We start from the raw sequence: 57,671 nt of genomic DNA, 5'->3' as shown, positions 1-57,671 counted from the left end.
GTGTTGCAGTCGAGGCTGGAAATCCGACGACGTAGTCACGCGGGGCAGCGCCCGCCAGGCGGCGAGACCGCGCGTAATGACACTCTCGTAGCGGCGACACGACTCGCAACTCTCGAGGTGCGCGTCGAAACGACCGCTCTCGCCGGCGGACAGCAGCCCGTCGCGATACTCGGTGTAGCGCTCTAGAAACTCTTTGCAAGCCATCACAGAACCGTCATTCAAACGTCCATCTCCAGGACTATTACTCCGGTTAACATGCCAGGGTTCCCGTCCGCCGGGCGAGCCCGGGACCGGACGAGCCAGGCGCTCCGACCTAGTCGAGCATCGGTGCGATGATCCGGGCGAACCGATTCCGCGCCCGGTTGAGGCGCGACTTTACGGTCCCCAGCGTGACTCCGGTAATCTCTGATATCTCCTCGTAGGTCTTCCCCTCGAGTTCGCGCAGGACGAACACTACCCGGTGATGTTCGGGCAGTTCCGTCACCGCGGCCTCGACCTGCTCGCGCACGCGCCGCTTCCGGAACAGATCGTCGGGCCGGTACGCGTTGTCCTCGAATTCGAGCGGCCGGTGGTCGGCTTCCCAACTCTTCCGGATCGTATGGAAGAGTACCAGCGGGTTCCGTGCCCGGTTCCGCAGTTCGTTCTTCGCCAGGTTGCTGGCGATCGTATAGATCCAGGTCGAGAACTTCCTCGTTGGGTCGAACCTGTGCAGGTGCCGGTAGACTCGCACGAAGGTTTCCTGTACGAGGTCCTCCGCGCGGTCGCGGTCCCCGATCGTCCGGTAGATGAAGTTCAGCAGGCGGTCCTGATAGCGCTCGGCGATCTCGGTGAACGCGAAACGCTGACCATTCAGATAATGCGAGACGAGTTCCGCATCCTCGAGGCCTCCCAGCTCATGGCGTCCGAGGCGGTCCGATTCGGTGATCGTCATGTATTGCCCTGTCGACTCAAGCTTCGGCTTCATGTCCATGCCGGTCCTTGTCAGGCGAGGGTTAAAGGGTCAGACCCCACAGGAGCCGATTCGATCCACCCAGCGTGCGGCCAGGGTGAGCGCGCAGATCGTCTTCGCGTCGCGGATCTCGCCGTCGGCCACCATCGCAATGGTACGGCTCAGTGAAAGCCGATGCACATCCATGAACTCGCTCGCCTCGTGACTCATCCGGCCCGGCTCCAGATCCCAGGCCACGAAGAGGTGGATGACCTCGTCGGTGAAGCCGGGGGTCGTGTACACCGAAGCCAGCCGCTGGAGGCGCCCGGCACGCAGTCCCGCTTCCTCCTCGAGTTCGCGGAGCGCACACGCTTCCGGAGGCTCCCCGGGTTCCAGCTTCCCGGCCGGCACCTCCCAGATGAACCCCTCCGCCGCGTACCGGTATTGACGCACGAGGATGACGAGGGGCTCGGGGCCGTCCCTCACGCCGTCGAGTGCCACGACCGCGGCGGCACCGGGATGCCGGACCATCTCGAGTGCGCCGACGGAGCCATCCGGGAAGCGCACCTGGTCCACGTCGACGTGGATGGTGCGCCCGGTATAGACCCGCTCGCCGGCTACACGGCCTGTGCGAGCCGAGTGACCTGAGTGACCTGCGCGACCTGCGGACATGGCGCCTCCGACGGGGCCGGTATCAGGCGATGGAGCGGACGTCGACGGCGCCCAGGCCGCCGAGAGTGGGGCCGGCCGCGGCCGCGTCGCCGACGGCGAGCAGCGTGAGTCGATCGCGGTCGAGATACTTCCGGCACACCTCCCGCACCTGATCCGGGGTGACGGCGTCGATGCGGCCGCGATAGGTCTCCCAGTAGTCGTCGGGGAGGTCGAAGATGCGCTGTCGGCTGACCTTTCCGCAGATCTGCGCCGCGGTCTCGAACTGCAGCGGAAGCGAAAGCGTGAGTGCGTTGCGGGCCAACTTCATTTCCTCGGGAGTCACCTGCTGTGTGCACATCGCTTCGATCTCCCGCAGGATCTCCTCGAAGGCGGGGCCGGTGCGGGCGGTTTCCACCGCGGTGCGCGCCACGAACGGGCCGGCGCCCCGGCGGAACCGGAATCCGGTCCTGGCCCCGTAGGTCCAGCCCTTGTCCTCGCGAAGATTCAGGTTGATGCGCGAGTTGAACAGGCCGCCCAGGATGGCGTTGGCCACGATGATCGCGTGATGGTCGCCGGTGCCGTAGGGCACGCCGATGGTCGCCACGCGGATCTCGGTCTGCGGGCTTCCGGGGCGATCGATGAGGATGACCTCGCTCTCGGGCGCGGACGGCGGCGGCGGCGGCTCCACGCGGGCGGCGTGTCCGCTCCAGGCGCCGAAGCGCGCCTCGACGGCGGGCCCGAGCCGCTCCGGAGCGACGTCACCGCACACGATGAGCAGGGATTCCGACGGGCGGAACCGGGCCTCGTGGAACTCGCGTACCGCGTCGCGGCTGATCTCGGCCACCGTGTCGGAGGTGCCTGCCATAGACCGGCCGTACAGGCCGTCTCCGTAGAGTTCGGCGATGGTGGCGAGGTTCGCGACGGTTGCCGGATCGTCGCCCTGGCGCTCGATCTCGTCGAGACGCTCGGCCCGGAGGCGGTCGACCTCCCGCTCGGGAAAATCGGAATCGAGTACGGTCGCCGCGAGGAAGTCGAGCGCCTCCTCGAACACTTCGGTGAGGAAGTGCATGGAGACGGTCCCGACGGAATAGCCCGCGGTGGCGTGGTAGCCGGCGCCCAGGCGATCGAGCCAGCGGGCCACATCCATCGCGTCCCGGTTCGGCGTGCCGGCGGTGAGGAGCCGGGCGGTAAGCTCGGCGAGGCCGGCGCGCGAGGGAGGCTCGGCGCCCGCGCCGTTCTCGAGGACGAGGCGCAGCGACACCTCGGGGATGTCGCGCCGCTCGGCGAACTCGAGGCGGAGGCCGTTCGGGAGCCGGTGGCGCTCGAAGCCGGGGAGGGCGAGCGGCCGCGGAGCGGCGGGGGCCGGGCGGGTCGTCCGGTCGGGCGTCACGGTTGGACCGCCTCGGGCACGACATGGACGACCGTGAGGCGGCTCGGGTCGAGCACCGCGCGCGCGACGCGCTCCACGTCCTGGCGGCTGACCGCCCCGTAACGGGTGAACGCATCGTTGACGTAGTGCGGGTCGCCCCGCAGCACGGCGGCGTGGGCGAGCGCGTCGGCCCGGTCGCCGAACCCGGCGAGTCCGCCGACCAGCGCGCGCCGGGCACGGTTCAGCGCCCCTTCCATCTCTCCGGTCCGGATCTCTCCGGTCCTCAGTTCGTCGAGGACATCGCGCACCGCCCTCTCGAGTTCACCGGCCGAGACACCGGGGCGCGCGGTCGCGACGACGAAGCACATCCCGACACTCTCGGTCGGCCAGGTGAAGGCCGACACATCGGCGGCCATCTGCCGCTCGTACACGAGGGCCCGCTGCAGGCGTGAACTGTTCCCGTCGGCCAGCAGATGGGTGAGGGTGTCGACCGACTCGAAATCCGGGTCGGCATACCTCGGCGAATGGAACATGAGATAGACGCGGGGCATCTGAACCCGGTCCCGGATGAACGCGCGGCGTGCTCCTCCGACTCCTCCGGCTCCCCCGGCGCCGGGCAACGGCACGACTGGCGGGTCGGCGGCCGGTCTGGCCGGGATCTCCCCGAACCAGGCCTCCACGCGATCCAGCGCTTCGGCGGGCTCGAAGTCGCCGGCGAGCACGAGTGTGGCGTTGTTCGGCCCGTAGTGGAGGTCGAAGAACTCATGCACGTCCTCCAGCCTCGCGGCGTCGATGTCGGGCATGTAGCCGATGGTCGGGTGCCGGTACGGATGCCCCTCGTCGTAGGCGTGGGCGAGCACCGTCTCCAGGGCGAGGCCGTACGGCCGGTTCTCGTACGACTGTCGCCGTTCGTTCTTCACCACGTCTCGCTGGTTGTCGAGCTTCTCCTGCGTGATCCCGGGCTTGAAGAACCCCATCCGGTCGGATTCCAGCCACAGGCCAAGGTCGAGTTCGTTCGCCGGCAGTGTCTCGAAGTAGTTCGTGCGGTCGAACCACGTCGTCCCGTTGAGGGTGCCGCCGGCATCCTGGACGAGCCTGAAGTGCTCTTCGCGCGGCACATGCTCGGACCCCTGGAACAGGAGATGCTCGAACAGGTGCGCGAAGCCGGTCCGCCCGGCCCGCTCATTCTTCGAACCCACGTGGTACATGACGTGGACTGCGACGAGGGGCGCGGAGGTGTCCGGTTGGAGGACCACCCTGAGCCCGTTGTCGAGCGTGTGTTCGCGGACTTCGAAACTTACCGCGGATGGTGCCACAGGCGGTTGTCTTCCTGTCCCGGGGGTCACTTCGCTCAGAGAAAGGGGCGGAGGGAGATAAGCCGGGTTCTGTCACCGGCGGGCCGTGCCCGCGGCGAGGTCATCTATCTGGGACCTGCGGTTACCCGAGGCCTCGTGCGGCCTACCCGGAACTCGAACGCGACGGGCCGCCGCTCGTTCCTGCTTGGCCTTGCTCCCGGCGGGGTTTGCCGTGCCGTCTCTGTCACCAGAAGACGCGGTGGGCTCTTACCCCACCATTTCACCCTTGCCTGTGCGCCTGGACCCTTGCAGGTCGCAAGCCGCCATCGGCGGTCTGTTCTCTGTGGCACTTTCCATCGCCTCGCGACGCCCGGGCGTTACCCGGCGCCGTGCCCTGTGGAGCCCGGACTTTCCTCGAACGGCGTGACGAGCACCCGTCCGCGACCTCTTCTCCCTCCGCCGAGGGACAATCTAGTGCGTGGGCGGAGCCGCCGCCCGCGCGGGCGCGAGTTGGCCCCGGTCCCGCGAATTGTCTATTCTTACACATTGTATCATTGCGTCGCGGAGCGTCGGTCGGTCCTCGAGGGGTTCGATCGACACCGTGGCGGGCACGGTGATTTCCGGGTGAGGAGTCGCGAACGCGCGTATTTCGTATGCGATCAGAGAAGTTCACAACATCCCGCATGGCGACCGCCGTGTGGGGGCTGCTCGCAGCGGTCTCGCCGGGTTCGGGCGCGGCCGCCCAGGACGGTACCCCCGACGGCCTGTCGTCGTATTACGTCTACGTGGCGGCGGAATCGGAAGATCGGGTCGATCTCATCCGGTTCGATGGTACCGGTGCGTCGGTGCTGGATTCCGTCTTCGTGGGCCGGTTTCCCACCGAGATCGACGGCCCGCACGGCCTCGCCGTCGACCCGAGCGGGGAGCGTTGGTACGTGACGCTCGCGCACGGCAATCCCTTCGGTTCGGTCGTCGCCTATTCCACGGCCACCAACCGCCCCGCGGGAAGCGCCGAACTGGGCCTGTTCCCCGCCACGATGCAGGTGACGCCGGCGGGCCTGCTGTTCGCGGCGAACTTCAACCTGCACGGCGAGCACGAGCCGAGTTCCGTGTCCGTCGTCGACGTGGGCTCGATGATCGAGGTCGCGCAGATCTCGACGTGCACCATGCCGCACGGCTCCCGGCTCACCGCCGACGGCTCGCGGCACTACTCGGTGTGCATGATGGATGAGATGCTGGTCGAGGTGGACGCGCATCGGCTCGAGGTGGCGCGGCGATTGCACCTGTCGCCGGGCGAGGAGCAGGCGTGGCCGCACGACTGGCTGCCGACCCGGCCGGCCGGCGCCCCGATCTGCAGTCCGACCTGGGCGCATCCGAGCGTGGACGGGCGGCGTGTGTACGTCGCGTGCAACCGGAACGCGCAGGTTCTGGAGATCGATGTCGAGTCCTGGCAGGTGTCGCGGCGGTTCGAGACCGGCGAAGGGCCCTACAATCTGGACGTGACGCCGGATGGCACGCGTCTGGTCGTGACCTACAAGAGCGGGCAGGCGACGGGAGTCTGGGACCTGGCCAGCGGAGAGGAGGTGGCCAGGATCGCCAACACACGGACGCTGCCCCACGGGATCGCGATCTCGCCTGATTCCCGATACGCCTTTGTGAGCGTGGAAGGGGTCGGCGGACAGCCGGGGACGGTGGACGTGATCGATCTGCGGAAGGGGGTCCGCGCGGCGAGCGTCGACGTGGGCAAGCAGGCCGGCGGCATCGCCCTCTGGAAGGTCGTGTCGCGGTGAGACGCGCACGGTGGGCGGTGCTGGCCGGGGCCGTCGCGCTGATCGCAGCCGCGTGCGGCGACGGCGGCAGCACCGAGGTCGGGTCTCCCCCGACGGCGCTGGTGCCGATCTCGACACCGGTGGACACCGTCGTGACGGGCGAGATCACCGATCCCCCGATCGCGGTCCGGGTCGAGGACGCGCTGGGCAATCCGGTCGAGGGCACGCCGGTCCGCTTCATCATCGTTCGGGGCGAGGGTGAGTTGTCGCCGGGGGTCGCCGTCGCGGGACAGGATGGCATCGCGGAATCGGTCTACCGGGCCGGGCCGACGCCCGGAGAAGCGGAGATCCAGGCCGACATCCCCAGCGCGTCGAGCGTCCTGCCCCTGCGTTTTCTCGTGCTCGCGGCGACGGCCGATACCGTTACGCTCAGCGTCGTGGAGGGCGACGTGCAGCGGGCGGAGGCCAGCAGCCAGCTGCCGCTTCCGTTTACGATCCGCGCCGAGACGGCGAGCGGCGCGCCCGCCGGTGGCGTTCGGATCGCGTTCAGGTCGTCGGCGCCCGCCGACGACGCGGAGGTGCCCACGGCAGTTGGGGATACTGCGGCAGACGTCGAGGGCGTGCCCGCGGGCGCGCCGGACGCGCCGGCCGACGACCCGGGCCTGCCGGTGGACGATCCTGGCGTGCTGACGCATGAGGTGGTGGTCACCGACGCGGACGGTCTGGGGCATGCGGTGTTCACGCTGGGACGAAGGCCGGGGGACTACCGCGTCGACGTGTTCGCCACGGGCGGCGTGTACTCGGACACCCTCTCGCTCACCGCCACAGCGCTCACGGCGCCGGACGGACTCGTGCAACTCGACTCGGTCGGGAGCGGGCGTCTGGCCGCGGGCACGCGGGCCATGCTCTTCGGACGCGGATTCAGCACGGTGCCGGCCGACAACGAAGTCCGCATCGAGGGCGTGCGGGCGGCCGTCGTGAGCTCGACCGGAACGGAGCTTATGATCGAAGTGCCGATGTTCGGGGGCAGCTGCCTGCCGCAGCGCGAGGTGGGTGTGCGCGTGCTCGTGGGTGGGGACGCCAGCAACGGCCCCCTGCTCCCGCTGGATCCGGCCGAACGCCTCGTGGATCTGGAGGTTGGGCAGGCGTTGACCCTGCGCGGGCCCGTGGAGGTCGAATGCGTCCACTTCGCCCCGGGGGAGACGGAACGGGCCTTCAATCTCATCGTCGCCAATACGGGCCGGGTCGCTTCGCGGCCGCTCCCGATACGGATGACGACGCGCACCTCCGCCGACATGTCCGGGGACAGCCCCGACGCCGCCGTCACGCCCGCCGAGATCGATCCCGGCCTCGAGGAGGTCGCACTCGCGGATTGGCGAGCCGACATCGGGATTCGCTCGCGCACGCTGGACGGGCTGGTGGAATCGGGGATCGCGCCCTTCCGGCCGGCGGAGCCGGCGGCGGCGATGGAGGTGCCGGCCGTCGGCGACACTCTCGACTATTTCTTCCCGGTCCGCTCGAATCTGGTCGCCACCTGCGCGGATCTCACCCGCCCGATCCGCGGGGAGGTGCGGGCGCTCGGCGAGCGGGTGCTGCTGCTGGAAGATGTGTCCGCCCCGCCGGGCGGCCCGACCGGGGACGAGTGGGTCGCGCTCGCGGACCGGCTCGACCAGACCGTGCTGCCGGTGGCGACGTCCTATTTCGGACCCTACGAGGACATCGACCGCAACGGGCGAGTCATTGTCTTCTTCACGCCGGAGGTCAACAAGCTCGGGGACGGAGAGGCGGGAGTCGCCGGATTCTTCCTCCCCCTGGACCTGGCGGCCTCCGGACGAGGGGGCGAGGGGGTGCCCGACCCGAACGGCGAACCCTGCCCGGCCAGTAACGAGGCCGAGATCATCTACAGCGTGAGCGCCGACCCGGAGGGGGGCCTCGGGCGGACGATCGCAGCGGATCGCCTCCTTCGGGACACGCCCGCGCTCGTGGCGCACGAAGTGCAGCATCTGATCAGCGCCGCGCGCCGCGCGCTGCATTCGCCGACAGGGTTCGCGGCGACCGAGGAAGTGTGGCTGGACGAGGCCCTCTCCGGTCTGGCCGAAGAGGTCACGGGGCTCGCCGCTCTCGGGCTGACGGTGGGCGACAACCTCACGTTCGACCAGGTGTCGGAGACACCGGACGCGCTCGAAGTCTTCGACACGTATCTCCGCGGCAACTTCCTCAATCTCGGCCTCTACATGCTCGGGACGATGAGGGCTCCCACAATCTCGACGGACGATCCTGACGGCGTGGGCGGAATGCAGATGAGGGGCTTCGGCTGGTTCCTTCTGCGCTGGCTCGCCGACCAGGAGGGGGGTGATGAACGGGCCTTCTTCCGTTCGGTCGTGGGCGGGGGCCAGAGCTTCGCGCGGGGGATCGCGAACCTCGAACGGGTGACGGGGATCGAGTGGGCCGACATCCTGGCGGATGCCTCGGTCGCGCTGGCGATGGACGACGCCGCGGCGACGGATGACGCGGGTGCGGCGGGTGCCGCAGACGATGTGGGGGCGGTGGACGACGCCGGGCAAACGGGGAGTGCGAGACGGTTCGCGGTGGCAACGTGGAACGTCCGTGACGTGTTCGCGTCCATGAACCGGGATGCAGAGGCGCGGTTGAACTTCCCGACCGCGTTTCCGCTCCGGGCCGAGCCGCTCGGATTTGAAACCCGGGTGAGGGCCATCGACGTAGGACCGTCGAACGTACAGTACTTCTCGCTCGCGTCGGACGTCGGCGCGCCGGCCCTGTCGCTTTCGATCCGGACGGCGGCGGGAACCTCGCCCGACGAGACGGCGGAACCCCAGATCACGATCGTGAGGACGAAATGAAGCGCCTCTTCGGCGTTCTTCTTTTGCTGGTTTTGCTAGGCCGGTTCGGGACTCCGGACCTGATGGCCCAGATGACCCCCGTGGCCCCCCCCGGCGAAGACACCGGCCCCGAATTCGTCGGCTTCGTCGGCGCCGTTCAGCCGCTCAACAACCTGACCGATAATCCGTCAGTGTACGGTTTGTCGATCCCTCCGGATGTCCTGATCGGCGGCGAGTTCACGTACTGGGCCTCGCGCGTGGTGGGGATCGGCGTGATGGGGCTGTATTCGCCCGCGACGCTCAACGCCGTGGGCGGCCCGGGCCGGGGTATCGGGCGCCTCGGCGAGATGGAGTACATGGCGGGGACCTTGAACCTGACATTCCGCATACGGTCGTCAGGGTCGGCGGGGGCGCTCGAGCCCTATTTTTCGATGGGCGCGGGGCTCCGGAGGCTGCAGTTCTACGGCGATGAGGTGCCGGAGATCAGCGCGACGGACCCGGCGGCCACGGCCGCCATCGGCATGCGGGTGGCCCTGACCTCCTCGCTCTGGTTCCGGGGCGAGCTGCGGGACGTGGCCTCGTATTACATCTCCTCGGCCACGGACGAGTCGATGCTCCAGAACGACATCGGTATCACGGTGGGGTTCGGGATCCGCTAGCTGCCGGGGGCCGGGACCCGGATCTCGCGGGTCCCCGAAGCGATGGAGACGGACATCTGTTCCCCGCCCGGCCACCGGATGTGCAGGGTACGCGGGTCTCCGGCCAGGCCCAGCGTCTGCGCCGACTCGTGGCGGGACAGATAGCCCTCGCCCGATCGAATCTCGCGCATCGGGCCGAACGTCCCGTCTCCGTATTCAAGGCGTAGCCGGGCGCCGATCGCCCACGGGTTCGACGGAGTCCCCTCGAGCGTCACGCGCAGGCCGGGGGCCGCGCCGACGTTCCGATAGAGCCGGGTCGCCCCGCCGTTCACGCCGAACGCGATGTCTACCCGACCGTCGCGGTCGTAGTCGGCCAGCGCGGCCGCCCGGCCGTCCCCGTAGACCGAGATCCCGGACAGCCGGCCCGGAACCGGGTCGAAGCCCCCTTCCCCGTTTCCTCTGAGCCAGAGGCCCCGCCCGGCGTCGTAGCGCGGCACCCCCGGGCGTCCGGCGTAGAAGTTCTGCGCCAGGACGAGGTCTTCGTGGCCATCGCCGTCCAGATCTCCCGCCGCGACGCCGAAGGCGGGCGCGCGCTGGGCCGCCGCGGGGAGAGGGGCGCTCTCGAAGCCGGAGTCGCGATTGAGCCACACCGTGTGACGCAGTTCGTTCGCGTCCAGCCTCCGAGCGGGATCGAGTCCTGCGATCACATCGGTGAGCGGTGCGGTTGCGAAGCGCTCGTATGTCTCCCGAACCAGCGAGGAGATGCCGCCGGGGACGGCGAGCGCGTCGCGGCCCCGGATCGGGCGCCAGACGCCGGATTCCGAGCGCGCTTCGACGATGTCGATGACGCCGTCGCGGTTCATGTCTCCGTAGAAGAGCGAGTAGGCGGCGGGCACTTCGAGGTTCGCACCCCAGCCCGTCGCCACGAGGTCCGGACGGCCGTCTTCGTTCAGGTCCGCGGCGGCGATCCCGTTCCAGCGCCCCGTGAGCCGCGTGAGCCCCAGCGCTTCGCTCGCATCGGTGAAGCGGCCTCCCTCGTTCCGGAAGAGGCGGATGCTCCCCCACTCCAGGGCGAGGGCGAGGTCGGGATCGCCGTCGAGATCGACGTCGGTGAAGACCGCCCCGGTGACGAGGCCGAGGCGCGCGAAGGGGGCGGAGTGCTCCGGATCTGCCCTCAGCAGGCCGCCGTCGTTGATCAGCAGCCTGGAGTCGACGGGGAGCGGCCAGGCGCCGGGGGCGACCCGCCCACCCATGAAGATGTCGAGGTCGCCGTCGCCGTCGATATCGGCCTGGGCGAGGGGGCCGGTCGCTGCGGGGGGCTGCCCGGCCGCGGCGCCGTCGTCGTCGATGAGCGGGCGGGCCGGCGCGGCCGCGCCGAGCCGCGCCGCGAGGATCGCCGGAGCGGCCGCGGCTTCCGCGGGCGTCCCGGCTTCGTAGGCGCTCAGGCCGATGAGCAGTGCGGGGCCGCCGGCTGCGTGGTGCGGCAGCACGGATGTCGCGTCGTAGGCCAGCCCCGAGGTGATGGCCCGCGGGGCGGCGAAGTCGCCCCCGTCGTTGCGCAGCACCACCGGGCTGCCGCCCCGGCCGCTGCCCACCACCAGGTCGGCATCCCCGTCGGGCTCCACGTCGATCCACGACACGCCCGGGCCGGGCCGGTCGAGCGAATAGGGGAGGAGCGGCTGGCGGCCGCGATCGTCGAAGGTCGACTCCACGTGCCGATGTCCGAGCCGCGCCGTCACGTCCTCGAAGTGGGGCGTGGGAGTCGCACGGCCGGCGGCCGGCTCGCCCGCGGCGGTGGCCGCGTCGATCACGTACTCTCGGTTCGCGATGATCCCGTCGAGGCGAGTGCGGCGGCCGTCCGGCCAGTCGACGGTGAGCGTCATTTCCGCGTCGGGCACGGCCGCGAAGCTCGCGGCCGGTGCGGACGACGACAGATAGGCTCCGCCGGCGGTGATCTCCCGCACCTGCACGCCCGCGTCGTGTCCCGCGAGACCGATGCGGGCGCCGATTCCGCGGGTGTTTCCGCCCGCGCCGCGCAACCGCACCAGGACGCGCGGCGCCCCGGCTTCGTTCCGGTACACGAGCGGTGGGGCGCCGAGACGGGTCACGACGATGTCGAGGTCGCCGTCCCCGTCGAGATCGCCCGCTGCGAGCCCGTGCGAGATGTCGGGCTGCTCCCCCCAGCGCCAGAGTTCGCTCGCGTCGCTGAAGCCGTCCACCCCCCCGCGGAAGGCGACGTTCGGCTGCGGCAGCGGCGGGAACATGCGCAGCGCGTGCTCGGCCGGCAGGCCCGGGATGGCGGCCACCCGCGCGTTGGCATCGCCGTCCAGCTGATCCCACGCGTGACCCGTCGTGACGAGGACATCCTCCCATCCGTCCAGATCCGCGTCGACGATGAGGGCGCCCCACGTCCAGTCGGAAGCGGCGAGCCCAAGCTCCCACGCGGCCTCGGCAAAGGTCCCGTCGCCGCGGTTCAGCTGCACCGTGTTGCGGTTGACCTGAACTCTCGTGCCGGTGGCGCCCGGCGGCTCGGGGGCGGCCTCGAAGCTCGGGGTCTGGACCAGTCGGGCCGCCGGGACCCGGGCCAGCATGTCGGTGGTCAGGAGATCGAGGTCCCCGTCTCGGTCCAGGTCCCCCACGTCCACCGCCATGGAGGAGAGGCTCGTCGTGCGCACCGACTCGCTGGAGGCCTCCGCGAACGAGCCATCGCCGCGGTTGATCCAGATGCCGTCGGGGCTGTTGAAGTCGTTGGCGACGTAGAGGTCCGGATCGCCGTCCTCATCCCAGTCGCTGAACCGGGCCGCGAGGCCCCAATCCCGCGTCGGCGGCCCGTCACCGAGCGGGGCCGGTTCGAAGCGGCCGTCACCGAATCCGGTGTAGAACTCGTCCGGCTCTCCCAGCTCGAAACGCCGCACGAAGCGTCCGTCGAACTCGACGCGGTAGTGCTCGTCGTGGAGTTCCCTCAGCTCGGGCGGGATGACGAGCCGGCCATCGTCACCGCGCTGCAGGTGGTTGATGTCGAGGATCTCCGGCGGGTAGAGGTCGTCCACCTGCCGCGTCTTGTAGTTCGCGATGTAGAGGTCCAGAGCGCCATCGCCGTTGACATCCGCCAGCGTGGGGGTCGTACTGGCCCGGCTCCCGCTGAGGCCCGCGTCGTCGAGTCCGGTGAAACGCCCCGTCCCGTCGCCGAGGAAGATCCGATTCGGGCCCCCATGGACGGTGACGACGAGGTCGAGATCATCATCTCCGTCGAGATCGGCGAAGGCGGCCCCTCGCGCCATCACATCCTCGAGCGAGAGGCCCGCCTCGGAGGTGATGTCCTCGAAACTCCACCCGCCCTGGTTGCGGAAGAGGGCGCTCGGACCGCCGAAGCCCGCGAAGAAGAGGTCGGGGCGACCGTCTCCATCGACGTCACCGATCGCCACCCCCTGCCCTTCCGCGAGCACACGGTTCCGCACCCGCACCGCCTCCTCGACGTCGTACCGGAACGTCACGCCCAGCGACGGGGCGTCGAGCGGCCGGAAGCCCACGGACCCGGTGGAGCCCCGGGGCCTCAACTCCCGCCACCGGTAGCCGTCGGCCTCGACCCAGGGCCCGGGGCCGGGGGCGCCGCACCCCGCGAGCCCGGACCCGACGAGCGCGAGCCCCCCCAGCGCGCGCCCGAGATGCGCGGTGCGCCGGATCAACCGTCGTCTCAGGGTCGTCTCAGGGTCGTCTCAGCCACCCTCCCCGCTCGCCGACGCACCGCTGCCGTCGCCGATCACCCGTTCGAACAGCTCGTAGATGCGGCGGTATTCGTCCGCCCACGAAGACGGCTCCGCGAAGCCGTGATTCTCGACCGGGTACACCGCCATCTCCCAGTTCTCCTTCCCGAGTTCGATGAGGCGCTGCGCGAGCCGTACGACATCGGAGAAGTGCACGTTGGTGTCGTACATCCCGTGCGCCATCAGGAGGTGTCCCTCGAGGCCCTCGGCGAAGTAGATGGGCGAGGACTGACGGTACGATTCCTCGTCCTCGTGGGGGAGGTTGAGGATCCGGCTCGTGTACCAGTGGTTGTAGTGCGCCCAGTCGGTCACCGCGCGCAGGGCGCCGCCGGCCTCGAACACGCCCGGCTCGGTGAAGAGGGCCATGAGCGTGATGAACCCGCCGTAGGATCCGCCGTAGATCCCCAGACGGCCGGCCTCGACGCCTTCCTCGCGGATGAGGTACTCGGCGCCGTCCACCTGGTCGGAGAGGTCCCAGCCCCCCATGTGCCGGTAGATCGCGGTGCGCCAGTCCCGCCCGTAGCCCGCGGAGCCGCGGTAATCGATGTCGAGAACCGTGTAGCCCTGCGCCGCGAGGAAGTGGTGGAACATGTATTCGCGGTAGTAGTTGGACCACCAGTTGTGGACGTTGTGCAGGTATCCCGCCCCGTGCACGAAGACGACGCCGGCCCCGTTCGCTTCGACCCCGAAGTCGGAAGGCCTGTAGATGCGGGCGGGCACGTCGACGCCGTCCCGGGCCTCGAAATGCACGATCTCGGGCTGGAGCCAGGGGAAGCCGAGCCACTCGGCCGTGGGGGAGGTCGTGACCTGCGTCATGTCGGCGCCGGGGCCGACTTCGGCCAGGTATAGTTCGGGCGGCCGGTTCGAGCGCGAGTGAAGGACGGCGAAACGCCGGCCATCGGGCGAGAGCGTGACGGCGAACGAGCCCTCTCCCTCGAGAAGCTGGACGCGGTTCGAACCGTCGAAATCCATCCGCCACGGATGCTGGTCGAAGGGGGAGAGTTCGCTCGTCTGGAGAAGGAACGCATCCCAGCCGTCGGGGATCGTCGCGCCGAGCACCTCCCAGTCGCCGGCCGTGAGCGCTTCCTTGTCGCCGCCGTCGGCGTCGATCGCGTACAGGTGCGCGTAGCCGGTCTCCTCGCTCACATACCAGGCGCGGGGCATCGAGCCCGAGGCTTCCGAGGGCAGCCAGCCCATGCAGCCCGCGCCGCCGAAGCCGAAGCAGGGGCCGCCCACCCACGCCTCGTCGTGATGCGTGTCGAGCAGGGTCAGTTCGCCGGAGGCCGACGCGTAGGCGTACAGACGCCACGTCTTGTAGTCGTAGTCGACCGCGAACACGAGCCCGTAGGATCCCGTCTCGTCCCAGCCGACGAAGCTCGCGACGGCGAGACGGTCGTCGCTCTCCTCCGATTCCGACTCTGACTCCGACTCTGACTCCGACTCCGGCTCCGACTCCGGAGCCGGGTCCGAGCCGTCGCCCGTGAGGTCGAGCCAGGTGGTCTCGCCCGTCCCCGTGTGGACGACGGCGAGCCGGGAGACGCCCTGTTCGTCACCGACCTTGGCCCGCATCTCGGTGTTCTCGGTGTAGCCCGACTGCGTGACCCAGAGCGGGATGTCGGTCTGCCGGCCGGCACCGAAGCCGCCCCGAGTCGCCGTGACCGCGACGTAGGTTCCGGAAGGATCGGCGACAAAATCCTGCGCGTTCTCGCCCTGCGCGAGGTGCAGCGTCTCGCGCCGCCCGGCCTCGCGGAGTTCGCGCTGTTCCTCCCCCCGCTCCTCGCGGAGTTCCCGGACACGGATGTGTTCGAACAGCTCGCGTTGCTGTTCTTCGAGGAAGGCCTTGTGACCCTCGGCCTCGGGCTCCTCGGGACCCTCCGGGCCGCCCACGGAGGTGAGCTGCCGGATCTCGCCATCGTCGATGTCGAACGCGAACAGGTCGCCGCCGCGGCCGAAGAAGATGGAGGCGCCGTCGCCGGAGAAGACGGGATTCGCCTCGCGCGACTCGGTGTGGGTGAGCCGGCGGGCGGCGGCGGTCGCTCGCTCCACGAGGTAGAGATCACCGTCGAAGGACGCCGTGCGCCAGCGACCGTCGGGAGACACATCGCCCGGTGCGAGGATCGGCCCCAGTGCGATCGCCTCCTCGTCATCGACCCGCTCGGGGGTGCCGCCGGTCGACGGGACGCGGTACAGGACGCGGGATTCGTGCCACGCGGCCCCGCCGGGAAGCCATCGGAAGTAGACCCATGCCCCGTCGTCGGACCAGCTGACGCCAACAGGCGCCTGCCCGACGTGTTCGGAGCCCCTCATGATCGACTCGAGGGTGAGCGCGAAATCGTTCTGTCGCGCGGGGACCGGCTCGAAACGGGCGAGATCCTGCGCCCGCAGCGGGGGTGCGGCCGCGCAGAAGAGCGAGGCGGCGGCGATCCATGCGGCCGTGGCGACGGCTCGCGGCGAGGGCAATGCGGAGCTCATGGAGCACCTCCTTCGTCCGGCGAGGGCAGATAGTGTCCGGGAATCGGCAGGTCGGGGCGTTCCCCGGCCCAGTAGATCGTGACGACGTACCAGCGGCGGCCGTCGTGCATGAGCTGGATGGAGTTGATGCCGCGCGCGAAGGGCTCGGGGTCGTCCGCGTTGCGCCGCGACTCGTAGGTCGAGAACGCCTGGACCACGGGGCCGAAGCGGGCGATCGAGCGGGCGATCTCGACCTCGAAGAAACCGGTCCGCTCGAGCGAGGCGCCTGCGCGGTCCGCGTAGTCGCCGGGGCTCCAGACGTTGTACCCGTGCTCGCCGGTCTCCGATCGGCCGGTCGGGATGAGGCGGGCCTCCGGGATGAACAGGGACCGGAACCGATCCCAGTCGCGCGCCTGGCCGGCGGGGCCCGAGATCACGTCGTACAACGCCTCGAGAATCGCGTCGATCGACGCCACGTCGGCGGGATCGGCCCCGGGCCAGGTTGCCGCGGCGGGGGCGTTCGCGCCGCTCTGGGCACGGAGGACGGCCGGCGTCGCGAGGGCCAGGGGACCGGCGGCCAGCGCGCCGAGTAGAAACAGGTTGCGCAGTCGTTTCATCGTCCTGCTCCGCAAGTCGGGGATCGGGTCGCAGAATCTAGCTCCGAGCGCACATTGGGTGACACCCTGAGCGCCTCAATCAGTTGCGTCCGGCCCGGACGGCTTCTACCGTCTTGGGCTCGCGTCGCCCGCGCCCGTAGCTCAATTGGATAGAGCGTCTGACTTCGGATCAGAAGGCTGGGGGTTCGAGTCCTCCCGGGCGCATGATCCCCTGTCGGACCGCCTGTCAGACCACATGGAGCCCGAGTAGAAGCATGCCGCACAGCCAGTACACAACCCGGTCGCAGCCCGCCCGCTGTCCCGTCGATCACAAGGCGGTCGAGCGCGCCGCGCGCGCACTGCCCGGCCCGCTGCGGCGCGGTCTCTACCTGGGGATCGGATCGCTCAGCGTGGGTGCGGGCATCGTCGGCATCGTGGTGCCGCTCTGGCCCACGACGTGCTTCCTGCTGCTGGCCGCGTGGTGCTTCGCTCGCAGCTCCCCGCGCGCCGAGCGTTGGCTGCACGAGAACCGCCTGTTCGGACGTTACCTCGCCGCCTACCGGGAGCGGGGCGTGATCTCCACCCGTGTGAGGCGAGGGGCCACGATCTTCCTGTGGAGCGCCATCATCGTCTCGGCGGTATTCGCCGCCGGACACCTCTGGCTGGTCGCCCTCCTGCTGCTGGTCGCCGCCGCGGTGACCGCCCACCTCTACTCCCTCCCGGGAGAAGGGTGAGGTCCGGGGCAGGCTCTATCGCAAGGCCCAGAGCCTTGTGCCTGCGTCGTACGAGTTCTTCGGAATCGTCGCAGAGATCCGGTAACAGCCGACTCACCTTCTGAGCGATCGCAGTTGTAGGTTGCGGTCCCTGCGTCAGCACGAAGCTCGTCCCTCCCTGTCCCTCAGACTCCGTATCGACCTCGGCCTTTTCCCTGGCTTGGCGGAGATCGGCCTCAAGCGACACGAGTTCGGCAAGCTCACTCCGGCTGACCTGGTTCCCTAGGCGGGCGAAAGAGTTGATGTCGGCGAGGATGCGGCGAGCTTTCATGTATTCGTGTCTAGTCGTCGGCTCCATGGGGACCTTCGTGATAGCGTGACCAGTCGTCCTGATAAGGAATACTGCGGTGATCGGCTCGGGGCAGCGCGCTCGCGCATGGCCGCAGGGGTGGCGGGGTGATGATCCGGCAGGTGGGGCCCGCGGCCCGCGCGAGCCGCTGGTCGAGCGTCAGCAGGGGGCAGGAGAGGGTCTCCGCGAGCGCCACGTACCATCCGTCGTAGATGCTGAGGTTATGGCGCAGTTCCCAGGTGCGATCGGCGAGAGGTTCGAAAGGAAACAGCTCGATCTCGAGCGCGAGCAGGTCGTAGCCGGCGAGACTGGCCTCCGAACTCTCGAGCCGTTCGGCAAGCGCCAACCGGTGAAGGACGTTGCTGGCCTCCGCGAGGACCAACTGTGGACCGGCCAGTGAACGGCCTTCGCGAGCCGATTCCGCCAAGGCGGCTTCGCACCAAGCCCCATTCGGTCCCAGGTGGGCTACCGCCGCCGCCAGGACCGAGGCATCAACGACGACCGTCACCTACGGTCGGCGTCTCGCGCCTGCAGGATGCTCTCGGTGGTCACGCGATTTCCTGACACCCGCTTGCGGGTGCGAACGTTCTCCAGCCACTCATCGCGGGTGGGCTTCGCCACCAACCGCTCGAGTTCGCCGCGCAGATATTTCTGCATGGATTGGCCGCGGGAAGCCGCACGCACCCTCAGCCGGTCTCGCACTTTATCGGGGACGCCTCGGATGGTGATTTGGACAGACATGGCATCATTTTGACATCAATAACATCATTTTGCAAGCAAAGACGTTCCCGCGGGAACGTCTCCGGGCTCACCCGACGCTCTACGCGCCGAGCCCGGCGATCAGATCGGAGCGGGTGAGGATGCCGAGCGTGCCGTCTTCTTCCCGCACCAGCACGGCGGGCTGCTCTCCACGAAGCTCCCGCGCGAAACCGTGGACGGGGCTGGAGGCCGCGACCACCGGGAAGGGCGGGCCCATGAGATCGCGCACGAGGCGGGCGCGCGCGTCCGGATCTCCCATGAGGGAGCGAAGGATGTCACGCTCGGTGAGGCTGCCGACGACCTCATCCCCCTCCATCACCGGCACCTGCGAGATCGCGTGTTTTCTCATCACGCCGATCGCATCGTCCAGCGTCATGTCGGCGGGCGCCGACACAAGCGGCCTCTCCGTCGAACGGCGCGCGGCCAGCGCGCCCGCCGTCAGCACCTCGTCCGCTTCGAGGAAACCGTGCTCCTGCATCCAGACGTCGTTGTACACCTTTCCGAGTGAACGGTAGCCGCCGTCCGGCATGAGCACGACGAGCACATCGTCAGCGCCGATCCCGTCCCGGTTCGCTTCCATCCACTGGAGGGTGCCCGCCATCGCCATCCCGCACGAGCCGCCGAGGAACATCCCCTCCTCGTGCGCGAGCCGGCGCGTCATGAGCATCGACTCCTTGTCCGTGACGCGCACGTAATCGTCCACGATGTCGAAGTTCATGTTGCCCGCGAGGATGTCCTCCCCCACCCCCTCGGTGACGTAGGGATAGATCTCGTCCTCGTCGAACTCCCGCGTGTGGAAGTACTTCCAGTAGACGGAGCCGTAGGGATCGACGCCGATGACCCTGACGTCGGGATTCCGTTCCTTGAGGTAGGCCGCAGAGCCCGAGATCGTACCGCCGGTGCCGGAGCCGACGAAGAGATGGGTGATCCTCTCCTCCGTCCCCTCCCACAGTTCGGGTCCCGTCGTTCGTACGTGGGCGACCGTGTTGGCGGGGTTGTCGTACTGGTTCAGGTAGACGGAGTTGGGGGTCTCCTCCGCGAGCCGGCGCGCGACCTGGTAGTAGGAACGGGGGTCCTCGGCGGCCACGGCGGTCGGACACACGATGACCTCGGCCCCGAGCGCCCTCAGGATGGCGATCTTCTCGGGACTCTGCTTGTCCGTGGTCGTGAAGATGCACCGGTAGCCGCGCGCGATCGCCACCAGCGCGAGTCCCACCCCCGTGTTGCCGCTTGTGCCCTCGATGATCGTACCGCCCGGGGCGAGGGCGCCGCGTTCGACCGCGTCCTCGAGCATCGAGACGCCGATCCGGTCCTTGACCGAGCCGCCGGGGTTGAAGAATTCGAGCTTCGCGAGGACGGTGCCGGGCAGGTGCGCCGCGAGTCGGTTCACCCGCACCAGGGGCGTGCCGCCGATCGTGCCGAGGATGTCCTCGTGCCACATGGGGATTCTCTCTCTCCGTCGCGTTCGGGTAGCACCCGGGGCCCGCCTGCCGGGCTACCCCGTCAGGTTGAACAGCCTGCTGTACTTGACCACGAGTTGGCGCTGCTTCGGCCCCGCCATGATGCCCGTGCGTTCGAGCGAGCCGGTGTGACTCGTGTCGTTCCACACGATATACAACCCGGTGCCGGCCGTATCGAGCCACGCAAGCCGAACGTTGGTCCCGATGTCCTTCGTATCGCCGTTGTACTGGACGTTGGTCTGCAGGTACAGGCGGGGCGTGAAGGAGTACGAGGCGTTGAACTGCACGACGGCGGTCTCGAAGCTGCCCTGGTCGAGGTCTACGTCGAAGTAGTTCGCGCGGACGTTCGCGGTGAGCTTGTCGCGATAGCGGTACGTGAGTGTCGCGTTCGGGCCGAAGCGCGTCCCGCTGTAGAACCCGCCGAGCGCCCATCCGACCGACATCGAGAGGGGGGCGCCTCGATTCGTGTTCGCCCTGAATTCCCAGTCGAGGTTGTTGTACGTGCCGGCCGGGATGATGATGCCCTCCCGGATCTCGAACGGTTCCTCGAGACCCTCGCCTGTGAGGTTGAAGCCGGGAAGCTGGAAGAACGCTCCGTTCTCGAAGGCGAAGTGGTTGTCGAAGTGAACGAGATACGACTCGTTGAAGCCGCCCAGCGTCCAGAACGCGTTGCCGGAGATGTGAGGTCGGAATTCGCGGAACCAGGGCACGCTCTCCGTGCGGAGATGGCGCAGAAAGCGGAAGTTCAGGTGGCGGTATCCGCGCCGGTTGACGAAGCCGACCTCCGGGTTGAAGGCGTCGCCGACCTGCCGGTACCCGGTCGTGACCTGCCAATCGCGTGTGACGTACCGCATGCCACCGGCGAAGCCGTACTCGCCGTCGTTGAACCCCGACCCTGGTGCTTCCTCCCCGGTGGGGGCCGGCGTGGTGGTGAGGCTCGCCCAGCCGTCGAACGTCAGCGCGTCCCCGATGCCGAGCCGGCCGTCGATGCCCCAGGTGAGATTGTGGTCATCCGCATCGGTGGTGTTGAGGCGCGACACGAAGATGGCGCCGAGCTGTGACCTGTTACCGAACTCCCGGTACGCCCGCAGCACGCCGAAGTTGTTGGCCGGTGCGATCTGCTCGCGGACGCCGGTCTCGTCGTCGATGTCGTAGGCCTCGTCGGTCTGGATGTTGAGCACACCGACCTGGAAATCACCGACCTTGCCCGTCATCCGGGCGCCTGCCTGAATCGGCACCTCCCGTCCACCCTGGAGGCCGATGCGGCGGCTGAAGAAGAGCTCGGCCGAACGGCCCGCGCCGACGGAGAAGGTGCCCGAATTCTCCAGGAAGAAGGCGCGCTTCTCGGGGAAAAAGAGGCTGAACCGCGTGAGGTTCACCTGCTGGTCGTCCACCTCCGCCTGCGCGAAGTCGGTGTTCACGGTGAGATCGAGCGTCAGGCTCTGATTGATGCCGATCTTGGCGTCACCCCCGATCTGCCGGCCGAAGTCCACCTCCGGCGACACGGCTCGGTAGTCCTTGAAGCCGTCCACACGCGCGTACGGGCTGACCGTAACCGTGCGCCTGGAGGGGGCCTCCAGCGTGAGGGTTCCGGCGAGAGAGATCCGGTACACGCCGAACTGCCTCGGCAGGCGCGCCCACGTCGACTGCTCGCTGTTGCGCCGGATCTTCCGCTCGAAATTCAGGCCCCAGTCCTGCGCTCCCCCGGCGCCATAGCGGAGCGTCGAGAAGGGGATCCGCATCTCGGCGTACCAGCCGCGATCGTCCCTGGTCGTGGCTACGTCCCACGAGCCGTCCCAGTTGAGGTTGAAGCCGCCTGCCGAACCGCGCTGCTGGCGGCCACCGCCCGCACCGCCGCCCGCACCCTCGCCGGTGACCTGGCCGTCGTACTCGATGCCCGCCGGCGTGGTGCCGAAGACGAAGCCGTTTTGCCGGTCCAGATAGGTGTCGAGCACGACGACGAAGGCGTCCGAGTCGTTGAGCGAGGCATCGCGCAACGTCTGGCCTGTGACGATGCCCGACGGGTCTTCATCGAAGAGCCATGCGCCGATGTACAGAGCTGTGTCGTCATAGCCGACTCGGACCTCCGTCAGCTGCGACACCGGCTGGCCCTCCGAGGGCTCGCGCTGGGTGAAGCCCGCGAGGGGCTCGAGACCCGACCAGACGTCGTCCTGGAGCCGACCGTCGATGACGGGAGGCGCCGTGATCTCCGACGCCTGCGCCGTGGGTGCCTGCTGGGCGTGGAGCAGGGCAGGCACAGCCAGCATGGTACTGACGGCGATGCAACGAATCGTGCGCATGCAGCCCCTCATATCGATAAAGCCCCGTGGCGGATGGCGGCGATCTCCGCCGGTCCGACGCGGCAGCAGCCGCCGACGCCATCGGCTCCCTCGCTGCGCCACTCCATGGCGCTCCGGGCCCAGTCCCGGGGGCTCGCCGGGCCGGTCCAGCGCTTCGCCGCTGCGTCCCACGCTTCCCCGGAGTTGGGGTAGACGAGGATCGGCTTCGGGGTCGACCCGCGCGCCGCCGTTATGAGGGAGGAGACGAATCCCGGAGCGATGCAGTTGACGCCCACGGCGACGACGTGGGGTTCCTCGTCGCACAGGGAGACGGCGGTTTCGAGCGGGGTCCCGTCCGCAAGGTGCGCGCCATCGCGACACTGGAAGCTGATCCAGCTCGGCCGGTGAGAAACGGCCGCCAGCCGGCAGTAGGCCTGCGTTTCCTCCAGCGAGGGTGTGGTCTCGCACGCCAGGAGGTCGGCCTCCGTCTCGGCGAGAACCTCCCAGCGCGGCGAGTGGAAGTCGTAGAGTTCGGCCGCGGAGAGGCCGTAGTCGCCGCGGTACTCGGACCCGTCGGCGAGGAAGGCCCCGTACGGACCTACGCTCGCGGCGACGACGGGCCGGAGTCGACCGGCCGGCATCGACAGATCGGCCCAGAAGTCGTCGCGGGCCGAGACGGCCACCTCGACCGCATCACGCAGCAGCCGGGCCGTCTCCCGCGCGTCGAGGCCGCGGGCGCCGAAGCCCTCGAAGGTCGCCTGGTAGGTGGCGGTGGCGATGCAGTCGGCCCCGGCCTCCAGGAAGCGGCGGTGGACGGTACGGACCGCCTCGCGATCGCCGAGGAGCGCCCGCGCGGACCACAGGGGGTCGTTCAGGTCGCAGCCCAGCGCCTCGAGTTCCGTCGCGAGGCCCCCATCGAGGACGAGGAATCCCTGGCGCTCGAGGGAGGCTCGGATGGGGTCGGTCAAGGGCTCTCCGCGCGGAGCAGGAGCGAGAAGCCCTCGAATACGTACTCGATCTCTCCGTCGCCGAGGTCGTCCCCCCGGGCCGTGCCGTCCAGCACGGCATCGATGGCCTCGCGCGACTCCGGCGGGGGCTCGTCGCCCGCGGCACAGGCGAGGGCACCGCCCGCCAGCGCCCCCGCCGCCGCCAGCCGGAGGATCATGTGGTGATGACGCGCCCCACCTTCTGCTGGAGCATCTGGTTGAACTCGGCCAACTCGTCCGTGAGCACCTCCTGCAGCCGGAGTTCCACCTCGTCGACCTGATCGCTCAGGATCTCCGCCACCTCGGCGTGCTGGTCGGTGGGCCGGAAGTCGGCCGTTCCCACTGCGCCCTGCAGGTAGGACAGGCGGCCTCTGACCATCGCCGGCCAGCGCACTCCGTCGGACCCCGTGTCCTTCAATTGCACGAGTTCGCCCTCCACCTCCATGAGCAGCGCGTCGAGCGCCTCGCCGGCCTCGAGTACGTCCTCGGCGTCTCCCGCCTCCTCGAGCACCGGGCGCAGGTCGTAAATCTGGCGCCGCAGCAGTTCGATCTGGTTTACGACATCGGCGAGCCGGTTCCGGTCCGCAACGATCTCGTCGAGCAGCGCCTTCTGGGCCAGGATGTCTGCCATGGACCCCTCGGAGTTGGGATCCCTGAGCACGTTGAGTTCCCGTGCTCCCACATCCTCTCCGTCCACCACGAGGGTGACGGTGTACGTGCCCGGGGGCTGCCTGGGGCCGCCGCCGCCGCCGAAGAAGCCGCCCCCGCTCTGTCTCGACACCTCGGGCATCGGGAACCACTCCGCGAACTGCGGCTTCGTCCGGTACTGGATGGGCTTCGCGTCCGGCCCCCGGAAGTTCCACCACACGCGGTTGAAGCCGTCGTGATTCGTGCCGTCGAGGGTGGCGAGCGTCTCGCCATCGGCGTTCTCGACCCGGATCTGCACTTCACGGCCGTCCCCGTCGCCGAGCCAGTAGTTTGTCGACGCCCCGTTGGGCGGGTTCTCGCCCACGGACCAGTCCTCGAACATCACCATGGGCTCGACGGTGTCGTTGAAGCGGTAGGCGTCGCGGGGCTCGAACAGGTGGGCGTCAGAGGCCGCGATCTCCGGCGTGAGCTGCTGGACGGGGCTCAGGTCGTCGAGGATCCAGTAGCCGCGGCCGTAGGTCCCGGCCACGAAGTCGTTGAAGTGCTCCTGGATGATGAGCCCGTAATACGGCGTCGGCGGGAGGTTCGGCATGAACAGCTGCCAGCTCCCCCCATCGTCGTAGCTGATGTAGACGTTGGTCTCCGTGCCGAGGTACAGGAGTCCCGGCCGCACCGGGTCCTCGAGCAGGTAGCGCGTGTAGTCGACCGGATAGTTGTCGACCCCGTTCGTGATCCGGGTCCACGTCTCCCCGAAGTCGTCCGTCCTGTAGGCGCGCGCCTCGAAGTCGCCGACCTGGTGGTGCTCGATCGTGATGTAGGCCTTCGCCACGTCGTAGCGGGAGGCGTCGATGCTCCGCACTACGCCGTCGGGCGGGAGGTCGGGGATGTTGGCGGTGACGTTGGTCCACGTCGCGCCGTCGTCGCGGGTCACCTGGACGAGGCCGTCGTTGGTGCCGGCCCACAACACGCCCTGCTGCAGCGGCGACTCGTCGAAGGCGTAGATGACGCAGCAGAACTCGACGCCGATGTTGTCGGGGGTGAGCCCGCCGGAGATCCCCATCCGCGCACGGTTGTTCGTGGAGAGGTCGGGGCTGACCACTTCCCAGCTCTGGCCCCGGTTGCGTGTGCGGTGCACGTGCTGGCTCGTGACGTAGATCGTCTCGTTGTCGTGCGGGGAGATGAGGAGCGGGAAGGTCCACTGGAAGCGGTAGCGCACGTCGCCCGCAGGATAGCCTCCTGTGGATTCCGGCCACACCTCCACGTCGCGGAACTGGCCCCGCGCCATGTCGTGGCGCACGACGATGCCGCCGCGCGCGCCCGCCCCGGAGGCGCTGGACCAGACGATGTTCGGATCGGTGGGGTCGGGGGTGGCGAACCCGCTCTCGCCCCCGCCCACGCTCGTCCAGTCGCCACGCGGGATGAGCCCGCGCGCCCAGAACCCGGTGTAACGCGTGTTCGACGGCCCGTGGTAGGACGGGCCGTCCTGCCGGTTCCCCATCACGTTATAGGGGACGGCGTTGTCCACGGTGACGTGGTACATCTGCGCGATCGGCAGCTGCATGCGGGACCACGACTTCATCCGGTTCTCGGTGATGCCTACGCCGCTGTCGCCGCCGATCAAGACGCGGTCCGCGTTGGTGGGGTCGACCCAGATGTCGTGCAGGTCCCACCCCGGGGCGGCCGGGTCACCGCCCGGAGGACCGCCGCCCAGGAAGTTGTAGCTGGTGTACGTCTCGCCGCCGTTGCGGCTCACGCTGAAGCTCGAGGAGAGGAAGTAGATCTCGTCCCTGTCGTCCGAGGACACGCCGCAGCGGGTGTAGTAGGCCTGCCGGCTCCCGAGATTGTGACTGTAGTTCACGAGACGCCACGTGCGGCCGCCGTCGTCGCTGCTCCACAGCTCTCCGGTGTCGGCCTCGTAGCCTTCCATCGGTACGCCGTCGCTCGTCTCGATGAGGGCGTAGACGCGGTCGGAGTCCGAGGCCGACATGCACACGGCGATCTTCCCGAGGGTGCCGGTGGGCAGCCCGTTCCCCTCGAGTTCCGTCCACGTGTCGCCGCCGTCCATCGTCAGATGGAGCCCGCTGCCCGGCCCTCCGCTGTCGCGCTTCCACGTCTTGAGATCGATGTCCCACATGGTCGCGAAGATCTTCCGGGGGTTCGCCGGATCCATGACCATCTCGTAGGCGCCCGTCCCGCGGTCCACGAACAGGACTTTCTCCCACGACCCACCGCCGTCCATCGTCCGGTACACGCCGCGTTCGTCGGACTCCGCGTAGGCGTGGCCCAGCGCCGCCACGTAGACGACGTCCGGATCCCGGGGATGGATGAGGATCCGCCCCACCCGGCCGGTGCCCTCGAGCCCCATGTGGCTCCAGCTCTCGCCGCCGTCGGTCGATTTCCACACCCCGTTCCCGATCGAGACGTTCGAGCGGATCGAGGTCTCGCCGGTCCCGGCCCAGACGATCGCCGCGTCGCTCGGGGCTACGGCGAGGGCGCCGATCGAGTGCACCGGGTGGTCGTCGAACACGGGCCGCCAGTGCAGGCCGGCGTCGTCGGTTTTCCAGATCCCGCCGGTTGCGGCGCCGGCGAAGTACGTGTTGCGGTCGCCGGGGACGCCGGCCACCGAGGAGACGCGGTTGCCGACGGGACCGATGTGGCGGGCCCGGAGCCCCTCGTACTGTTCGGGCGTGAGTTGCTGGGCCGCCAGCGGCGCGGCTACCGCCGCGGCCAGAGCGAGACAAGCGGAGAAACGACGAACATTGGACATGATCTTTGCCTCGTGAAGCGGATCGTTGCCTGCCGGGCATCCCGGAGCGGAAACGTGCGGCGAAAAAGGGAGACGGGCCAGAGCGGGGAGCTTGGATGCTAGCCCGGCGCGGGCCCTTCCGCGACGGGCAACTCGACGCTCGAGGGATGTGCGGCGGAGCGATAGACCCGCACGGTGGGCGGGTCGTCCGAGACCTCCTCGGCGTTGTCTCGGTCCGCCCCCATCACCGTCAGCCGGAGGCGGTGTCCGGCGTTGAAGACGGTCGAGGTGGGGTGCAGATCGAGCCTGAGTTCGGCCGGCGCGTCCGGGAGCGGCTGGACATCGCTCGCATAGCTGCGCTGGAAAGGGAGTCCGAGATTGTCCCACGGCGCCTCCGCCAGCGCGCGGTGCGAGGCACGCAGCACACCCTCGGTCACGTAGCGGGAGGCCCCGTCCGCGTCCACCTCCTCGAGCAGCACGAAGAAGTCGGCGTCCGGCTGCGATGAGGTCACCCACAGCGTCACCACGGGGTGACCCGTAACGGTCAGATCCGACTCCAGCGGCGGGGTCGTGTACGTCAGCGACTTCGCATCGGTCTCCCGCAGGTCCGGATACCGCATCTCCGGCGCCGCCCCGACGGCGTTGTCCCAGCGGGAAGACGTCCCGGTCGTCGTCGTGAAGTCGACCCTGTATTCGTCGAACGCTTCTTCGAGCGACGGGGCGTCGGGCGAGAGCCCGCCATCGTTGACCGAGGCGACGCTCCCGCTCGTCCCCGGCGCGAGGAAGAGGCGCCGGCTGGTCGTCTCCGGTGGCCACGCGTCCGTCGACGTCCAACGCCAGTCGCCGGGATCGTTCATGACCGCGTAGTGGATCGGGGCTTCATCGAGGACGCCGTTGTCGATGCCCTTGAGCCAGTAGTCGAACCACCTGTGCTGCTCGATGGCGTACAGGTGTATGCGCTCCGCCATCAGATCGGGATCGGGCATGCCGGCGTGGGGCCAGGCTCCGATGCCGAGTTTCTGGGGTCCCCGATAGTTCTCGAACCAGAGGACGGCGTCGGTGACGAAGATGTCGTACCACCCGTTCCAGTGGTACGCGGGGACGCGGGCTTCCAGCACGTCCTCGAGCACGCCGCTAGGTCCGTGGCGCTCCCACACGAGGTCGGGCGTCGCGTGATCACGGTAGCGCCCGGCGCCATACTGCTCGAGCACGTCCCAGTTGTCCCGGTGCTCCTCCATCGCCTGCCGCAGGAGTACGCCCTCCACGTCTTCGTCCACGGCCGGAGCCGGGATGGCGACATCGAACTCTCGCGTGAGACCGCCCCACTGCTGGATGAGGTCGTCCCGGTACACGCCTCCGGGGTAGATCACGTCGTACATGTCGAGGGCCGCGACGTCGGGGAAGATCGCCTTGAGCGCGGCGGGCTTGCCGGAGGCGGCCATGTACTGCGTGATCCCGAGGTAGGAGCCGCCGTACATCCCGACGCTGCCGTCCGACCAGGGCTGGGAGGCCAGCCACTCGATGATCTCGACGGCGTCGGCCGTCTCCGCCTCCGAGAACAACCCCTCGTAGCGACCGAAGGAGGCGCCGCTGCCCCGCACACCGGCGGCGGCCACGACGTAGCCGTGGAGGACGAGCCGCTGCAGATCCTCGTTGGCGTCGACCATGGAGCGGATGTCGGGAACCGGGTCCAGATCCGGCGCGATCACGCTCAGGATCCGGCTGGGATTTCGGTGGTAGCGCGAATGCGTCCACACGACCGGGAGCGGCTCTTCCGCCGCCACGGATCCGATCGCGGGCCGGGTGACCTCGACCGCCAGGCGTACCCCGTCGCGCATCTCGACGTAGCGGGAGGTCGTGACCCAACTCTCGTACCGGGGTTCACTGTAGCCTTCGTAGCGGCCGAACTCCGACACGAGGGCCGGAGACTCGCCCCGGGCTGCGTCGGTCTCGGGCTCGGGGGCGCACGCCGCCAGCAGCGCGGGGACGAGGATCGTGGCGATTCTTCTCATCAGTTGTAGGCGGCGAGTCCCGTCGCGTCGTGGCCGAGGATGAGCGCGTGGATGTCGTGCGTGCCCTCGTAGGTGTAGACGGACTCGAGATTCGCCATGTGCCGCATCGAAGCGTATTCGACGAGGATTCCATTGGCGCCCAGCAGGCGCCTCGCCTCGCGCGCGCACTCACACGCCATGTTGACGTTGTTGCGCTTCGCCAGAGAGACGTGCTGGGGGCGCATCGTCCCCTCGTCCTTCATTCGGCCCAATCGCAGCGCCAGAAGCTGGGCCTTGGTGATTTCGGTGAGCATCTCCGCAATCCGCACCTGCTGGATCTGGGTCTGCGCGATCGGCTTGCCCTCGAACTGGATGCGGTTCTTCGCATAATCGACGGCCTCGCGGTAGCAGGCCATGGCCGCGCCCACGGCGCCCCACGAGATGCCGTACCGCGCCTGGGTGAGACACTTGAGAGGACTCCCGAGCCCGCCGCTCCCCGGGAGAACGTTCCCGCGCGGGATCCGGACGTCCTGCAGCGCGAGTTCGGAAGTGTCGGAAGCGAGGAGGGAGAGCTTCCCCTTCTGGTCCCGGGCGGAGAACCCGTCCCGATCGGTCTCAACGAGGAACCCCCGGATCGAACGCGCGTCGTCCAGATCTCCGGTCTTGGCCCAGATCACCGCCAGGTCGGCCATCGACCCGTTCGTGATCCACATCTTGGCGCCGTTGAGGATCCACTCGTCTCCGTCCGCTACGGCCCGTGTGATCATGCCGGCGGGGTTCGAGCCGAAGTCCGGTTCCGTGAGGCCGAAGCAGCCGATGGCTTCGCCGCTGGCCAGCCGCGGGAGCCACTCGCGCTTCTGATCTTCCGACCCGAAGGCGAAGATGGGGTACATCACGAGCGCGCCCTGTACGGAGCAGAATGAGCGGATGCCCGAGTCCGCCCTCTCGAGCTCCTGCATGATGAGGCCGTAGGCCACGTTGTTGAGGCCGGCGCACCCGTACTCCTCGGGCAGGTTCGCCCCGAAGAAGCCGAGTTCACCCATCTGGGGGATGAGTTCGCGCGGGAAGGTTCGCTCGATGTAGTGGTGGGCGATCGTCGGCAGGACCTCCCGGTCCACCCACTCGCGGACCAGGTCCCGGATGGCGATCTCCTCCTCGTCGAGGAGCGCATCAAGACCGAAGTAGTCGACACCCTCGAAGCTCATTCGCGATTATCTCCCGAGTCTGGGCAGGCCCCGGCTGCCGCGGGGTTGGCGGCGGACGGTGCGCCACGGAAGCAGCGGAGGCCGAGCGCGATGCCGGCAGCGGCGAGGACGACGCCTCCCACCGCCCCCGGCCAGCCGTACAGATGTGCGTTGGCGAGGAGGACGAGGCCGATCATCGTCCCCAGCGCGGCGGCCGGGAGTCCGACCACAGTCCGGATGCCCATCGGGGTCGCCGGGCGGGCTACCTGCCGCGACGCCAACGTCCGTACCCCTTCACGACCTCGCGGCCGATTCGGAAGCCTAGATAATACGCGGCGGTCAGGGGCAGAGCCCAGGCGAAGGCGGGCAGATAGTCGACTTCGGGGAACCGCCTCAACCAGATCACGACCCACACGGCGAACGGGAGAGTGATGCACGCGGCGATGACGTGGCGCCAGCGGCGCATCCGCCGCTGCATGCGTGGCCGGCAGTTGCCGCACCAGCGGTCCTCGTCGAGCTGACTCTTCGGGAATACCTGGGCGCAGGCGTCGCAGAGCGCCCCCTGGAAATGCAGTTCCTCTACCCGTGCGCCCGGTGCGTCGGTCATGAGGTCGGCCGTTCCATCCGCTCGATCACTGCGTCACCGAACTCGACCGTGCCGGCGGATCCGCCGAGATCCCGCGTGCGTGCGGCGCCCTCGTCGAGCGTCCGTTGCAGGGCGGCGCGGACGCGCGCGGCGACCGGCGCCTCGCCGAGGTGGTCGAGCATGAGACAGCTCGCGAGCAGGAGCGAGGTCGGGTTCGCGATCCCCTGGCCCGCGATGTCCGGCGCCGACCCGTGCACCGCCTCGAAGATCGCCGCCCGCTCTCCGAGGTTGGCGCCGGGGGCGAAGCCCAGCCCGCCGATGAGCCCCGCGACCTGATCCGACAGGATGTCCCCGAACATGTTCTCGGTCACGATCACGTCGAACCGGTAGGGATCGAGCGCGAGTTGCATCGCGGTCGCATCCACGATCTTGTCATCGAACTCCACCCTCCCCTCGTACTCCGCCGCCACTTCGCGGCCCACCTCGAGAAAGAGACCCTGCGTGTACTTGAGGATATTCGCCTTGTGAACCAGCGTCACGAGACGGCGCCCGTGCGCAAGGGCGTACTCGAAGGCAAAGCGCACAATCCGTTGCGAACCGTAGCGTGTGATCAGCATGACCGATTCGGCGATGGCCCGGGGGTCGTTCTCCATCCCGATGAAGTGCTCGATCCCCGCGTAGAGGCCTTCGGTGTTCTCGCGCACGATGACGAGATCCACATCCGGGTAGCGGGCCGCTGGCAGGATGGTGACGGCGGGGCGCACGTTCGCGAACAGGTCGAAGTGTTTGCGGAGCGCCACGTTCACGGAACGGAATCCCGAGCCGATCGGGGTCGTGAGCGGCCCCTTGAGGGCCACACCGGTCGCTTCGATCGATTCGAGGGTGGCCTGCGGAAGGGGCTCGCCGACGGTCTCCATTGCGGTGACGCCGCCGATGCACTCTCGCCAGATGATGGGCGCACCCGCCGCTTCGAGGATGTCGAGGGTCGTCCGGGTGATTTCCGGACCAATGCCGTCGCCGGGGATCAGCGTGACGTCGTGCAGCGTCGTCATCGTCAGGAAGGCGCGAGTTGATCGGCTACGCGCAGCGCGAGCGTCGTCAAGGCGGTCGGCGAGGCGGCGTCCGCGGCGCTTCCCTCGATCGTGCCGTGCCACAGCACCGCGCTGCGCCGGACGTCGATGACGGCGACGAGCAGGACCGCCCGGCCGGTGGCCACGGAAACGCCGGCCGCCCGGGCCGCGGACGACTCGCCCTGCTCCGGCTCCCGGTACGACACCGAGAGCGGCAGCACGGCGACGCGGGCCCCGAACAGCGCGGCCACCTGCCGGAGCTGCGTATGGAGCGGCTCGTACAACTGCCGGTTCGGCGCCGGCGCTTCCAGCAGTCCGTGGTAGGCGAGCCGCCGCGGATCGACGCCGATCGCCGGATTGCGCGCGAGCCGCGTCTCGATGGCCGGCCCCAGCGCCCAGTCTCCGGCCCCCTTCTCCTCGCCGAAGGCGAACGCGAGTTCGGCGTCCAGAAGCTCGATCGTCCCGCGCCCGCTCCCGGTACCCCCGACCCATGCCCCTCCCGGCGCGGGAATGGCGGACTGCACGGGGAGTACGACCACGGGCACGCCGCCGGGCACCGTCGGCAGGCGTTCGGACGGCGCCTCCTGCCCGGCCAGCGCGGCCCCGCCAAAGACCGCCACGACGGTCGCCGCCGCGAGCGGGCGTCTCATGCCCGCGCCGCCTGCAGGCGCGCGATCTCACGCTCGATCTCCATGCGCGACAGCGTGTGATCGCACCGCTTGGCGAGCGCGAACACGGCCTCGCAGAGGGCCTCATCGTCCGGGTCGTATCCGTGCTGACTGAGCCAGAAGCGGACGTTGCTCAGACCCGAGACGGGTGAGATTTCGATGACCTGGCTCCGCCCCACGATCGAGGCGGGGACGCCACTGTAGACGCAGTCCTCCAGCCACCCGTCCCCCTTCTGCATGGCCTTGATGATGGCCGCCGCGTGGACGCCGGTACCGGTGCGGAAGGCGTCATCCCCGATGACGGGATAGTTGTACGGCACCTCGATCCCGCACATCTCCGCCGTAACGCGGCAGTACTCCGGCAGCCGGTCGATCGGGTGGTTGTGTGCCCCGAGCAGATGGAGGTTCACCAGCAGTAGATCCATCTCGACGTTGCCGATCCGCTCGCCGATCCCGAGCGCGGTGCCGTGAACGCGGTCCACACCCTCCTCGATCGCCGCCAGCGCGTTCGCCAGACCGAAACCGCGGTCGCGGTGCCCGTGCCAATCGATCTTCACGGGCTCTTCCGTGCCGGCCACGAAGTCCTTCGCGAAACGGACGAGCCGACGAACTCCGTGCGGCGTCGCGTGGCCCACGGTGTCCGCGAGGCAGATCCGCTTGGCGCCCGCCTCGACCGCGGCCGAGAAGAGCCGGACCAGCGTCTTCGGCCGCGACCTCGTCGTGTCTTCCGTCACATACATCACATCGAGGCCCTCGCCGACGGCGAACCCGATCGCGTCGCGGGTGGCGGCGAGGATGCGGTCGACATCCCAATCCTCGGCGTACTGGCGAATGGGCGAACTGCCGATGAACGCGCCGACTTCGAGGGGGAGGCCGGTCGCCTGCTGGATCCGCGCGATGGGTTCGATGTCGGCCCGGACGGTACGTGCCGCCGCGTTTGCCGCGATCGGCAGGTCGTGGTCGATGATCTCCCGCGCCAGCGCGAGCACGGCATCGTACGCCCTCGGTCCGGCGCCCGGGAGCCCGATGTCGGCCGAGTGGATGCCGAGGTCCACCATGATGTGGAGGAGTTCGATCTTCTTATCGATGGGAGGGTCAGTGACGGACGGGTTCTGGAGCCCGTCACGCAGCGTCTCGTCGTCGAGTTCGACTTTCACAGCTGCGTAGTCATGGCTCCCCGGCAGCTGGTTCCAGTCGTAGATGAGCTCTTCCGGCTTCACTCTGAACATCTCCCTGCCCGCCCGCACGCTTCGACGGTGCCGTCGTCTCCGACGCTCACACGTCCGCGCACGCCCCGCAGGACCACGCGATCGCCCACAAGGGAGTCTACGAGGTCGCAGTCCTCGATGACGCTCCCGCGGCCGATGATCGTGTCGCGGATCCGGGAGCCGTGGATGCGACTTCCGGAGGCAATGCTCACGTTGGGTCCGAGAGCCGACTCCTCGATCACGGCGTCGGAGGCTACCGCCACCGCGCCGTCGACCGAGACCGATACCGGGAGATCGGGACGGTCCCCGTGTCCCCGCTCGAGCATGATGCGGTTGGTCTCGAGCAGCGTCTCCGGCTTCCCGCAGTCGAACCATCCGTCGACTTCCGCCGTATAGAGACGGGCACCGTTGTCGATCATGTATTGGAACGCATCCGTCAGAAAGTATTCACCCATGTTCGGGTCGCGGCTCAGCACATGCCGAACCCCTTCGAACATCAGGTCATGATCCTTCACATAGTAGAGACCGATGTTGGCGAGCTTCGAGACCGGCTCACTGGGCTTCTCGATGATCTGCTTCATATACCCGGCCTCATCTGTGAGGATGACGCCGTACCGCTGGTAGTCCTCCACCTCCCGGGCCCAGATGATCCCGGAGGCATCGGCTTGGCGCTGCATCACGCTGAAATCCGCGTCGAAGAGCGTGTCGACGAACACGATGAGAATCGGGCCGGTCACGTAGGGTTCGGCCAGTGCGATGGCATCGGCCGTGCCTCGCTGCCGGAGCTGCTCGACGTAGGTGACCGCGAGCCCCGGCAACTCCTCCGCCATGTAGGCCTGGATCCGGGGCGCCAGGTGTCCCGTGATGAAGATGAAGTCGTCGACGCCCTCGGCCCGAAGCTGTTCGATAACGTAGGAGAGGACGGGCCGGTTGGCCACGCGCAGCAAGGGTTTCGGACGGGAGTGGGTGTGGGGACGGACCCTTGTACCCTTTCCCGCCAACGGTATTATGGCCTGCATGTTCAACCGTCGATTGCTCGGGGGAGTCGCTCCGCGGACGGGGGTCGGGGGGCCGTGCCTTCCGGGCTCCGCCGGGCGGCAAGCTATCCGGCCGCAGCGGGCGCTGGCAACCGCGGAAACGCGGACGGGACCGTGACCGAGGGGCCCCCCGAAGCGGCGCCGGCCGGCGGCCTTGCCCGCTGGTTTCGCGAGAACTCGGCGGATACGCGCCACCCCGGCGGACCCGAGCCCCGGCTGTACGAAACGCCGTTCTCGGATGTCTGGGATGAACTCCTCAGGTACGTGGATCGGCGCAGGTGGTGGAGGCTCGCTCACCGCGACGAGAGCCTCGGCCTGATGAGCGTCCGATGCGTGTTCCCCATCCTGCGGTTCGTCGACGACCTGACGATCTGGGTCGCACTCGACGCGAACGGTCTGACGCGCGTCGAGGCGTTCTCGCGTGCGCGGCGCAGGGACTTCGATCTGGGCGCGAACCGGCGGCGGATCCGGCGCATGCTGCGGTCGGTCGACCGGGCCCTCGGCCCGGCGGCCAGGCTGCCTACGGGGGCGGAGTGACTCCCCGCGCGCTGTCCCTGGCGGCGTGCGCGGCTGTGATCCTCGGCGCGTGCGCGACACCCTTCCCCGATGGAGACGCCGAATCCAGCGGCGAAACCGATGGTGGGCTGCTTCCCGCGCCGGTCGACGCACGATATCTGACGCACCTGCTCTTCGTGGCCGCCGATGGGAATGCGTTCGTCGGGTCGTTCGACCAGACGGCGCGGGGAGAGCGGTTGCTGCGTCACTACGACGTGCGGGTGGCCGGCGGTGGTCCCTGGGAGTCGCTCATTCAGGCGAGCGACACGTTGCCGGTGCCGCGGGCGGCCTGGCGTCTGTTGCCCGCTCCGGGAATGACCGTGCGGGTCGGCGACGCCGGTCAGGTGGTGAGCCTCGGCTTCCCGGGCGCGGGGGCCGGAGAGCAGGGTACGGTTCGGCTCGTCGCGGGCGAAGAGGTCTCGGTGTGGACGGGCCCGACGGGCCAGAGAGAGTCGCTCGGCATCGCGGTCCTCCAGACCGGAGAGCGGTCGGAGCCCGGCATCCTCTTCTTCCGGCGGGCCGCCCGGGCGCTCAGCATCCCTGGTACCGCGGCCGGTGGCGAGACGTTTCTGTTCGCCGACTCCCTCGGGAACGGACTCCTCATCCACTCCGGCACCGCCCGTCAACCGGCTGTGGCGCACACCTGGCTGCACGGAATCGAAACGGCCTGGGGTGACGTGACGCTCGAACCGCTGGATCCTGTCTCCGGCTCGTCCTGGCGCTTCGATGTCTCCGGCACGGAGCTGCGGGGGACGCTTCGGCCGGTCGACGAGGACGGTTCGGTCGCCTCCGACGCGGTTCTCATGGAGGCCATTCTCTACATCGGGGATGAGGAACTTCATCTCACTGGACTCTCCGCCACGCTGCCGTCTCCCTGATGGAAATCGACTGGCTGCGCGCCGCCGTCACAGTGGCTTTCGGCGCGCTCGCGGGCGGCATCACGAACCGGGTCGCGGTCTGGATGCTGTTCCATCCGTACCGACCACCGAGTCTCTTCGGCCGACCCGTGAGCTGGCTGCAGGGGGCCGTGCCGAAGAACCAGCAGCGACTGGCCGATTCCGTCGGGAGTGTGGTCGGCGGCGCCCTGCTCACCCCTGAGGACATCGCGACCGAGCTGGGGCAGCTCGAGACCGCGTTCCAGGAGCGACTGCGAGAACTGGCGATCGAGTTGACGGCAGGCGAACAGCCATCGTTGGCGGACCTCCTGCCGGAACCGGCCCTGCTCGAGATCCGGCGTCTTCTCGTGCGACTGCTCTCGGAGGGGCGAGAGTTCCTGGCCGGCGCCCTCGATTCACCCGAATTCCGGGAGGAGGCGTCGAGGCTGCTCGATTCGGTGCGCGAGTCCCTGAGCGAGGAACCCCTTTCACGGACGATAGAGCCGGAGCGGGTCGCTGCCGTCCGCAGGGCCGTCGAGGGCTGGCTGGCGGGGCTGCTCGATTCGGCCGCCTTCGAGGCCACGGTGCGGCGCCATCTGGACGAGGCCGCGGGGCACATGCTCAGCTCCCACCGGACGTTCGAGCAGCTCATTCCGCCCGGCCTGCTCGCCGCTCTGGAGCACGCGGTCAAGGACTACCTCCCGGTCGCAATGGGTCGCCTGAGCCGGCTGCTCGACGACCCCGGGGCCCGCGAGCGGATCGAGCGCCTGATCGGGGAGCTGCTCGACCGCTTCATGCAGGACCTCCGGTTCCACCAGCGGGTCGTGGCGCGCTTCATCGTCACCGAGGAAACGGTGGCGCGGGCGCTGAACACGCTGCAGGAGGAAGGGGCCGATCGCGTCGGGACGGTGCTGCGGGAGACGGAGGTGCAGGCGGCCATCGCACGGAACGTCAACGAGGGTGTAGTCGAATTCCTCCGGCATCCCCCCTCGGACGTGCTCGGGGCGGCTGGCGATCCGCAGGTCGAGAGCGCCCTCGATTCGATCTCGGAGTGGCTCGTGGCCGCGGCCCGCGACCCCGCTTCGCGGGCGTTCCTGCTCGATCGCATCGAGGACATCTTCGAGCGCTTCGGCGAACGTACCTGGGCCGATGTGCTGCGGGCCGTGCCGGCCGACCGGGTGGCGAGCTCGCTGGCGCACGGGTTCCGCTCCGACGCCGGACGCGCGATGTTCGACTCGATCGCCGAGCCGTTGGCCGACCGTATGCTTCACACGCCGATCGGCCGACTCGACCGCTTCCTGCACGAGGACGCCGCCGCCCGGCTCGCGGACACGCTGGCCGCGCCCGCCTGGGACTGGATCGCCAGACGGGTGCCGGAAGTGGCGGGGCGGATCAGGATCGCCGACCGGATCTCCTCGAAGATCGAGGGCTTCTCGATCCGGCGAATCGAGGGGCTCGTTCGCGACATCAGCCAGCGTGAGTTCGACCTCATCGTGCGGCTGGGATACGTCCTCGGTGCCGTGATCGGAACCGGACTCGTCATCCTGGACACTCTGCCGGTCCTCGAGTTCATCCGGGGCCTGCTGGGCTAATGATCCGAACATGATCCGAACATGATCCGAACAGGTTTCGTCACGGCGTTCGTCGTCGTGGCGCTCGGCTGCGAGACGCCCGACTCGGCCTTCGATCGCACCGAGGGCGCGGAAGGTCTGCGCGGCCTCGCGCTCGAGCGCCCGCTCGAGGCACCCGGGTTCGCACTCGCGGATACCGAGGGGCGCCTCTACGACTTCCGGACCGAGACCGAGGCGTCGCTCACCCTGCTCTTCTTCGGCTATACACACTGCCCGGACATCTGCCCGGTCCAGATGGCGGTGCTCGACGCGGCGCTCGACGATCTCGCGTACGCGGACCGGAGGGCGGTCGAGGTCGTGTTCGTGACCACCGACCCGGCACGCGACACGCCCGAAAGGTTGCGGGCATGGCTCAACCGCTTCGATGCGTCGTTCGTCGGACTGCGTGGAGACATGGAGACTGTGAACGAAATCCAGGCCGGCTTCCACCTTCCCCCGGCCGTGATCGAGGAGACCGCCCCGTCGCGGCCGCGCGACGAGCCGTACTTTGTCGGACACGCAACCCCGATACTGGCGATCACCGGTGACGGCATCGTGCGGGCGCTCTATCCCAGCGGCGTCCGACAGACCGACTGGCGACACGACCTGCCCCTGCTCCTGCGTCTCAACCGGACCCTGGCGGGGCCGGGGGACCCGGCAGGCGGCGGCTGACGGCACCCCATGCAATGGTGGTGCGCGGCACAGGGCATCCCCTGGAGCTGGTCGTGGCGTCCCTACCCGGGCGTGTGGCTCTTCATCGGCCTCCTATGTCTCGCCTACCGGCGCTTCACGCGCGGCTCGCGGCCCACGAGGCAGGAGTTCGCGCGGTTCGCGGCCGGCACGCTCGTCCTGTGGGTCGCCCTCGACTGGCCGGTGGGTGCGCTGGGGTCAGGGTATCTGGCTTCGGTGCACATGGTGCAGTTCCTCCTCATCGCGCTGCTCGCGCCGCCGCTCCTCATCGCGGGTCTCCCGCGGGCAGCCCTGGAACGGGCCGGCGCCGGCGCTGTGGCGCCCTTCCTGGCCTTTCTCACGCGGCCGCTGGTCGCGCTGCTGCTCTTCCAGACGATCGTCGTCGCGACCCACTGGCCGGGCGTCGTCGACGGGCTCATGAGTTCACAGGCCGGCTCGCTCGGACTCGACATGGCCTGGCTGGGCGGCGGGCTGACGTTTTGGTGGCCGGTCGTGAGCCCGGTCCCGCACCGGCCGCGTTTCCCGTTCGGGGTCCGGATCTGCTATCTGATCGCGAGTACGGTGCTGATGACGCTCCCGTACATCTTCCTCACCTTCGCGGAACTGCCGTTCTACGCGACGTACGAACTCGCGCCTCCGGTCGGTGCGCTGTCCGCGGGCGAAGACCAGCGGCTGGCAGGGCTGATCATGAGAATCGGCGGCGGTGCCATCCTGTGGACGGCCTCCGGCGTTCTGTTCTGGCTGTGGTACCGCTCCGACCGCGAGGCGACCTGATTGGCTGCTAGTGCGCCACTTCCTTCGATACCCAATCCAGGTACGGCGGAGAGCCGGCGGAGACGGCGAGAAAGAGGATTTCGGGCACATCGTAGGGGTGGAGTTCGCGGATCCGCCGTTCGACGGCGCCCACGCGCGCGGACGTCGTCTTGAGGATGCCGAGGGCTTCCGAATCCTCGTTTAGAGCGGAATCCCAGCGGTAGACCGAGGTCACACCCTCGACCACGTTCAGACAGGCGATGAGGCGTTCGTCGACCAGCGTCCGCCCCAGCCGCACCAGTTGCTCGCGATCGGGCCCCGTCACGAGCCCGACCACGACCTCGCTCACGGGCGGTCCCTCTCCTTCTCACGCTCGCTCATGGCGTCTTCGGCCCGTTCGTACAGGGCGTCGATCGCGTCGGCGAAACGGGTCTGGATGACGCGGCGCTTCACCTTGAGCGTCGGAGTCAGCTCCCCACCCTCGATCGTGAACGGACCGGGTACCACGAGCAGCTCGCGAGGACGCTCATAGTGCGCAAGCTCGGCGCAGCGCTCGCGCACGGCCCCTTCCAGCAGACTCCGGGTCTGGGGGTCAGAAGCCAGATCGGCGTCTGCCGCCTCCTCGACCCCGTGCAGCTGCGGGCGGAGGACCGTGTACTCCGGCACGATGACCACGATCGGGAACTTGCGCTGGTCGCCCAGCATCACGGCTTCGGCGACCAGCGGATGGCGCTTGATCTCGGCCTCGATCGGTTGCGGCGCGATGTTCTTGCCGTAGGCCGTGATCAGGAGGTCCTTCTTGCGGTCAGTGATTCGCAGGTATCCGTTTTCGTCGATCTCGCCCACGTCGCCGGTATGGAACCAGCCGTCATCGTCGATGGCCTCGGCCGTCGCCTCGGGCTTGTTGAAGTAACCCGCCATGATCTGCGGCCCGCGGGCGAGGATCTCTCCGTCTTCGGCGATACGGACCTCGGTGCCGGGAATCGGCTTTCCGACAGTGCCGAGCCGGATGGCATCGACCGGATTGAACGAGAGGGCCGGCGACGTCTCTGTGAGCCCGTAGCCCTCGACGACCGGGAGGCGGGCGGCGAAGAAGAACCGCCCGACGGGGAGCGGCAGCGGGGCGCCCCCGCTGATGAAGTACCGAATCCTCCCACCTGTCCGCGCCCGCAGCTTGCTGAATACCAGACGGTCCGCGAGGGCCGCCTGCACGGCGAGGATGGGGCCGATCCCGCGTCCCTCGAGCTCCGCCATCGCGCGGCGCTCTCCGACCCGCCGCGCCCAGCCGAAGATCTTCTCCTTCGCGCCGCCCGCTTCCCTCGCGGCCCCTTCGGCGCTCTCGAGGACCTTCTCGAACACGCGCGGCACCGCCGCCATGAACGTGGGCGAGACTTCCCCGAGGTCACGGGCCACGGTAGTGGGGGATTCGGCGTACGCGACCGTGACGCCGGCGCACCACATGATGTAGTGGCCGACGGTCCGCTCGAACACGTGCGCGAGGGGGAGGAGCGCCAGGGCCACGTCGGTGGAACTGATCGGAAACACCCGCAGGGCCATGTCGGCGTTCGAATGGAAGTTGCCGTGGGTGAGCATCACCCCCTTCGGGTCCCCGGTGGTGCCCGAGGTATAGATGAGCGTCGCCAGATCTTCCGGCCTCGTCTTTCGCGCGTGAGGCTCGTAGGTCGACGCCAGTGCATCGGGCGCGGATTCGCCGAGGCGGGAGAGTCCGTCCAGTTGCATCGTCTCGGGGGCGGACCCCGCGGGCGACGTCACCGGCTCGAACGCGATGGCCAGCTCCAGGTCGGGGAGGTCGCGTTCGATCTCCGCGAGCTTATTGCGCTGCTCCTGATCTTCGACGAACACCGCCCGGGCGCCGGAGTCGGCGAGGATGTACTGGATCTGCTCGGACGGGAGTACCGGATAGACGGGCACGGACGTCAGCCCCGCCATGATGAGGCCCCAATCCGCCACAGCCCACTCCAGGCGGGTTTGCGAGAGGATCGCGACCCGGTCTCCCGGTACGAAGCCCTTCGTCCGCAGCCCCAGCGCGATCGCCCGCGCGCGGTGTCCGATCTCGTCGGTGGAGGTCGAGATCCAGACACCATCAGGTCCTCGCGTACGCGCCGCGTCGTCGCGTGGGCGGGAGAGGCCGTCGAGAAAGAGTTCGGGGAGGGTGCCGGGCCGGTAGTCTTCCGGCAGTGGACTGGAGACGTGCACGCGACCGCGACGCCGCCTAGTGGGCGACCGGCTCGGCCACCGCCGCGCCAAGCCGCCGCAGCGTGCGCCGGGCGTGCTCCACATGCTTCGGTGCCTCGCGGTCCGAGCGCGCGTGAGCCAGGAACTCCTGAAGGTGCCGGGTAGCCTCTCCCCGAGCGCCCTTCCTCAGGAGAAGAAAGGCCAGGCCGTAGTGGGCGGCCGGACTGCGGGGACGCTCTTCGAGCGCGGCCTCGTAGGCCCGGACTGCGTCGTTGGTCAATCCGATATGCGTGTAGACCACGGCCATCTGTTCCAGAGTGGCGGCGTGCTGCGGTTGGTACTTCAAGAAGAGGCGAAACGAGGTCAGCGCCTCGTGATAGAGCTCCTGTCGAACCAGCTGGACGCCTTCCTCGTAGTAGTCCGGCTGGTCCAGGACGTGATTGCCGTTCCTGCTCCAGATCTTCCACCGCGCCATACCCCCACCCTCCCCGGAGCGCCTCGGGACACCCGCCCCCGATCCTGACTGGCCCGTACCTCGGATACTCAACGGAGAGTATAGCGTATTATCGCGGCGGAGCAACGTTTCGCGGTTCGTCACCGGATCCGGAGCGTGATCAGCGGCGCTCGCCGACCCACGCCGTCGGATCGGCGGCCAACTCGTGGAACCCGGAGTCGGCGAGGGAGTCGAGGTCCGCGGGGGTCGGCGAGGTCACGACGAGCCGCGCCCCGGGGCGTGCACAGCGCTCGGCCTCGGACAGGCTCAGCGCCACTGGACCCGCCATCGCGACCCCGTGCAGGGCGCCCGACCGGACCGGCCAGCCGTCCGGCGCAGCGCCCCGAAGCGGATCTACGCCGGCGGCGAGATCTTCGATCTTCGTGGCGCTGGACTCACCCGCATCATCCAGCCAGGCAAGGGCTTCGAGGCGGTCGCCCATGTGGGCGACCCGGGCGGCGTGCGCGGCCGGACCGGGCCCCAGCAGGACGACCATGCCGGCCCGGTCGGTCACGGCCAGCAGCGCGCCGATGAGTAGTGCGGTCTCCGCAGCCGGGCTCGGCGGAGGCGGAGCGGGGACGGACCCGGCAGCCGACACGGCCTCGGAAGCCCGCCGCGCGGCCCCCGAGAGATCGAACCGCATCGTGCCCCCGCGGATGGGTACCTCGATCTCGCACAGGGGACAGCCGAGCCGCCCTTCGATGACGCGGCGCGCCTCGGCCCGGTCGACGAACGCCACCAGTCCTGCCGAACTCCGGCAGTCGGGGCAGTCGAGTACCTCGGCGAGTTCGATGAACACCGGCGTGGCCCGTCCCGGCAGGCGGGCAGCAGCCCGCCCCGCCCGCTAGGCGTCGGGCGAGTGCGCCAGACGCAGGAATTCCTCGCGCGTCCGGTGATCTCGGCGGAACAAGCCCCGCACGGCGCTGGTGATCGTCTTCGAGTTCTGCTTCTCAACCCCTCGCATCATCATGCAGAGGTGCATGGCTTCCACCACGACCCCGACACCTTGCGGCTTCAGAACGTCCTCGATCGCCCGGGCGATCTGTTCGGTCAGGCGTTCCTGCAGCTGAAGCCGGCGGGCGAACACATCCACGATACGGGGGAACTTGGATATGCCGACGATGCGTCCATCGGGGACGTAGGCGATGTGCGCCTTGCCGAAGAAGGGCAGCATGTGATGCTCGCAGAGCGAGTACACCTCGATGTCCTTGACCATGACCATCGAGTCGTGGGGTTCTTCGAAGATCGCGGTCCCGATCACTTCCTCGACCGTCTGCGCGTACCCGCGCGTGAGGAACTGCAGCGCTTCGGCCACCCGCTCCGGCGTCCGCCTCAGACCTTCGCGCCCGGGATCGAGACCGAGCAGTTCAAGCTGTTCGCGGACGAGACGCGCCAGAGGTTCGTCGACGGTGAGCCGACTCCTCGGGTCCACTCGACGACGCGCCAGGCCTTCTTCACTCAAGACGCCCTCCAATCGTGGTGCGTGCTCCCCGCGACCTCACCCCGGATGCAAAAGGGGCGACCCGTAGGCCACCCCCTCTGTAGAAGCAGATGCAAGGTGATTTCTTGAAGCCCTCCGCGAAACGGTTCGGCCCCTGCCTTCAGTCTTCGCCGTCCCCCGCGGGGCATGACGTCCGCCTCCGGATCGGAGCCTTTATGGGCAATTGTTGGCTCAAGAAATACGGCCTCGCATCCCTTGTCCTGAACGTTAGCGCCGCCGCCGCCGCCCTGCAAACGCTAGAAACTCAACTGGTACGTAAGGCGCACCTCCCGGCCGGGAAGGGGCGCCAACTCCTTCAGAAACGACGTGTGACTGCGCGCCTCCCGGTCCGTCAGGTTCGTGCCCGAGAGCACGATGTCGTGCGCGATCCGACCCTGGAAGATCCGGTATCCGAGACTGGAGCGGACCAGCGTGTAGCCGTCCGTGGGCTCCTCGAACGCGGCCACCCGATCCTGGCCGCTCACACGCCTGACCTGCACGTGACCATGCCACGTCGGCGACTCGTATCCGAGACCGGCGCCGAAACGAAGCGGAGGGATTCGTGGAAGCGGCCGATCGGTCTCGGTCAGTTCGGCACGCACGTAGTCGCCCGAAGCGTCGAGCACGAAGTGTCCGTCACCGTAGTGAAACAGCTCCACTTCGGTATGCACCTCGAATCCCGTGAAGACCGCATCCGCCTGAGACCAGCGCGCCACCGGCAAGCCGTCCTGCTCCGCGCCCGTGAACGCCTGGTAGGTAAACCCGGCGAAGGAGTTCGAGAATACGCTGAGTTCGGCGCGAACCGAGCCGCCATCGATCCGAATCCCGGCGTCGAAGCTGTATCCGGTCTCCGTCGCCAGGTTGGGATCGCCCAGTTCGAACACCTGCGTCGCCAAGTGCGGACCGTTGGAGAACAGCTCTTCGGCGGACGGCAGTTTCGCCGAACGGGCCGCGCTGAGGACGAACGAAACGACGTCTGACGTACGGAACGCGCCCCCGAGCGACGCGGAGAGTCCCTGGTCGGTCCTCCGAGTGCCGACGCCTTCGGCCTCCGTCCTGCGCGTCTCGATCCTCGTACCGGCCTGCAGTCCGACGCGCCCGAGGTCGAACTCCTCGAACAGGAACGCCGCGAACTGGAAGGTCGAGGTGGGAGGGACGAAGGCCTCCTCGCCAATGGCCTCGAAATCCCGGTTCTGCGCGTGGATCCCGAACGCGCCCCGGCTGCCCTCCGCGAGTACGTGTTCGGCGTGAAGCCGTCCTTCCCATTCATTGTTGAAGAACCGGGTCTCGATGTCGCGGTCGCCCGATGCCTCGTCGACGAGGACTTCGAAGTGCTGATAGTCGGCGACCCCGAACCTGGCCTCGATTCCCTTCAGGAAGTCTCCGCCGAGACGCCACCCTGCCATGAAGTCGGCACGCCGTTGGCGGAGATCCACGCGCACGTCGCCTTCGCCCTCGTCCTCCTCCCCGTGTCCGTGACCGCCGGGAACGCCGTAGTCGCTGTCATACCCGAGGAAGGACACGCCGATGAAGCCGTTGTCGCCGACATAGGACAGGCCGCCCGCGACTCTCGACGTCTCGACGGAACTGTTGTCCAGGATCCCCGGGATCGCCTCTTCCTCCTCTTCCTCCTCGGCTCCGGGCCCGTGATCCTCATCGATGGCGGCAAAGCCGGGGATGGCGTAGTCCTGCGTGTTCCTGTACAGCCCGCTGAGATGCACCGCGACCCTGCCTGCCGCGCCGTCGATCCGGCCGGCGAGATTCCGCTCATCGGCCACGGTGCCGCCGCGCAGTGTCATCGAAGCGGTCAGCGGGTGGGCGGGCAGCTCGTTCGGCACACGCCCGTCCACGATGTTGACGACGCCACCGATCGCGGAACTGCCGTAGATCAGCGTGGCGGGCCCGCGGATGACCTCGATTCGGTCTGCAGCCATCGCCTCCACTCCCGGGGCGTGGTCGGGGCTCGTCGTCGACGCGTCACCCGACCCGAGCCCCGATTCCAGCACGCGAACTCGCGCACCGCCGAGTCCGCGAATGAGCGGTCTCGAGCTGCCCGGCCCGTGGTACGACGAGTTCACACCGGGCTGGTCGGACAACGTTTCGCCGAGGCTTGTGCGGGCCGACGCCTTGAGATCGATCCCGCGCACCACGTGGCTGGGCGTGTACAGATCCGACTGCGTGCCTCCCGCACCCACCGAGACGATGAGTTCCTGCCCGTGGAAGAAGAACGAGACGACGACGACGACCTCGGTGATCTCTCCGGCGACGACAAGGGCTCTGGCCAGGCCGCGGCCGGCGCGGGCACTTTCGACCTCGATCAGGTAGTCCCCGGCGGGAACGTTGGAGAAGCGGGCTTCTTCCGCGCCCTCGATGTGCATGGCCCGTCCCAGCCCGACGATTCGCACGTCGGCTTCCCCCACGGGGTTCTCGAATGCGGACACGACGCGGACACGAATCTCGCCCGACTGCTGGGCTTCGATCGCCGTGGACGCGGCGAGGCTGGCTGACACGGCGAGACACACGGTCCACAGGCCGCCTGCAATTGATTTCTTCATTGCCCTCTCCTGATCCGTTCGTCCGCGGTCTGTGCCCCGGACGGCCGGATCACCTCCTGGCTGATGAACGCGCGACACGACGAGCCGACCGCGACATGGTCGGCGACGGACTCTGGCGTGTCAGGCTACGGAGTTCGGTCGGTTAGAGAGCGAGAGAAGCGGGAGGAGCGCGGGCTCGATCCGTTGTGGCAATCGAGGGCTGGAAGGCGAGCCGGGAGTCGAACTCCGGCGGCGTCCGCCGGTCTTCGAGCTTCAGATCGGGGATCTGCGCGGGGGCAGTAACGACAGGAGCCTGCTGCGTTGACACACAGACGGCACACGCGGCCGGTGATTCGGCCGTATCGGTGTGGCTGTGTTGGCCCGCCATCGCGCCGACGACGATGAACGACAAGGCGAAGGCGATACCGGCCAACGCGAGCGGGCGTCGCATCTGCCCCGTTGCGTGGTGTCGGTAAGCCATGGGTCACTCCTTTCGCCCCGCGCGCCGCGGTCCCGCAGGGGCCGCGGTCCGCTCTCAAACTAGGTGGTCGGGCTTCCGCCGGTAAGCGGGGCCGCCTGCCCCCGGTGGCGCAGGTCCGTCGCCGGAGTCATGATCCTGTCGAACCCGTTTCCCAACGGAGGCCACATGGCCCGCCGACAGCCCCCCCCGCAGCCCGAAGCGCTCGTTCAGGAGCTGACGGACGAACAACTGGACGCCTACATCCGCACGCGCCTGACGCTGCTCGGCGTGGATCTGTCGGTGCTCCCCGACGACGACGAAGATGCGCCGGCGGATCAACGCCGTATCATGGCTTCCGCCCGCCGCTTTCTGCGGTCGACTCCGGGCGCCATCGCCGACGTCGAGTTCGACCCGCTGGGGCCGGCTCCCGCCATCTATCCCGCCGAACTGAGCGCGTGGAACCGTGGGTGAACTGAACCGGCGACGCTTTGTTGAGCGCATGACGGCGCTGACCGCAACGGCGCTCGCAGCGCCGCAGGCGCTGGGGGGCAACGACGCCCCCGCCCGCGCCCGTCGAGCCGCGCGGAACATCGAGGTCGATCTGCCGGCCCCGGACCGCCCTCAACCGACCGATCTCACCGAACTCACGCTCGCCGAGGCGGCGCGCCTCATGCGTGATGGCGACGCGAGCGCAGTCGAACTCGTGGAGGCCTATCTCGGGCGGATCGGACGCTGGGATCCCCGCTACCAGGCGTTCAACACGGTCATCTCCGAGGCCGCCCTCGAAGCGGCGCGGGCCGCCGACCGGACGCGCGGGCGGGCTCCCCTGGCGGGGGTGCCGCTGGCGATCAAGGACAACTATTTCACTGCCGGGGTCCGGACGACCGCGAACTCGTTCATCTTCGAGGACTTCGTGCCGGATTTCGATGCGACGTCCTGGGCGCGGCTTCGCGATGCCGGTGCGATCCTCCTCGGCAAGACGCAGATGGGACCGCTCGCGACCACGGCCGCTTCGACGCCCACGGGGGATCGTACGACGGTCAACGCCTGGGCCCCTCACCACGAGAACGTGAGTCCGGGAGGTTCGTCGAGCGGGTCGGCGACGGCGGTCGCGGCCCGCATGGCCGCGTCCAGCACCGGTACCCAGACGGGCGGATCGATCACCAACCCGTCGAACGCCCAGGGCCTGACGGGCATCAAGCCGACCATGGGCCGGGTCTCACTGTACGGGATCCTCCCCCTCACCTACACGCGCGACCACCCCGGCCCTCTGGCGCGTGACGCCGTCGACGCCGCGGTGATGCTGCAGGTCATGGCAGGCCCCGATCCGGCGGACCCGCGGTCGCTGGGCCTGCCGCCGGTCCCGGACTATGTCTCGGCCGTTCGCGTCTACGGTCGGGAGGGCGGCCGGCGGCTCGTCCATCCTGAGCGCGGCGGGCCGGTCCGGATCGGCGTGCTGCCGGGCTTCCTGGATGAGCCCGAGCCCCCATCCGCGCCCGAGCCCGATCCGGACCCAGATGTCGATCGCATCGGGAGTTCCTTCCCCCGGCGGGAGCGGACGCAGGACGCGTACCGCCGGGAGGTCGCCACGGTGGAAGCGAGGCGGCAGATGCTCGCGACGCTCGAGGCGCTGGGGTGCGAGGTCGTCGAACTCGACTTCCCTACGCACTGGGAGACGCTGACCAGCTCCAGCTTCAACAACGTGCGCCTCCCGGAGCGCTCCGAGATCTTCCTCGAACACCTCCGCGATGACGTACGGAAGTTCGGGGTATCGCTCTCTCCCTGGATCAACGGACTGCTCCTCCCCGCCGCGGAGTACGTGCGTGGATCGCGATCCCGGCTGGTCCTCCTGAAGGAGATCCTCGACGAGGTGTTCAGCCGGTGCGATCTGGTGACCCAGACGGCGCCCTTCCCGTTCGACATGGTGGGGCTGCCGCTGATCGGTTTCCCGATCGGCTTCGAGACCGAGTCAACGGGCCATCCAAGGCCGGTCGGCGGGATGTTCGGGGCGGAGCCCTACGCGGAGCACCACCTGCTGTCGGTCATCGCGGCCTACCAGCGCGCGACGGACTGGCACCTGCGGCGTCCCGCCAACCCCGACGCGCTGCGGCCCGACGAGGGAGGTCGTGGCGGCCCGGGTCCGGGCCCGCCAGCGCGATACGACCTGTTCGATGTGATGGAAAGGGGCGAATAGCGGCCACCCGGCCCGGCGCGGCGACATCTCGCGGCCGGAGCGGGGGTTGGCGGCTGACAGGCAGGCTCGCGAGGCGCGCTCACCACGCGATGCCGTAGTCGTCGCCGTGATGGCTCGATCCACCCCAGAAGGCGCCGTTGCCCCAGTCGAAGTAGATCGCGTTGATCGGCCCCGACGTGCGATCGGAGAACGTCAGATCGTATCCCATCGACTCCAGGGCGGACCGGATCCACGGCGGCGTGGCCTCCTGCAGGAGCATCCGCCCCGGCCGCGTCTCGTGTTCTCCGAACGAGCCACGCATCTGGTAGCTGTTCATGTTCGGAGCCTCGACCGCCTGCTGCACGTTCATCTCCCACTCGACCACGTTGAGGAAGAACTGGAGCAGGTTCTGGTCCTGTCCGTCGCCCCCCTGGACTGCGAAGGAGAGGAAGGGGCGGCCGTCCTTGAGCGCCATCCCGGGGGTGAGCGTGGCGCGAGGCCGCTTGCCCGGCTCGATCACGTTGTACGGGTTGTCCGCTTCGTCCAGCACGAAGCTCTGGGCCCGCTGCGAGAGTCCGATGCCGGTCTCGCCGGCGATCACGGCGGGGATCCAGCCGCCCGAAGGCGTGATGGACACGACCCAGCCCTCGGCGTCGGCCGCCTGGACCGAGGTGGTGCCGAGATAGAAGTCCTCGTCCAAGGCGGCGTGGGCCGCCGCCTCGTAGCCCTGTTCGCCCTGTTCCGTCGTCACCTCGCGACGCTGGCCCCACCGTTCCAGCAGATGCAGGAAGGGGTTCTCGCCGCCCTGGAACGGATAGGGGTCACCGGGGCCGGCGGTCGGATCGTTTCGGTCCCAGTCGATGCTCCCCAGGCGAGCCTTCGCATAGTCCTTCGAGAGGAGGCCCTCGATCGGTTCCTCGGGCGGGAAGTACGGGTCGCCGTAGTAGAAGTCGCGGTCGGCGAACGAGAGGTTCATCACCTGATAGAGGGCGTGGAGGTAGTTCGCGCTGTTGTAGCCCATGGCTCTGACGTCGAGCTGCTCCACCATGTTGAGCGCCTGCAGCATGACGGGACCCTGCACCCAGGTCGTGAGCTTGTAGACGTCGATGCCCTTGTAGTTCGTGGTGACGGGCTCCTCGATGTAGACCTGCCAGTTCGCCATGTCCTCCATCGTGATAAGCGATCCGGCCGCCTGGGCGCCCGCGACGAAATCGGCCGCGATGTCGCCGCGGTAGAAGGCGTCGTAGGCCGCGTAGATCGCCTCCTTGCGGTCGGCGCCGCGAGCGAGGGCCTCGGCTTCGGCGGCCACGAGACGCTCGAGCGTCCGCTTGAGACCGGGCTGCCGGAAGATCTCCCCCTCGCGCGGGCCCGGGTCGTCCGCGTCCTCGGGGTGCGTGAAGTATACCTCCATCGAGGACGGCCACTGCCGGATCTCATCCATTGAACTCCGGATGCGGTTCACCGGATCCGCTTCGATCGGGTATCCGTCCGCCATTTCGATCGAGGGCTGGAGGACATCGGCGAGACTCAGCCGGCCCCACTCGGCAAGCATCGTCATGAGCCCGCCCGGCGTACCCGGCGTCACGGCCGCGAGCGGCCCGAATTCGGGCGGATAATTCCCGTGTCCCTCTGACCGGTAGTGTTCGGGCGTGGCGCCGGCCGGGGCCACGCCGAGTGCGTTGATTCCGATGACGCGCTCTTCGCCCGGATGGTAGATGAGGGCCTGCGTTTCCCCTCCCCACGACAACACATCCCACATGGTCGACGTCGCGGCGAGCATGGCGGCCGCGGCGTCGACGGCGTTCCCGCCCTGATGGAACATGCGCGCCCCGGCGGTCGCGCCGAGCGGCTTGCCGGTAATCGCCATCCAGTGGCGTCCGTGCAGGACCGGCTTTGCGGTCCGCTGCGCTTCCGCGACGGGCGGGAGCGCCACCAGCACCACGGCAGCGAGTGACACCCGGACGCCGCGGACGTGGCGGAGGGGACGGCGGCAGACGCTGGGATCGAGAGACATCGTGACACCTCCGGAAGAGAACCGCGCGGACGAATCCCGAATATGGGCCCCGGCCAGCGGACGGCGAAAGCCGCGGTCCGCGGTCCGCCGGTTATTTTCGGCGCCGGATTCCGCGCCGGAGAGCCGTGGGTTCCGGCCGCTGGACAGGCTCTTCCTCGGGGGGCGGCGGCGGCACGTCGGGCTCGAACCCCTGCACGGCACGGCGCTCGATAGTCTCGCCCAGGAGCCGCTCGATGGCGCGGATTTCGACCCAGTCGCTCGAAGCCATCAGCGTAACCGCGTTGCCGGTGTCGTCGCCGCGCGCGGTGCGACCGACGCGGTGGACGTAGTCCCTCGGATCTTCGGGCACGTCGAAGTTGACCACATGCCGGATGCCCAGGATGTCGAGACCCCTCGCGGCCACGTTGGTGGCGACCAGCACGCGGGTCGTGCCCTCGCGGAACCTGTGCAGCGCCTTGTCGCGCTGGTCCTGGTGCTTGCCGCCGTGCAGGCTGGCCACCGACACGTCGCGGGCCCGCAGATAGTCCGCCAGATAGGTCGCGGCCACCCGAGTGCGGGTGAATACGAGAACCTGCCCTTCCGGCCACTCCTGGAGCAGGTGATGGAGGAGGGCGTGCTTCTGCGACCACTCGACGGGGTGAAGCACCTGGAGGATTCCCTCGGCGGCGGTCTCGCGGCCCACCTGGACCTCCTCGGGGTCCGTCATCAACTCGTGCGCGAGCCAGCGCACTCCACCCGGCATTGTGGCCGAGAAGAGCAGCGTCTGCCGGCTGGCCGGAGTGCGCCGCACGATCTCCTTCACGTCGTCGATGAATCCCATGTCGAGCATCCGGTCCGCTTCGTCGATCACGAGCACCTCGACGCACGACAGGTCGGCGTTGCCACGTTTCACGTGATCGAGGAGGCGGCCCGGCGTGGCGACCAGCACGTCGCACCCGAACGCCAGTTCGTCCTTCTCGGGCCCCAGCGGCGTACCCCCGTGCACGATCACCGGCTCGATCGAGGACGCGGCGCCATACGTCGTGACGGCCGCCCCGACCTGCTGCGCGAGTTCGCGTGTCGGCGTGATGACGAGCCCTCGCGGCGCGGCGGAATGCTCCGTCTCCGAGAGGCGCTGGACGGCGGGAAGCGTGAACGCGGCCGTTTTTCCGGTCCCGGTGTGGGCCGTGCCAAGGACGTCGTGCCCGGCGAGGATGGCGGGGATCGCCTGGCGCTGGATCTCGGTGGGCTCGACGTAGCCGGCCCGAGCGACCGCTTCGACGAGTGCGGGGGCGAGCCCGAGTTGGGCGAAGGGGTGCCGTTCGTCACTCACAGGCGTAGAGTCTCAAGCGTGGTGAACCGCGTTGTTGCGGGGCCCGCGCGGGTGTGCGTGTTACAGGAGCAGGTGCGATGACCGGACTTCGTTTCGCCAGTGATTTCGACGGCCGCCGGGCCTACACCCGACGAAGCATTCGCCGCCACGGTGGCGAGCGGCGGGTCCGGCCGCAAGCCGGAGCCCGGCCTCTACCGCGGGTCCAGCCGCTCCGCGTGCTCATCCCGTGCCTGATTCTCGGCCTGTCGTCCGGCTGCCGTCCGGCCCCCGATGGGCCTCGTCCGACACCCATTCAGGCCGGCCAGGAGACGCTCGACGCCGCCTCCGCGACTCCCGAACCCGGGATGGAACTCAGACGAGCCTCGGATCGCGGTGTCTACGACATCGCCCACTACGATCTCGAGCTCGATTTTGGCCGTCCCGCGTCGGGGCGCTTCGGCGCCGTCGCGACATTGCGCGGGGACCTTGCCGCCGGGGCCGACCGCGTGGATCTCGACTTCATCGGCCTGGAGGTCGCATCGGTTCTGGTCGACGGCGCCCCGGCAGAGTTCGGACGGGGCGGCTCGATCCTCACCATCGGACCGTTCGCACCCTCCGCTGCCGTTTCACAGCGTGAGATCCGCATCGAGTACGGGGGCGTCCCGGAGAACGGCCTCTTCTTCGGGGAGGACCGCGACGGCGAACCCGCGGTGTTTGCGGACAACTGGCCCAACCGGGGCCGCTGGTGGTTCCCGTCCAACGACCACCCGCTGGACAAGGCCACGGTCCGGTTCGAGGTACTGGCGCCCGAGGGCTACGCAGTCATCGGCAACGGCCAGCTGGTGGAGACGCGGCCGGAACCGGGGGGAGGCACCACATGGATCTGGGAGACGGATCCCGCCGTGCCCATCCCGTCCTATACGATGGTCGTGGGCATGGCGCGTTTCGAGCGGCGCGCTCTCGGCCAGGCGGGCTGCGGGCTGTCGCCGGCCGCGCCTCGCGAACCGGGTGCCGGCGAAGCCTGCGCCGACGTGTCGGTATGGGCGCTGGCGGGAGACGGCGACTACGGAGCCGAACGCTTCGCCCGCGCGCCGGATATGCTCGACTACTACAGCGAGCTGATCGGACCCTACCCCTACGAGAAACTCGCGCACGTGGAGTCGTCGACCCGCTTCGGCGGCATGGAGAATTCGAGCGCGATCTTCTACGGACGGGGCGCATGGGAGGAGCGCCGCATGGGCGAAGGGGTCATCGCCCACGAGACCGCGCACCAGTGGTTCGGCGACGCGGTGAGCCCGGCCTCCTGGAGCCACCTGTGGGTCAGCGAAGGATTCGCAAGCTACTTCAGCCCACTCTACTTCGAAGCCCGGGACGGGCTCGAGGCGTTTCGGTCGCTCATGCGCGCCAGCCGGGAGGTCGCCGTCGGTTCGGACGTTGTGGGGCAGGCCATCGTCGACTCCAGCTCCAATCAGTTGTTCGACCTCCTGAACCGGAACAACTACCAGAAGGGTGCCTGGGTGCTCCACATGCTGCGGCGGCATCTGGGGGACGAGGCGTTCTTCCGCGGCATACGCGACTACTACGGCCGCCATCTCCACGGCGTGGCACTGACCGGAGACGTGAGAGCGGCGTTCGAACGGGCGTCGGGGCAGGAACTCGGGTGGTTCTTCGACCAGTGGGTCCACGCGCCGGGGCACCCTCAGCTCGCGATCGACTGGGGGGCCGAGGCCTCGGATCTCCTGGTCTCGATCCGGCAGGTGCAGCCTGCGGACTGGCCCGCCTTCACTCTCGACCTGGACTTCGTGGTCGAAGGCGGGGGGGCCCACGGTCGGCGCGCGAACGTGCGCATGGAGACGCGGGAGGCCACGCTGCGAATCCCGAACGCGGCGGATGCCGAGGGTCTGCGGTTCGACCCCGACGTCAGCGTATTGGCGACGGCCGAGGTCCGTCGGCGGTGAGTCGGCGGACGAGCACCGCCGTCCACGAGACGGGAAGAACCTGTCTCACATCATCGCGCCGACCACGGCGAAGCCCAGGGCCGCGATCCCCCCGGCTATGAGGGCGTAGGGGATCTGCGTGCGGACGTGCTCAATGTGATCGGTGGCCGAGGCGAGCGACGCGATGATGGTCGTATCGCTGATCGGGCTGCAGTGGTCGCCGAAGATGCCGCCAGAGAGGACCGCCGCCACAAATGGAGCGGGGGGCAGGCCCAGCGCATTCGCAAGCGGGATCGCCACCGCGAGCATGATCGCGAAGGTACCCCAGCTGCTCCCGGTGGCGAACGCGATGGCGCCCGTCACGACAAACACCATGGGGATCAGCGCCATGAGAGGGATCGCGTCTCCCACCACGCCCGCAGCGTAGAGCCCGGTCCCCAGCGACCTCGTCACTTCACCCAGCGACAGTGCGAGCCAGAGTACGACCGCCATTCCGGTGAGGGCGCCCGCGCCCTTGAGACCGACGCGACTCAATCCATCCAGATCGAGAGACCGCTGCGCCAGCGCGAACAGCCAGGCCAGCCCCAACCCCACGAGCACCGCCCACAGCACACTCGTCGAGCCGGAGCCCTCGGCAATGGTGCCTCCACCCGTGATCCACATGAACACGGGCATCGAGACCACCATGGCCGCGATCGGGATCAGCATATTTCGCGGCTTGAGCACCACATCCTCGGCGGGCGGCGGTGCGATCTCCTCGGGATCGGCGAGCGCGACGGCGTGATCCCAATGCAAACGGCCCTCGCGCGTCCGCGCCTCCGCCTTCTTCATGGGACCCAGATCCAGCCCCCGTATGGCCGTCAGACCTGCCAGGGCGAGGGCGGCGACCGCATAGAGATTGAGGGGGATCGCGACGAGGAAGACGCCCAGGGGGTTGGCTACCTGCTGTTCGGCCAGGATCCCCAGGACGAGCGCGCCCCAGGCGTTGAAGGGGATCAGAATACAGACCGGCGCCGACGTCGAGTCGATGATGTAGGCCAGCTTCTCCCGGGAAACGCGGAAGCGGTCGAACAGGGGTCGGGACACGGAGCCCGCGACCAGAATCGTGAGATTCGATTCGATGAAGACGACGATCCCGATGAGCCAGGCCATGATCTGCGCGCGACGCCCGTTGGTCACCCAGCGGGCCTCTTCGACCCAGCGCACGAAGCCGCGCATCCCTCCGTTGGCCTCCACCGTGGCGATCAGGGCCCCGATGAGGAAGGTGAAGACGATGACCCGCGCGTTGCCCGCATCTCCGAGCACGCCGATGGCCCCTTCGATCCCGCTCGCAGCGCCCGCGGCGGGATTCCACCCGGCAAGGATCGTGTGCCCCAGCCAGATGCCGGCCGCAAGCGAGAGGAACACCTGGCGGGTGTAGATGGCGAGCCCGATCGCGATCAGCGGCGGCAGAAGCGACGCGAAGCCGTACGATGCGACTTCCTGCAGGGCGAGTTCGGCCATTCACGTCCTCCGGGGGTTCAGCGCCTCGAGATCCAGCGGCTCCTTCGATCGTAGAACCTGAGGGGTCGATCCGCCGCGCGCGAGATCCCGATCCTTGTGGTCACCTCCGTCTCCTCGTCCGGGACCGGGTCGCCCCGGTGGAGGGAAAGGGGGGGCCGACCGAGCCGGTGCGCCTGCAGGTCGGGGCCGACGCCGAGCGCCTGCGCCAGGCGGGCCGGTCCATTGGTCAGCTCATCGCGCCCCCGGCGACGCCGCATGACTTCGATGCCTTCGATCGGCTCGGCGGCTCGGAGCAGAACGCCGGCCGGGAACCCCTTCGGACCCGTCACGACGTTCAGAAGCCAGTGTATGCCGTAGTTGCGGTGGATGTACGCAGTACCCGGGGGGCCGAACAGCGGCGCGTTCCGTTTCGTCCGTCCGATCCGTTCCGCCGCGTGGCAGGCCTCGTCTTCAGGCCCGGTATACGCCTCTGTCTCCACGATCCGGCCGGCCGTTCGCTCCCCGGAGCAATCCGACCGAACCACGCAACCGAGCAGGGCCCGGGCTACCTCGGCGGCTGGACGGTCGAAGAAGTCCGGGGCCAGCCGCTCGGCGCCCCTCGGCCGCAGCGAGTCTGCCCTCCGGGTCAGCTCTCTCGCTCGGCGCGGCGGGCTTCCCGAACGATCTTCGCGCGGCCCTCCGAGAGCACTTCGGTCAGACGCTCCGGGCTGGAGTCGATGACGTCGAACACCTGTTCGCCGAAATGCTCGAACAGAATCTCCGCGGTGCGCTTTCCGACACCCGCGTAGGTCCGCACCATGTGGCCGACGGGTCCGCCGGCCGGCTTCCCGGATCCGCCGCCGGTCCGGCCGGTGCGTCTCCCGGTACCTGCGGCCTTGCGTCCCTCTTCGGCAGCCGGCTCGACATTCCCGGTTCCCCGCCGCGCCTTCTTCGGTGCCGGTTCGGCAGGCACGTCGTCCTTGGCGATCGGCCCGATGCGGTGGCCGCCCTTCGCTCCGGCGGCCCGAGGCGCGGGTGTGCGACCGCGCGACCCCGACCGATAGCGCCCCAGCGTCCGGCGGGGAGCCGCGCTCTGCGAGTCCGTGGACTCACTCGGGCGTTCCGCAGCCTCGGCCTGGCGTTCCACCGGCGGGCGCTTCGGCTCCACCGGTGGGCGCTGACGCTCCGCCGGCTTTCGCTGATGCTTCGGAGGCTCGCTCTTACGCCCCGCGGCTTCACGCTTCGGCTCGGCGGGCCGGCTCCCGGGGGAGGGGGCTTGCCTGGCGGACCCATCCCTCACCCGCGCCTCCTTCGCGCGGGGCGACTGTCCACGCGACCGGTCGCGACGAACGGGTCCAGCCTCGCGCTTCGGCGCAGGCTGCCGCGGAGAGCGCGACGCGGGCTTCGATTCGGTCGTCTTCTCCCGTGCCTTCGGAGTCTCGGGTCGCGAACGTGACGGATCCTCGGCCTGCATCGGACGATCGTCGCGTGGGGGCGGCCCGCGCCTCAGACGACCCAGGGTCTTCCGGGCAGCCGCGGCGGCCGCGGAGAGCGCTGACCGCCCTCCGGCTGCGTCCGACTTCGCCGCCGTCCCGCTATCCCGGTCCTGCGGCGAGTCCGCGCGGTCGGCTTTCGGCCCGGGCGCGGCCGCGCCCTTCGCGCCGGCACCGCCGGCGCCCGGCGTCAGGTAGTGGTTGCCGTCCTCGTGCCGTGCCAGCCGGACGACTCCGGCCTCGTGTGCGGCGCGCAGGAAGAGGCTGAACTTGCTGAAGCCGAAAGTCCCTTCGTCAAAGGCGGCGTCGTACTCGAGAAGCTTGCGCTTGGCCATGGAGTCGCGGACCGGCGCACCCTCCGGCGACAGGTCGCGGATCGCCCGGGCCAGCGCCCGGTAGGCGCCGCGAAGGGCGTCGTCCGATGAAGCCGTCGCTTTCTCGGGCGCCGGTTCCACCGCGGTCTTCCCGGCGGACGGCCGTCCACGGCCGCGTCCGGAGCCTCCGCGGCGCCCCCGCCGACCCCGGCTTCGCGACGCCGCGCCTCCACCCCCCGTCGACGGCGTTTCCTTGCGGCTCACGCTGTCGGTCGGGGCCCGGGACGGTGTGCCACCTGGCGGCGCCACGTCGTACTGCCCGTTCTCGCGCTTGCTGAGTACGATCCGTTCGCGTCGCGCGGCTTCTCCCAGAAAGCGGTTGAACCGGGAGAAACCGACGGTCTTCTCGTCGAAGCCCGGATCCATCTCCAGCATCACCTGCTTCAGCCGATCGGACCGCATCACGTCGCCACGCTCGGCCATCCGTGCAACCGCCTTGCCGGCCAGCTCCCACGGATCATGCTTCTCGGTCTGGATCTCGTCGGCCGACGTGAGCCCCGACAGCCGATTGTAGCTGTAATACTCGTCACAGTTCTGAACGAGGATGTCCGACGTGGACTCCTGCAGTCCGACGCCGATCACGTACTTGCCGTACTCCTTCAGCTTCAGCACGAGGCTCGAGAAATCGGAGTCTCCGGAGAGCAGGATGAAGGTCTCGATCTCGGGACGGATGAACACGAGTTCCAGCGCGTCGATGGCGAGCCGGATGTCCGTCGCGTTCTTCTTCGACGATCCGTAGGCGGGCGCGAAGATGAGATCGACCGAGGATTCCGAGAGCGGTACGATGTACTGGGGATATCTCCGCCAGTCCGCGTACGCACGCTGCACGGCGACCTTGCCGCGTATGATGTCCGAGTCGAGGAAGTTGCGGAGTTCCTGGCCCAGGTTGGACCGGATCCCCATGGTGACGTTGTCGAAGTCGATGAGCAGCGCCGCGGTGTGTCGTACCGTATCGGCGGAGGAACGCCTGTGCGGCGCCCGCGTGTAGGGTTCGTTCATACCTCTTTTTCCGTTCTTTGCTGCGAACGGTTCTTCGAGGCCCCTCCGCCTCGCCCCCGGGTCGACGGGGGGGATGGTGAGAGGGGTCTGCGAACGCCGTTCGCGTTTTTCTGTGCCGCCGTCCCAGGCCATCCTCATTGACGACCGCGCGGCGGCCCTTGCTACGTTGTGCCCCGGCTCGTCCTCGTGTCGGCCTCCGCGCGTATGGCGCGGGCCAGGCTCACGCGGCGCGCCGCAGCACTGGAGGCCTCCGGAAGCTCATCCAGGAAATGGATGA

General features: G+C 68.8%; 48 protein-coding genes, 1 tRNA gene and 1 other RNA gene (2 of these 50 cut by a window edge). 13 read left to right on the top strand and 37 right to left on the bottom strand.

Features of this window, described 5'->3' with window-relative positions:
- The 6 genes from ACN9M6_RS12860 to rnpB form a co-directional block, all read right to left on the bottom strand.
- On the bottom strand, positions 1–204 hold the start of the coding sequence (locus ACN9M6_RS12860; RefSeq protein ID WP_419163298.1) for a zf-HC2 domain-containing protein. The gene continues 369 nt to the left of window position 1, outside the view; 204 of the gene's 573 nt are visible here — the first part of the coding sequence; its start codon is at positions 202–204; the stop codon falls past the left edge of the window.
- 109 nt (positions 205–313) lie between these two features.
- Positions 314–964: a sigma-70 family RNA polymerase sigma factor gene (locus tag ACN9M6_RS12855; protein ID WP_419163297.1), complete on the bottom strand. Its 651-nt coding sequence runs from the start codon at positions 962–964 to the stop codon at positions 314–316.
- A gap of 36 nt (positions 965–1,000) precedes the next feature.
- Positions 1,001–1,600 carry an NUDIX hydrolase gene (locus ACN9M6_RS12850; protein WP_419163296.1) on the bottom strand — a complete coding sequence of 200 codons (600 nt, stop codon included), beginning with the start codon at positions 1,598–1,600 and terminating at the stop codon, positions 1,001–1,003.
- A 22-nt stretch (positions 1,601–1,622) separates the two neighbouring features.
- Entirely contained in the window at positions 1,623–2,969 is a 1,347-nt protein-coding gene (locus ACN9M6_RS12845) for a M16 family metallopeptidase (RefSeq protein WP_419163295.1), read from the bottom strand.
- Complete coding sequence (locus tag ACN9M6_RS12840; RefSeq protein ID WP_419163294.1) at positions 2,966–4,264, bottom strand: M16 family metallopeptidase; 1,299 nt, start codon at positions 4,262–4,264, stop codon at positions 2,966–2,968. The genes ACN9M6_RS12845 and ACN9M6_RS12840 overlap by 4 nt, the downstream gene beginning before the upstream one ends.
- A 43-nt stretch (positions 4,265–4,307) precedes the next feature.
- An RNA gene (gene rnpB, locus ACN9M6_RS12835) (RNase P RNA component class A) lies at positions 4,308–4,703 on the bottom strand.
- A 223-nt stretch (positions 4,704–4,926) separates the two neighbouring features.
- Here rnpB and ACN9M6_RS12830 point away from each other — a divergent pair.
- The 3 genes from ACN9M6_RS12830 (at position 4,927) to ACN9M6_RS12820 (ending at position 9,511) form a co-directional block, all read left to right on the top strand.
- A complete protein-coding gene (locus ACN9M6_RS12830; RefSeq protein ID WP_419163293.1) occupies positions 4,927–6,033 on the top strand; it encodes a YncE family protein in 1,107 nt (368 codons plus the stop codon).
- Positions 6,030–8,873, top strand: coding sequence for a hypothetical protein (locus ACN9M6_RS12825; RefSeq protein WP_419163292.1), 2,844 nt, complete (start codon positions 6,030–6,032; stop codon positions 8,871–8,873). The genes ACN9M6_RS12830 and ACN9M6_RS12825 overlap by 4 nt, the downstream gene beginning before the upstream one ends.
- 71 nt (positions 8,874–8,944) lie before the next feature.
- Positions 8,945–9,511 (top strand): hypothetical protein, encoded by a 567-nt coding sequence (locus tag ACN9M6_RS12820; RefSeq protein WP_419163291.1) that lies wholly within the window; start codon positions 8,945–8,947, stop codon positions 9,509–9,511.
- Here ACN9M6_RS12820 and ACN9M6_RS12815 read toward each other — a convergent pair.
- From ACN9M6_RS12815 to ACN9M6_RS12805, 3 genes are read right to left on the bottom strand one after another with little or no spacing between them, the layout of a single operon-like run.
- A complete protein-coding gene (locus ACN9M6_RS12815; protein ID WP_419163290.1) occupies positions 9,508–13,176 on the bottom strand; it encodes an FG-GAP repeat domain-containing protein in 3,669 nt (1,222 codons plus the stop codon). The two genes, ACN9M6_RS12820 and ACN9M6_RS12815, sit on opposite strands and share 4 nt — an antisense overlap.
- A 30-nt stretch (positions 13,177–13,206) precedes the next feature.
- Positions 13,207–15,726 (bottom strand): prolyl oligopeptidase family serine peptidase, encoded by a 2,520-nt coding sequence (locus ACN9M6_RS12810; RefSeq protein WP_419163289.1) that lies wholly within the window; start codon positions 15,724–15,726, stop codon positions 13,207–13,209.
- Positions 15,723–16,322: a hypothetical protein gene (locus ACN9M6_RS12805; protein WP_419163288.1), complete on the bottom strand. Its 600-nt coding sequence runs from the start codon at positions 16,320–16,322 to the stop codon at positions 15,723–15,725. Before ACN9M6_RS12805 ends, ACN9M6_RS12810 begins: the two co-directional genes overlap by 4 nt.
- Positions 16,323–16,452: 130 nt before the next feature.
- On the opposite strand from ACN9M6_RS12805, the gene ACN9M6_RS12800 reads away from it, so the two are divergent.
- Both ACN9M6_RS12800 and ACN9M6_RS12795 read left to right on the top strand, forming a co-directional pair.
- Positions 16,453–16,526, top strand: a tRNA-Arg gene (locus ACN9M6_RS12800).
- A gap of 50 nt (positions 16,527–16,576) precedes the next feature.
- On the top strand, positions 16,577–17,035 hold the full coding sequence (locus ACN9M6_RS12795) for a YbaN family protein (protein ID WP_419163287.1): 459 nt from the start codon (positions 16,577–16,579) through the stop codon (positions 17,033–17,035).
- Positions 17,036–17,355: 320 nt separating this feature from the next.
- Here ACN9M6_RS12795 and ACN9M6_RS12790 read toward each other — a convergent pair whose 3' ends face one another.
- From ACN9M6_RS12790 to ACN9M6_RS12720, 15 genes are all read right to left on the bottom strand, one after another.
- Positions 17,356–17,871, bottom strand: coding sequence for a type II toxin-antitoxin system VapC family toxin (locus tag ACN9M6_RS12790; RefSeq protein ID WP_419163286.1), 516 nt, complete (start codon positions 17,869–17,871; stop codon positions 17,356–17,358).
- Positions 17,868–18,104 (bottom strand): FitA-like ribbon-helix-helix domain-containing protein, encoded by a 237-nt coding sequence (locus ACN9M6_RS12785; protein WP_419163285.1) that lies wholly within the window; start codon positions 18,102–18,104, stop codon positions 17,868–17,870. The genes ACN9M6_RS12790 and ACN9M6_RS12785 overlap by 4 nt, the downstream gene beginning before the upstream one ends.
- Before the next feature lie 79 nt (positions 18,105–18,183).
- Positions 18,184–19,563 carry a pyridoxal-phosphate dependent enzyme gene (locus ACN9M6_RS12780; protein ID WP_419163284.1) on the bottom strand — a complete coding sequence of 460 codons (1,380 nt, stop codon included), beginning with the start codon at positions 19,561–19,563 and terminating at the stop codon, positions 18,184–18,186.
- A gap of 54 nt (positions 19,564–19,617) precedes the next feature.
- Positions 19,618–21,882, bottom strand: coding sequence for a DUF5916 domain-containing protein (locus tag ACN9M6_RS12775; RefSeq protein WP_419163283.1), 2,265 nt, complete (start codon positions 21,880–21,882; stop codon positions 19,618–19,620).
- Positions 21,883–21,890: 8 nt separating this feature from the next.
- Positions 21,891–22,829 (bottom strand): homocysteine S-methyltransferase, encoded by a 939-nt coding sequence (mmuM, locus tag ACN9M6_RS12770; protein ID WP_419163282.1) that lies wholly within the window; start codon positions 22,827–22,829, stop codon positions 21,891–21,893.
- Positions 22,826–23,026, bottom strand: coding sequence for a hypothetical protein (locus ACN9M6_RS12765; protein ID WP_419163281.1), 201 nt, complete (start codon positions 23,024–23,026; stop codon positions 22,826–22,828). Before ACN9M6_RS12765 ends, mmuM begins: the two co-directional genes overlap by 4 nt.
- Complete coding sequence (locus ACN9M6_RS12760) at positions 23,023–26,262, bottom strand: VPS10 domain-containing protein (protein ID WP_419163280.1); 3,240 nt, start codon at positions 26,260–26,262, stop codon at positions 23,023–23,025. Before ACN9M6_RS12760 ends, ACN9M6_RS12765 begins: the two co-directional genes overlap by 4 nt.
- 98 nt (positions 26,263–26,360) lie before the next feature.
- A complete protein-coding gene (locus ACN9M6_RS12755) occupies positions 26,361–28,253 on the bottom strand; it encodes a CocE/NonD family hydrolase (protein WP_419163279.1) in 1,893 nt (630 codons plus the stop codon).
- On the bottom strand, positions 28,253–29,437 hold the full coding sequence (locus tag ACN9M6_RS12750; RefSeq protein ID WP_419163278.1) for an acyl-CoA dehydrogenase family protein: 1,185 nt from the start codon (positions 29,435–29,437) through the stop codon (positions 28,253–28,255). The genes ACN9M6_RS12755 and ACN9M6_RS12750 overlap by 1 nt, the downstream gene beginning before the upstream one ends.
- The gene (locus ACN9M6_RS12745; protein ID WP_419163277.1) at positions 29,434–29,661 is read right to left on the bottom strand and encodes a hypothetical protein; all 228 of its coding nucleotides are present in this window, start codon (positions 29,659–29,661) and stop codon (positions 29,434–29,436) included. Before ACN9M6_RS12745 ends, ACN9M6_RS12750 begins: the two co-directional genes overlap by 4 nt.
- A 17-nt stretch (positions 29,662–29,678) precedes the next feature.
- Positions 29,679–30,023 carry a hypothetical protein gene (locus ACN9M6_RS12740; RefSeq protein ID WP_419163276.1) on the bottom strand — a complete coding sequence of 115 codons (345 nt, stop codon included), beginning with the start codon at positions 30,021–30,023 and terminating at the stop codon, positions 29,679–29,681.
- Complete coding sequence (locus tag ACN9M6_RS12735) at positions 30,020–31,054, bottom strand: isocitrate/isopropylmalate dehydrogenase family protein (RefSeq protein WP_419163275.1); 1,035 nt, start codon at positions 31,052–31,054, stop codon at positions 30,020–30,022. The genes ACN9M6_RS12740 and ACN9M6_RS12735 overlap by 4 nt, the downstream gene beginning before the upstream one ends.
- A gap of 2 nt (positions 31,055–31,056) precedes the next feature.
- Positions 31,057–31,722, bottom strand: coding sequence for a hypothetical protein (locus ACN9M6_RS12730; RefSeq protein ID WP_419163274.1), 666 nt, complete (start codon positions 31,720–31,722; stop codon positions 31,057–31,059).
- Positions 31,719–32,960 carry a LeuA family protein gene (locus ACN9M6_RS12725; RefSeq protein WP_419163273.1) on the bottom strand — a complete coding sequence of 414 codons (1,242 nt, stop codon included), beginning with the start codon at positions 32,958–32,960 and terminating at the stop codon, positions 31,719–31,721. The genes ACN9M6_RS12730 and ACN9M6_RS12725 overlap by 4 nt, the downstream gene beginning before the upstream one ends.
- Entirely contained in the window at positions 32,957–33,967 is a 1,011-nt protein-coding gene (locus tag ACN9M6_RS12720; protein WP_419163272.1) for a sugar phosphate nucleotidyltransferase, read from the bottom strand. The genes ACN9M6_RS12725 and ACN9M6_RS12720 overlap by 4 nt, the downstream gene beginning before the upstream one ends.
- Before the next feature lie 54 nt (positions 33,968–34,021).
- On the opposite strand from ACN9M6_RS12720, the gene ACN9M6_RS12715 reads away from it, so the two are divergent.
- From ACN9M6_RS12715 to ACN9M6_RS12695, 5 genes are read left to right on the top strand one after another with little or no spacing between them, the layout of a single operon-like run.
- Positions 34,022–34,522, top strand: a complete 501-nt coding sequence (locus tag ACN9M6_RS12715) for a DUF1499 domain-containing protein (RefSeq protein ID WP_419163271.1) — start codon at positions 34,022–34,024, stop codon at positions 34,520–34,522.
- Entirely contained in the window at positions 34,519–35,418 is a 900-nt protein-coding gene (locus tag ACN9M6_RS12710; RefSeq protein ID WP_419163270.1) for a hypothetical protein, read from the top strand. Before ACN9M6_RS12715 ends, ACN9M6_RS12710 begins: the two co-directional genes overlap by 4 nt.
- Positions 35,418–37,007: a DUF445 family protein gene (locus tag ACN9M6_RS12705; RefSeq protein WP_419163269.1), complete on the top strand. Its 1,590-nt coding sequence runs from the start codon at positions 35,418–35,420 to the stop codon at positions 37,005–37,007. Before ACN9M6_RS12710 ends, ACN9M6_RS12705 begins: the two co-directional genes overlap by 1 nt.
- Before the next feature lie 21 nt (positions 37,008–37,028).
- Positions 37,029–37,697, top strand: coding sequence for an SCO family protein (locus ACN9M6_RS12700; RefSeq protein ID WP_419163268.1), 669 nt, complete (start codon positions 37,029–37,031; stop codon positions 37,695–37,697).
- A gap of 9 nt (positions 37,698–37,706) precedes the next feature.
- Positions 37,707–38,489, top strand: coding sequence for a cytochrome c oxidase assembly protein (locus ACN9M6_RS12695; protein WP_419163267.1), 783 nt, complete (start codon positions 37,707–37,709; stop codon positions 38,487–38,489).
- Between the two features lie 7 nt (positions 38,490–38,496).
- On the opposite strand, the gene cutA is transcribed toward ACN9M6_RS12695, so the two are convergent.
- The 7 genes from cutA to ACN9M6_RS12660 form a co-directional block, all read right to left on the bottom strand.
- Complete coding sequence (gene cutA / locus ACN9M6_RS12690; protein ID WP_419163266.1) at positions 38,497–38,817, bottom strand: divalent-cation tolerance protein CutA; 321 nt, start codon at positions 38,815–38,817, stop codon at positions 38,497–38,499.
- Positions 38,814–40,685: an AMP-dependent synthetase/ligase gene (locus ACN9M6_RS12685; RefSeq protein WP_419163265.1), complete on the bottom strand. Its 1,872-nt coding sequence runs from the start codon at positions 40,683–40,685 to the stop codon at positions 38,814–38,816. The genes cutA and ACN9M6_RS12685 overlap by 4 nt, the downstream gene beginning before the upstream one ends.
- A 16-nt stretch (positions 40,686–40,701) precedes the next feature.
- The gene (locus tag ACN9M6_RS12680; protein ID WP_419163264.1) at positions 40,702–41,139 is read right to left on the bottom strand and encodes a tetratricopeptide repeat protein; all 438 of its coding nucleotides are present in this window, start codon (positions 41,137–41,139) and stop codon (positions 40,702–40,704) included.
- Between the two features lie 139 nt (positions 41,140–41,278).
- The gene (locus ACN9M6_RS12675; protein ID WP_419163263.1) at positions 41,279–41,956 is read right to left on the bottom strand and encodes a hypothetical protein; all 678 of its coding nucleotides are present in this window, start codon (positions 41,954–41,956) and stop codon (positions 41,279–41,281) included.
- 45 nt (positions 41,957–42,001) lie between these two features.
- On the bottom strand, positions 42,002–42,619 hold the full coding sequence (gene folE / locus ACN9M6_RS12670) for a GTP cyclohydrolase I FolE (protein ID WP_419163262.1): 618 nt from the start codon (positions 42,617–42,619) through the stop codon (positions 42,002–42,004).
- A gap of 275 nt (positions 42,620–42,894) precedes the next feature.
- The gene (locus tag ACN9M6_RS12665; protein WP_419163261.1) at positions 42,895–45,192 is read right to left on the bottom strand and encodes a TonB-dependent receptor; all 2,298 of its coding nucleotides are present in this window, start codon (positions 45,190–45,192) and stop codon (positions 42,895–42,897) included.
- A 142-nt stretch (positions 45,193–45,334) separates the two neighbouring features.
- Positions 45,335–45,652, bottom strand: a complete 318-nt coding sequence (locus ACN9M6_RS12660; protein WP_419163260.1) for a hypothetical protein — start codon at positions 45,650–45,652, stop codon at positions 45,335–45,337.
- Between the two features lie 165 nt (positions 45,653–45,817).
- On the opposite strand from ACN9M6_RS12660, the gene ACN9M6_RS12655 reads away from it, so the two are divergent.
- Positions 45,818–46,102: a hypothetical protein gene (locus ACN9M6_RS12655; RefSeq protein WP_419163259.1), complete on the top strand. Its 285-nt coding sequence runs from the start codon at positions 45,818–45,820 to the stop codon at positions 46,100–46,102.
- Positions 46,095–47,825 carry an amidase gene (locus ACN9M6_RS12650; protein ID WP_419163258.1) on the top strand — a complete coding sequence of 577 codons (1,731 nt, stop codon included), beginning with the start codon at positions 46,095–46,097 and terminating at the stop codon, positions 47,823–47,825. Before ACN9M6_RS12655 ends, ACN9M6_RS12650 begins: the two co-directional genes overlap by 8 nt.
- A gap of 79 nt (positions 47,826–47,904) precedes the next feature.
- Here the strand turns inward: ACN9M6_RS12650 and ACN9M6_RS12645 are convergent, their stop codons facing one another.
- Together ACN9M6_RS12645 and ACN9M6_RS12640 are read right to left on the bottom strand one after the other, a co-directional pair.
- Entirely contained in the window at positions 47,905–49,818 is a 1,914-nt protein-coding gene (locus tag ACN9M6_RS12645; protein WP_419163257.1) for a gamma-glutamyltransferase family protein, read from the bottom strand.
- 91 nt (positions 49,819–49,909) lie between these two features.
- Positions 49,910–51,130, bottom strand: coding sequence for a DEAD/DEAH box helicase (locus tag ACN9M6_RS12640; protein WP_419163256.1), 1,221 nt, complete (start codon positions 51,128–51,130; stop codon positions 49,910–49,912).
- Positions 51,131–51,207: 77 nt separating this feature from the next.
- Here ACN9M6_RS12640 and ACN9M6_RS12635 point away from each other — a divergent pair, with 77 nt between their 5' ends.
- On the top strand, positions 51,208–53,067 hold the full coding sequence (locus tag ACN9M6_RS12635; protein ID WP_419163255.1) for a M1 family metallopeptidase: 1,860 nt from the start codon (positions 51,208–51,210) through the stop codon (positions 53,065–53,067).
- A gap of 45 nt (positions 53,068–53,112) precedes the next feature.
- On the opposite strand, the gene ACN9M6_RS12630 is transcribed toward ACN9M6_RS12635, so the two are convergent.
- The 4 genes from ACN9M6_RS12630 to ACN9M6_RS12615 all read right to left on the bottom strand — a co-directional run.
- Positions 53,113–54,549, bottom strand: coding sequence for a Na+/H+ antiporter NhaC family protein (locus ACN9M6_RS12630; protein WP_419163254.1), 1,437 nt, complete (start codon positions 54,547–54,549; stop codon positions 53,113–53,115).
- 17 nt (positions 54,550–54,566) lie between these two features.
- The gene (locus tag ACN9M6_RS12625) at positions 54,567–55,133 is read right to left on the bottom strand and encodes a DNA-3-methyladenine glycosylase (RefSeq protein WP_419163753.1); all 567 of its coding nucleotides are present in this window, start codon (positions 55,131–55,133) and stop codon (positions 54,567–54,569) included.
- A gap of 41 nt (positions 55,134–55,174) precedes the next feature.
- Positions 55,175–57,394: an NYN domain-containing protein gene (locus ACN9M6_RS12620; protein WP_419163253.1), complete on the bottom strand. Its 2,220-nt coding sequence runs from the start codon at positions 57,392–57,394 to the stop codon at positions 55,175–55,177.
- 161 nt (positions 57,395–57,555) lie between these two features.
- On the bottom strand, positions 57,556–57,671 hold the 3' end of the coding sequence (locus tag ACN9M6_RS12615) for a class I adenylate-forming enzyme family protein (protein WP_419163252.1). It continues 1,471 nt past the right edge of the window; only the last 116 of its 1,587 coding nucleotides appear in the window; the start codon falls outside the window, past its right edge; it ends in the stop codon at positions 57,556–57,558.

Source organism: Candidatus Palauibacter sp., from assembly GCF_965197445.1.
GTDB lineage: Bacteria > Gemmatimonadota > Gemmatimonadetes > Palauibacterales > Palauibacteraceae > Palauibacter.
This window is presented reverse-complemented; position numbering and strand designations above follow the sequence as displayed.

Excerpts from the sequence above, each read along its gene's own strand:
- ACN9M6_RS12695 (WP_419163267.1), top strand. The coding sequence starts at position 37,707 with ATGCAATGGTGGTGCGCGGCACAGGGCATCCCCTGGAGCTGGTCGTGG.
- ACN9M6_RS12635 (WP_419163255.1), top strand. The coding sequence starts at position 51,208 with ATGACCGGACTTCGTTTCGCCAGTGATTTCGACGGCCGCCGGGCCTAC.
- ACN9M6_RS12665 (WP_419163261.1), bottom strand. The coding sequence starts at position 45,192 with ATGAAGAAATCAATTGCAGGCGGCCTGTGGACCGTGTGTCTCGCCGTG.
- ACN9M6_RS12795 (WP_419163287.1), top strand. The coding sequence starts at position 16,577 with ATGCCGCACAGCCAGTACACAACCCGGTCGCAGCCCGCCCGCTGTCCC.
- ACN9M6_RS12850 (WP_419163296.1), bottom strand. The coding sequence starts at position 1,600 with ATGTCCGCAGGTCGCGCAGGTCACTCAGGTCACTCGGCTCGCACAGGC.
- ACN9M6_RS12755 (WP_419163279.1), bottom strand. The coding sequence starts at position 28,253 with ATGAGAAGAATCGCCACGATCCTCGTCCCCGCGCTGCTGGCGGCGTGC.
- ACN9M6_RS12785 (WP_419163285.1), bottom strand. The coding sequence starts at position 18,104 with ATGTCTGTCCAAATCACCATCCGAGGCGTCCCCGATAAAGTGCGAGAC.
- ACN9M6_RS12730 (WP_419163274.1), bottom strand. The coding sequence starts at position 31,722 with ATGAGACGCCCGCTCGCGGCGGCGACCGTCGTGGCGGTCTTTGGCGGG.
- ACN9M6_RS12810 (WP_419163289.1), bottom strand. The coding sequence starts at position 15,726 with ATGAGCTCCGCATTGCCCTCGCCGCGAGCCGTCGCCACGGCCGCATGG.
- ACN9M6_RS12760 (WP_419163280.1), bottom strand. The coding sequence starts at position 26,262 with ATGTCCAATGTTCGTCGTTTCTCCGCTTGTCTCGCTCTGGCCGCGGCG.
- ACN9M6_RS12680 (WP_419163264.1), bottom strand. The coding sequence starts at position 41,139 with ATGGCGCGGTGGAAGATCTGGAGCAGGAACGGCAATCACGTCCTGGAC.
- ACN9M6_RS12705 (WP_419163269.1), top strand. The coding sequence starts at position 35,418 with ATGGAAATCGACTGGCTGCGCGCCGCCGTCACAGTGGCTTTCGGCGCG.
- ACN9M6_RS12620 (WP_419163253.1), bottom strand. The coding sequence starts at position 57,394 with ATGAACGAACCCTACACGCGGGCGCCGCACAGGCGTTCCTCCGCCGAT.
- ACN9M6_RS12830 (WP_419163293.1), top strand. The coding sequence starts at position 4,927 with ATGGCGACCGCCGTGTGGGGGCTGCTCGCAGCGGTCTCGCCGGGTTCG.
- ACN9M6_RS12780 (WP_419163284.1), bottom strand. The coding sequence starts at position 19,563 with ATGTGGCACGAGGACATCCTCGGCACGATCGGCGGCACGCCCCTGGTG.
- ACN9M6_RS12775 (WP_419163283.1), bottom strand. The coding sequence starts at position 21,882 with ATGCGCACGATTCGTTGCATCGCCGTCAGTACCATGCTGGCTGTGCCT.
- ACN9M6_RS12740 (WP_419163276.1), bottom strand. The coding sequence starts at position 30,023 with ATGACCGACGCACCGGGCGCACGGGTAGAGGAACTGCATTTCCAGGGG.
- ACN9M6_RS12750 (WP_419163278.1), bottom strand. The coding sequence starts at position 29,437 with ATGAGCTTCGAGGGTGTCGACTACTTCGGTCTTGATGCGCTCCTCGAC.
- ACN9M6_RS12660 (WP_419163260.1), bottom strand. The coding sequence starts at position 45,652 with ATGGCTTACCGACACCACGCAACGGGGCAGATGCGACGCCCGCTCGCG.
- ACN9M6_RS12765 (WP_419163281.1), bottom strand. The coding sequence starts at position 23,026 with ATGATCCTCCGGCTGGCGGCGGCGGGGGCGCTGGCGGGCGGTGCCCTC.
- ACN9M6_RS12745 (WP_419163277.1), bottom strand. The coding sequence starts at position 29,661 with ATGGGCATCCGGACTGTGGTCGGACTCCCGGCCGCCGCGCTGGGGACG.
- ACN9M6_RS12855 (WP_419163297.1), bottom strand. The coding sequence starts at position 964 with ATGAAGCCGAAGCTTGAGTCGACAGGGCAATACATGACGATCACCGAA.
- ACN9M6_RS12720 (WP_419163272.1), bottom strand. The coding sequence starts at position 33,967 with ATGCAGGCCATAATACCGTTGGCGGGAAAGGGTACAAGGGTCCGTCCC.
- ACN9M6_RS12630 (WP_419163254.1), bottom strand. The coding sequence starts at position 54,549 with ATGGCCGAACTCGCCCTGCAGGAAGTCGCATCGTACGGCTTCGCGTCG.
- ACN9M6_RS12735 (WP_419163275.1), bottom strand. The coding sequence starts at position 31,054 with ATGACGACGCTGCACGACGTCACGCTGATCCCCGGCGACGGCATTGGT.
- ACN9M6_RS12645 (WP_419163257.1), bottom strand. The coding sequence starts at position 49,818 with ATGTCTCTCGATCCCAGCGTCTGCCGCCGTCCCCTCCGCCACGTCCGC.
- ACN9M6_RS12820 (WP_419163291.1), top strand. The coding sequence starts at position 8,945 with ATGACCCCCGTGGCCCCCCCCGGCGAAGACACCGGCCCCGAATTCGTC.
- ACN9M6_RS12805 (WP_419163288.1), bottom strand. The coding sequence starts at position 16,322 with ATGAAACGACTGCGCAACCTGTTTCTACTCGGCGCGCTGGCCGCCGGT.
- ACN9M6_RS12655 (WP_419163259.1), top strand. The coding sequence starts at position 45,818 with ATGGCCCGCCGACAGCCCCCCCCGCAGCCCGAAGCGCTCGTTCAGGAG.
- ACN9M6_RS12700 (WP_419163268.1), top strand. The coding sequence starts at position 37,029 with ATGATCCGAACAGGTTTCGTCACGGCGTTCGTCGTCGTGGCGCTCGGC.